Source organism: Brachybacterium sp. AOP43-C2-M15, assembly GCF_052446295.1.
Taxonomy (GTDB): Bacteria; Actinomycetota; Actinomycetes; order Actinomycetales; family Dermabacteraceae; genus Brachybacterium.
On sequence record NZ_JBQSWB010000021.1, the window covers coordinates 1 to 48,610 of the forward strand.

Annotated in this window: 42 protein-coding genes and 1 pseudogene; 18 read left to right on the forward strand and 25 right to left on the reverse strand. The window is 72.1% G+C overall.

Going from position 1 to position 48,610, the window contains the following annotated elements:
• A partial coding sequence (locus ACT3SP_RS16800) for a DUF3710 domain-containing protein (RefSeq protein WP_444588446.1) occupies nt 1-763 on the reverse strand: 763 nt, incomplete at its 3' end.
• Nucleotides 763-1,290: a dUTP diphosphatase gene (dut, locus tag ACT3SP_RS16805; protein WP_444588447.1), complete on the reverse strand. Its 528-nt coding sequence runs from the start codon at nt 1,288-1,290 to the stop codon at nt 763-765. The genes dut and ACT3SP_RS16800, both read right to left, overlap by 1 nt.
• Nucleotides 1,291-1,412: 122 nt before the next feature.
• On the opposite strand from dut, the gene ACT3SP_RS16810 reads away from it, so the two are divergent.
• Nucleotides 1,413-1,922 (forward strand): DUF3093 domain-containing protein, encoded by a 510-nt coding sequence (locus tag ACT3SP_RS16810; RefSeq protein ID WP_444588448.1) that lies wholly within the window; start codon nt 1,413-1,415, stop codon nt 1,920-1,922.
• A gap of 187 nt (nt 1,923-2,109) precedes the next feature.
• On the opposite strand, the gene ACT3SP_RS16815 is transcribed toward ACT3SP_RS16810, so the two are convergent.
• Nucleotides 2,110-2,412 carry a DUF4193 domain-containing protein gene (locus ACT3SP_RS16815; RefSeq protein WP_012805050.1) on the reverse strand — a complete coding sequence of 101 codons (303 nt, stop codon included), beginning with the start codon at nt 2,410-2,412 and terminating at the stop codon, nt 2,110-2,112.
• A 310-nt stretch (nt 2,413-2,722) separates the two neighbouring features.
• Here ACT3SP_RS16815 and sepH point away from each other — a divergent pair, with 310 nt between their 5' ends.
• Complete coding sequence (sepH, locus tag ACT3SP_RS16820; RefSeq protein WP_444588449.1) at nt 2,723-4,069, forward strand: septation protein SepH; 1,347 nt, start codon at nt 2,723-2,725, stop codon at nt 4,067-4,069.
• A gap of 93 nt (nt 4,070-4,162) precedes the next feature.
• Here sepH and ACT3SP_RS16825 read toward each other — a convergent pair whose 3' ends face one another.
• From ACT3SP_RS16825 to ACT3SP_RS16835, 3 genes are read right to left on the reverse strand one after another with little or no spacing between them, the layout of a single operon-like run.
• Nucleotides 4,163-5,347 carry an alkaline phosphatase family protein gene (locus tag ACT3SP_RS16825; RefSeq protein WP_444588450.1) on the reverse strand — a complete coding sequence of 395 codons (1,185 nt, stop codon included), beginning with the start codon at nt 5,345-5,347 and terminating at the stop codon, nt 4,163-4,165.
• Between the two features lie 19 nt (nt 5,348-5,366).
• A complete protein-coding gene (locus ACT3SP_RS16830; protein ID WP_444588451.1) occupies nt 5,367-5,951 on the reverse strand; it encodes a DUF5998 family protein in 585 nt (194 codons plus the stop codon).
• Between the two features lie 41 nt (nt 5,952-5,992).
• Nucleotides 5,993-8,791 carry a bifunctional acetate--CoA ligase family protein/GNAT family N-acetyltransferase gene (locus ACT3SP_RS16835; RefSeq protein ID WP_444588452.1) on the reverse strand — a complete coding sequence of 933 codons (2,799 nt, stop codon included), beginning with the start codon at nt 8,789-8,791 and terminating at the stop codon, nt 5,993-5,995.
• Nucleotides 8,792-8,893: 102 nt separating this feature from the next.
• Between ACT3SP_RS16835 and ACT3SP_RS16840 the strand changes: the two genes are divergently transcribed.
• The 3 genes from ACT3SP_RS16840 (at nt 8,894) to ACT3SP_RS16850 (ending at nt 13,037) form a co-directional block, all read left to right on the forward strand.
• Nucleotides 8,894-11,350: a DNA gyrase/topoisomerase IV subunit A gene (locus tag ACT3SP_RS16840; RefSeq protein WP_444588453.1), complete on the forward strand. Its 2,457-nt coding sequence runs from the start codon at nt 8,894-8,896 to the stop codon at nt 11,348-11,350.
• Nucleotides 11,351-11,393: 43 nt separating this feature from the next.
• Complete coding sequence (locus ACT3SP_RS16845) at nt 11,394-12,272, forward strand: D-hexose-6-phosphate mutarotase (protein ID WP_444588454.1); 879 nt, start codon at nt 11,394-11,396, stop codon at nt 12,270-12,272.
• 498 nt (nt 12,273-12,770) lie between these two features.
• Nucleotides 12,771-13,037 carry a hypothetical protein gene (locus ACT3SP_RS16850; RefSeq protein ID WP_444588455.1) on the forward strand — a complete coding sequence of 89 codons (267 nt, stop codon included), beginning with the start codon at nt 12,771-12,773 and terminating at the stop codon, nt 13,035-13,037.
• Nucleotides 13,038-13,267: 230 nt separating this feature from the next.
• On the opposite strand, the gene hisF is transcribed toward ACT3SP_RS16850, so the two are convergent.
• Nucleotides 13,268-14,053 (reverse strand): imidazole glycerol phosphate synthase subunit HisF, encoded by a 786-nt coding sequence (gene hisF, locus ACT3SP_RS16855; RefSeq protein ID WP_444588456.1) that lies wholly within the window; start codon nt 14,051-14,053, stop codon nt 13,268-13,270.
• Nucleotides 14,050-16,167 (reverse strand): DNA gyrase/topoisomerase IV subunit B, encoded by a 2,118-nt coding sequence (locus tag ACT3SP_RS16860; protein ID WP_444588457.1) that lies wholly within the window; start codon nt 16,165-16,167, stop codon nt 14,050-14,052. Before ACT3SP_RS16860 ends, hisF begins: the two co-directional genes overlap by 4 nt.
• A 175-nt stretch (nt 16,168-16,342) precedes the next feature.
• Between ACT3SP_RS16860 and ACT3SP_RS16865 the strand changes: the two genes are divergently transcribed.
• Nucleotides 16,343-16,561 (forward strand): DUF7455 domain-containing protein, encoded by a 219-nt coding sequence (locus tag ACT3SP_RS16865; protein ID WP_444588458.1) that lies wholly within the window; start codon nt 16,343-16,345, stop codon nt 16,559-16,561.
• Between the two features lie 181 nt (nt 16,562-16,742).
• Here the strand turns inward: ACT3SP_RS16865 and ACT3SP_RS16870 are convergent, their stop codons facing one another.
• From ACT3SP_RS16870 to ACT3SP_RS16895, 6 genes and pseudogenes are all read right to left on the reverse strand, one after another.
• Entirely contained in the window at nt 16,743-17,459 is a 717-nt protein-coding gene (locus ACT3SP_RS16870) for an HAD family hydrolase (RefSeq protein ID WP_444588459.1), read from the reverse strand.
• 28 nt (nt 17,460-17,487) lie between these two features.
• Nucleotides 17,488-18,081 (reverse strand): GNAT family N-acetyltransferase, encoded by a 594-nt coding sequence (locus ACT3SP_RS16875; RefSeq protein ID WP_444588460.1) that lies wholly within the window; start codon nt 18,079-18,081, stop codon nt 17,488-17,490.
• Between the two features lies 1 nt (nt 18,082).
• Nucleotides 18,083-19,510, reverse strand: a pseudogene (locus ACT3SP_RS16880) (RNA polymerase sigma factor); the annotation flags it as partial.
• Between the two features lie 90 nt (nt 19,511-19,600).
• Nucleotides 19,601-20,026: a universal stress protein gene (locus ACT3SP_RS16885; protein WP_444588461.1), complete on the reverse strand. Its 426-nt coding sequence runs from the start codon at nt 20,024-20,026 to the stop codon at nt 19,601-19,603.
• Nucleotides 20,027-20,103: 77 nt separating this feature from the next.
• The gene (gene metX, locus ACT3SP_RS16890) at nt 20,104-21,267 is read right to left on the reverse strand and encodes a homoserine O-acetyltransferase MetX (RefSeq protein WP_444588462.1); all 1,164 of its coding nucleotides are present in this window, start codon (nt 21,265-21,267) and stop codon (nt 20,104-20,106) included.
• 73 nt (nt 21,268-21,340) lie between these two features.
• Nucleotides 21,341-22,513 carry a hypothetical protein gene (locus tag ACT3SP_RS16895; protein ID WP_444588463.1) on the reverse strand — a complete coding sequence of 391 codons (1,173 nt, stop codon included), beginning with the start codon at nt 22,511-22,513 and terminating at the stop codon, nt 21,341-21,343.
• Between the two features lie 141 nt (nt 22,514-22,654).
• On the opposite strand from ACT3SP_RS16895, the gene ACT3SP_RS16900 reads away from it, so the two are divergent.
• A complete protein-coding gene (locus tag ACT3SP_RS16900) occupies nt 22,655-23,788 on the forward strand; it encodes a polyprenyl synthetase family protein (RefSeq protein ID WP_444588464.1) in 1,134 nt (377 codons plus the stop codon).
• A 71-nt stretch (nt 23,789-23,859) separates the two neighbouring features.
• Here the strand turns inward: ACT3SP_RS16900 and ACT3SP_RS16905 are convergent, their stop codons facing one another.
• Nucleotides 23,860-24,213 carry an Rv2175c family DNA-binding protein gene (locus ACT3SP_RS16905; protein ID WP_444588465.1) on the reverse strand — a complete coding sequence of 118 codons (354 nt, stop codon included), beginning with the start codon at nt 24,211-24,213 and terminating at the stop codon, nt 23,860-23,862.
• Nucleotides 24,214-24,359: 146 nt separating this feature from the next.
• Between ACT3SP_RS16905 and ACT3SP_RS16910 the strand changes: the two genes are divergently transcribed.
• Nucleotides 24,360-26,552: a PASTA domain-containing protein gene (locus tag ACT3SP_RS16910; RefSeq protein ID WP_444588466.1), complete on the forward strand. Its 2,193-nt coding sequence runs from the start codon at nt 24,360-24,362 to the stop codon at nt 26,550-26,552.
• 37 nt (nt 26,553-26,589) lie between these two features.
• On the opposite strand, the gene ACT3SP_RS16915 is transcribed toward ACT3SP_RS16910, so the two are convergent.
• Together ACT3SP_RS16915 and ACT3SP_RS16920 are read right to left on the reverse strand one after the other, a co-directional pair.
• Nucleotides 26,590-27,984 (reverse strand): class II 3-deoxy-7-phosphoheptulonate synthase, encoded by a 1,395-nt coding sequence (locus ACT3SP_RS16915; RefSeq protein WP_444588467.1) that lies wholly within the window; start codon nt 27,982-27,984, stop codon nt 26,590-26,592.
• Between the two features lie 93 nt (nt 27,985-28,077).
• On the reverse strand, nt 28,078-28,812 hold the full coding sequence (locus tag ACT3SP_RS16920) for a lysophospholipid acyltransferase family protein (protein WP_444588468.1): 735 nt from the start codon (nt 28,810-28,812) through the stop codon (nt 28,078-28,080).
• Between the two features lie 77 nt (nt 28,813-28,889).
• Here ACT3SP_RS16920 and ACT3SP_RS16925 point away from each other — a divergent pair, with 77 nt between their 5' ends.
• Entirely contained in the window at nt 28,890-29,663 is a 774-nt protein-coding gene (locus ACT3SP_RS16925) for an alpha/beta hydrolase (protein ID WP_444588469.1), read from the forward strand.
• Entirely contained in the window at nt 29,660-30,250 is a 591-nt protein-coding gene (locus ACT3SP_RS16930; protein ID WP_444588470.1) for a hypothetical protein, read from the forward strand. The genes ACT3SP_RS16925 and ACT3SP_RS16930 overlap by 4 nt, the downstream gene beginning before the upstream one ends.
• Here ACT3SP_RS16930 and ACT3SP_RS16935 read toward each other — a convergent pair.
• On the reverse strand, nt 30,247-31,182 hold the full coding sequence (locus ACT3SP_RS16935; protein WP_444588471.1) for an ROK family glucokinase: 936 nt from the start codon (nt 31,180-31,182) through the stop codon (nt 30,247-30,249). The two genes, ACT3SP_RS16930 and ACT3SP_RS16935, sit on opposite strands and share 4 nt — an antisense overlap.
• 197 nt (nt 31,183-31,379) lie before the next feature.
• Here ACT3SP_RS16935 and ACT3SP_RS16940 point away from each other — a divergent pair, with 197 nt between their 5' ends.
• From ACT3SP_RS16940 to ACT3SP_RS16950, 3 genes are all read left to right on the forward strand, one after another.
• Complete coding sequence (locus tag ACT3SP_RS16940; RefSeq protein ID WP_444588472.1) at nt 31,380-33,188, forward strand: AMP-dependent synthetase/ligase; 1,809 nt, start codon at nt 31,380-31,382, stop codon at nt 33,186-33,188.
• A 100-nt stretch (nt 33,189-33,288) separates the two neighbouring features.
• On the forward strand, nt 33,289-34,950 hold the full coding sequence (locus ACT3SP_RS16945; protein ID WP_444588473.1) for a DEDD exonuclease domain-containing protein: 1,662 nt from the start codon (nt 33,289-33,291) through the stop codon (nt 34,948-34,950).
• 54 nt (nt 34,951-35,004) lie between these two features.
• Nucleotides 35,005-35,286 (forward strand): Lrp/AsnC family transcriptional regulator, encoded by a 282-nt coding sequence (locus ACT3SP_RS16950; RefSeq protein ID WP_444588474.1) that lies wholly within the window; start codon nt 35,005-35,007, stop codon nt 35,284-35,286.
• 61 nt (nt 35,287-35,347) lie between these two features.
• Here the strand turns inward: ACT3SP_RS16950 and trpD are convergent, their stop codons facing one another.
• Nucleotides 35,348-36,430, reverse strand: a complete 1,083-nt coding sequence (gene trpD / locus ACT3SP_RS16955; protein WP_444588475.1) for an anthranilate phosphoribosyltransferase — start codon at nt 36,428-36,430, stop codon at nt 35,348-35,350.
• 236 nt (nt 36,431-36,666) lie between these two features.
• Between trpD and ctaE the strand changes: the two genes are divergently transcribed.
• The 4 genes from ctaE (at nt 36,667) to qcrB (ending at nt 41,050) form a co-directional block, all read left to right on the forward strand.
• A complete protein-coding gene (ctaE, locus tag ACT3SP_RS16960; protein ID WP_444588476.1) occupies nt 36,667-37,401 on the forward strand; it encodes an aa3-type cytochrome oxidase subunit III in 735 nt (244 codons plus the stop codon).
• Between the two features lie 91 nt (nt 37,402-37,492).
• Nucleotides 37,493-38,293, forward strand: a complete 801-nt coding sequence (qcrC, locus tag ACT3SP_RS16965; protein WP_444588477.1) for a cytochrome bc1 complex diheme cytochrome c subunit — start codon at nt 37,493-37,495, stop codon at nt 38,291-38,293.
• Between the two features lie 8 nt (nt 38,294-38,301).
• Nucleotides 38,302-39,366 carry a cytochrome bc1 complex Rieske iron-sulfur subunit gene (gene qcrA / locus ACT3SP_RS16970; protein ID WP_444588478.1) on the forward strand — a complete coding sequence of 355 codons (1,065 nt, stop codon included), beginning with the start codon at nt 38,302-38,304 and terminating at the stop codon, nt 39,364-39,366.
• A 4-nt stretch (nt 39,367-39,370) separates the two neighbouring features.
• Nucleotides 39,371-41,050 (forward strand): cytochrome bc1 complex cytochrome b subunit, encoded by a 1,680-nt coding sequence (qcrB, locus tag ACT3SP_RS16975; protein WP_444588479.1) that lies wholly within the window; start codon nt 39,371-39,373, stop codon nt 41,048-41,050.
• Between the two features lie 1,139 nt (nt 41,051-42,189).
• On the opposite strand, the gene ACT3SP_RS16980 is transcribed toward qcrB, so the two are convergent.
• From ACT3SP_RS16980 to ACT3SP_RS17005, 6 genes are all read right to left on the reverse strand, one after another.
• Nucleotides 42,190-42,606: a cytochrome c oxidase subunit 4 gene (locus ACT3SP_RS16980; RefSeq protein WP_444588480.1), complete on the reverse strand. Its 417-nt coding sequence runs from the start codon at nt 42,604-42,606 to the stop codon at nt 42,190-42,192.
• A gap of 1 nt (nt 42,607) precedes the next feature.
• Entirely contained in the window at nt 42,608-44,320 is a 1,713-nt protein-coding gene (gene ctaD / locus ACT3SP_RS16985; protein ID WP_444588481.1) for an aa3-type cytochrome oxidase subunit I, read from the reverse strand.
• Nucleotides 44,317-45,255: an aa3-type cytochrome oxidase subunit II gene (gene ctaC / locus ACT3SP_RS16990; RefSeq protein WP_444588482.1), complete on the reverse strand. Its 939-nt coding sequence runs from the start codon at nt 45,253-45,255 to the stop codon at nt 44,317-44,319. Before ctaC ends, ctaD begins: the two co-directional genes overlap by 4 nt.
• A gap of 378 nt (nt 45,256-45,633) precedes the next feature.
• Nucleotides 45,634-45,993, reverse strand: a complete 360-nt coding sequence (erpA, locus tag ACT3SP_RS16995; RefSeq protein WP_444588483.1) for an iron-sulfur cluster insertion protein ErpA — start codon at nt 45,991-45,993, stop codon at nt 45,634-45,636.
• Between the two features lie 121 nt (nt 45,994-46,114).
• Complete coding sequence (locus ACT3SP_RS17000) at nt 46,115-46,384, reverse strand: hypothetical protein (protein ID WP_444588484.1); 270 nt, start codon at nt 46,382-46,384, stop codon at nt 46,115-46,117.
• Entirely contained in the window at nt 46,381-47,796 is a 1,416-nt protein-coding gene (locus tag ACT3SP_RS17005; protein ID WP_444588485.1) for a dipeptidase, read from the reverse strand. The genes ACT3SP_RS17000 and ACT3SP_RS17005 overlap by 4 nt, the downstream gene beginning before the upstream one ends.
• 113 nt (nt 47,797-47,909) lie before the next feature.
• On the opposite strand from ACT3SP_RS17005, the gene ACT3SP_RS17010 reads away from it, so the two are divergent.
• Complete coding sequence (locus ACT3SP_RS17010; RefSeq protein WP_444588486.1) at nt 47,910-48,503, forward strand: DUF3043 domain-containing protein; 594 nt, start codon at nt 47,910-47,912, stop codon at nt 48,501-48,503.
• The last annotated feature ends 107 nt before the right edge of the window (nt 48,504-48,610 follow it).

Sequence of the window (48,610 nt, forward strand, 5' to 3'; positions counted from 1 at the left end):
GCAGACCCGGGCGCTCCCCGGGCACGTGCAGCGGGATCAGCTCCTGGGGGGCCATCGCCTCGGAGCCGCGCACCACCACCAGGCGGGAGAGGATCGTCTCGAAGCGGCGGGACTGCTCCGCATCGCCGAGCGCCTTGCCGGTGAGGATCGCGCGCAGGAACCAGCGCCGTCCGTCGATGCCGATGAACCGCGCGGGCCGGTAGCCGGTGCGGCCGTCGGCCCGCTTGACCGGGAGGCGGGTGATCAGCTCGGTGCCGAAGACGCCGGTCCGCGTCTCGGCGGTGCCGCCCTGGGAGACCACGGAGTCCCGCAGGGAGGTGCGCACCTCCTCCCACAGTCCGCGGGACTTCGGCGCGGCGAAGGCCTGGACCTGGAGCGAGGAGCCAGCGATCACCAGGTTCGCCCCGGTGATGCCGCCGCTGCGCTGATCGGCGACCATCCGCAGCTCCAGGCCGTCGATCGTGGGCACCTGGAGCCCGCCCAGGTCGATGCGGTCCTCCTCCGGTGCGTCCGCCTCGTCGTAGGGCCCGTCCTCGAGGTGCTCCGTGCGGGGGGTCTCCCGCACGTTCTCCGCAGGAGCATCGGGGTCCTCGGCGGTCGCGGCCTCCTCGGGCGCGTCCTGATCCTCCGCGTCGTCCGCGGAGTCCGCCTCCTCGTCCGGCGCCGCGCCGTCGGCGCTCGTCGGATCCTCGGTCGTCTCCTCCGACGCCGTGAGGACGGCGTCCTCCTCGGCCTGCTTCTTCTTCCGGGAGAACAGTCCCATCAGCGTCCCTCCGTGCTCTCGTCGACGGTCACCGGGCTCGTCCCGAACCCGCCGCTGGAGCCGAAGCCGGCGGCGGCCCGGTCGGTGGCCTCGAGGTCCTCGACCTCCTGCAGGACGGGGGCGAGGAAGGGCACCACCACGAGCTGGGCGATGCGGTCCCCGACGTGGAGGCGGAAGGGCTCGGACGGATCGGTGTTGTGCAGGGCGACCTTGATCGGCCCGCGATATCCGGCGTCCACGATACCGGGGCCGTTCAGGACCGTGACGCCGTGGCGCACGGCGAGGCCCGAGCGGGGACAGACCATCCCGACGGTGCCGGGCGGCAGGGCGAGGGCCAGGCCCGTGTCGACCAGGGCGCGCCCTCCGGCGGGGATCTCGACCTCCTCGGCGCTGGCCAGGTCGAGACCGGCATCGTCGGCATGAGCGCGGTGCGGCAGCGGGGCGGAGCCCGTGCGCCGTATCCGCAGGGCGGGGCCGGTGGTCGTGCCCGGGTCCTCGGGCAGGGTGTCAGCTGAATCGACAGGCATGGGGCCAGAGTATGTCCTGCCGGGCCCCGCGCATCCAGCCGGCTCCGAGCATCGCCCCGTGCGTCCGCTCGGCAGCGCGTCCGGAGCGGTGGCGCCCAGGTGCTGCGTGAGACGATGGGAACATGCCCGACGCTGCAGATCGCACCGATGACCAGGCCCTCCCGAGCGAGGGCGCCCTCTTCCACGAGCGTGTGCTCGCCGGTCCGGGGTTCTGGATCGCCGCCGTAGCGGTGGGCGGTGCGCTGGGACTGATCCTGGTGCCGCTGAACCTCACCGCCGCGGTCGCGGTCTCGGCCGTCTCGGTCCTCGTCCTGCTCGCCGTGGTCTTCCAGTACTCGCCCGTGCTCGAGGTCGACGAGGGCGTCTTCCGCCTGAGTCGCGCACGCATCGACGTGGACCTGCTCGGAGAGCCGGTCGTGCTGCGCGACGAGGAGTGGTCCCTCGCCATCGGCCAGGACTTCGAGCCGCTGGCCCATCACTGCGTGCGCGGATGGACCCGCTCGGGCCTCCGCGTCGAGGTGCTGGACGACGAGGATCCGACCACGGCCTGGATCGCCTCGACCCGGCGACCGGAGGATCTCGCGCTCGCCCTGCGCACCGCGCAGCGTCAGCGCCGGCGAGAGGCCCGCTGACCGCTCGCGGCCCGCACGACGAGGGGACTCCCTCGTGATGACGTCCCCGTGCCAGGGGCTGCCTGCACGCGGCACCTGCAGCACGGCGGACGGCGCCGCACCCGTTCGGGTGCGGCGCCGTCCGCCGTGCTGAGCAGTGGAGCGAGGTGCTGCCGGGAGGCCGCGCGCGAGGCGGCGGCCCGCCCGGTCAGGCCGCCGCGCACTCCTTGCAGATGATGAGGGTGCCCTCGACGTGGTCGATCTGGCTGCGGTGCTTCACGAGGAAGCAGCTGGCGCAGGTGAACTCATCGGCCTGGCGGGGCAGCACCCGCACCGAGAGCTCCTCGCCCGACAGGTCGGCGCCCGGGAGCTCGTAGGAGTCCGCGGCCTCGGCCTCGTCCTCGTCGACCGTCGGGGTCGCCGCCTCGTTCCGGCGACCCTTCAGCTCCTCGATGGAGTCGTCGTTGGAGTCGTCGTCGTTCTTGCGCGGGGCGTCGTAATCAGTGGCCATCTACGGTCCGTTCCTGGTAGTCGTCGGTGGGGTCCGACCTGGGTCCTGGGGCAGTTCCGCGCCGGTGAGTCCTCGCGGGCCGCATCCGGCCGGCCCGGGTCTCAACGCTGAATGCGGCGGCATTATTGCAGAGAGGGCCGTGCCCCACAACACGCCGTCCGCGCGCGGCGGCAACACGCCGACGCATCGTGCGCGTCCCGCAGGCGATGCACAGCCGTGCACGATAAGGTCGCGGCCTAGACTTCTGCATGCTGACATCTGCAGCGGACATCTGCACGAGGGCGACCAGGCTCCGACGGAGAGGACGACGATGCGCGAGCTCGAACTCGACGGGATCCATGACGACGGGGAACACCTGCTCCTGGTCGACTCCGACGGCGAGCGGTACACGCTGCGCATCGACAAGGCGCTGCGGGCCGCGGTGCGCACGGACCGGCCCGCGCTGAACATGATCCAGGCCGCCGACGCCGCTCCCCTGCGGCCGCGCGAGATCCAGGCGATGCTCCGCGGCGGACGCAGCGCCGAGGACATCGCGGAGGTCTCGGAGATCCCGCTCGAGCACGTGCGCCGCTACGAGGGTCCCGTGCTCGCCGAGCGCGAGTGGACCGCGCAGCGCGCCCGCACCTTCCCTGTCGGCCGCGGCGGTCCCGCGCTGCAGGACGTGGTCGCCGAGCGGCTCGCGGCGCGCGAGGCGAGCGGCGACACCGCCTGGGACGCCTGGCGCCGACAGGACGGCACCTGGACGCTCGAGCTGACCTTCTCCGCCGGCGGCCGCACCCGCCAGGCGCACTGGGTCGCGGACATCGACAACCGCTCGGTCTCCCCGGTGGACGACGAGGCGCGCTGGATCAGCGACGAGGACGCACCGCTCGAGACCCGCAGCGGTCGCGGCCGTCTGCAGTCCGTCAAGAGCTCCGTCTACGACCTCGAGGCCGACGGATCGCTCGAGGGCGCGCCCGCCACGCGGTCGCGCTCCTGGCCGCGCCGGCCGGTCTCGGACGAGCACCCCTCGATCATCGACGACGAGGACCTCGAGGCGCTCAACGCCCGCCGCGGCCTGCGCTCCGTCCCGCGGCCCGACGACTCCGCCGGCGTCTGGTCGGGCCTGGACGAGGCCGACGACACCGAGACCGCGGCCATCGAGGTCACCGACCCGGCCACCGACCCGACGAGCACCGTCCGAGGGGGCGCGGAGGACCCGCACGCCCTCGGCGCGGGCCCCGCTCCCGTGGACGATCACGACGACCGCAGCGAGGATCCCGCGGAGCTCGACGACGTCCCGGTGGACGCGGATCAGGAGGCGGAGCGCGAGCACACCGCCGGCGGCGTGCACGGGGTCGACGAGCTCGACGCCACGGATCCCGACGAGCTCGACGACGCCGCCGCGGCCGCGCCGCTCGGGGACGACGCGACCGAGGACGCGCAGCAGGACGGCGGCTCCGCCGGCTCCGAGGACGGCATCCGCTATCAGGACACGGTCGACCTCACACCGCTGCCGGGCTTCGACGACGACGCCGCGACCGCCGACTCCGCGCACGAGACCACGGGCTCGGACGACAAGCCGGCGAAGAAGACGTCGAAGTCGTCGAAGGCGCGCAGCAAGCGGGCCTCCATGCCCAGCTGGGACGAGATCGTCTTCGGCTCCAAGCACGACTGACCACGCACGGCACGAGACCACCGTCGCCGAGTCCGCTCGGCGCGGGGTCCGTCCGGCGCGGGCGACCGGGCCCCGCGCTCAGAACCCTCGCGCTCAGATCTCGGTGCGCAGCAGCGGCACCCAGGCCTCGGCCGAGGTCAGCGATCCGTGCACGCCGATCATGTGCCGGGCCGAGTCCGGACGGCGGGAGAAGTCGTCCACGCTCCATCGGTCCCTGGAGAGCACCAGCACATCCGGGAGCCGTCCCTCGACCCGCGCGGAGACCGGCGTCCCGATCGGACCCAGCAGCCCCGCGGCGAGGACCTGGTCGTGCCGCAGGACCAGGGCGCGCTCGCCCAGAAGATCGGTGAGCCCGTCGGCGAGCTCCTCCTCGACGCCCTCCCCGGGCACGCAGTGCAGGGACAGGGCCCTCGCCTCCCCCGCGACCTCGTCGACCAGGTTCAGCAGCCGCGGATGGTCGGCGAGATCGGTGGTCAGCTCCGGCGCGGTGTCGACCATGCCGTGATCTGCCGTGACATGCATGCGGGTGCCGCGGGGCAGGCGCCGCAGCAGCGCTCCGAGCAGCGCATCGACCTCCGCGAGCGCCGTGCGCCATTCCTCCGAGTCCACCCCGTGGCGATGCCCTGCGTGGTCCACGTCGTCGACGTGCAGGTGGACGAGCCCGTCGGGCCCGGCCCGATGGAGCGCCGTACGGACCGCCTCGACCCGATCCCCGCGACCGTGGGCGAGGAACTCCCAGCCCCGGAAGGCGACGCCGCTGAGATGGGAGTGGGCGTGCTTGGCCGGCGCCACCTGCACCGCCCTGCGCGTGCCGGCCTCGACCGGCGTGGGCAGCGGCATCCACCGGCCGGGATCGGTCCCCGCCGCGCCCGTCAGCTGGTTGACGGTGCGGCCGCTGAGCGGATCATAGGTGAGATATCCCAGCGCGCCGTGCCCGAGCGGTGACAGCCCGGTGTGCAGGGAGACCATGGCGCTCGCGGTGGTGGTCGGGGCGACGGTGCGCACCCGCTCGGTCTGCGGGGCGAGTCGTCGCAGCGTGGGCGTGAGCGCCCGGTGCTCGGCGAGCAGGTCCGCGCCCACGCCGTCGAGCAGCACCACCAGGTCCCGGCCGGGGGCGGGGGCCGCCGCCAGGGGGGCGAGCACATCGAGCAGAGCGGGCCGCGCTCCCCCGGCGAACGGCGGCGGGACCAGATCCGAGGGCCAGGAGCACGCGCCCTCGGCCGTGGTCACCGGGTGGGGCGGCACGAGATCGTCGCCTCCGGCACGGTCAGCGGGCACGTCGCACCGCACATCGGGCTCAGGCTCCGGCCGCATCGATCGCATCGATCGCATCGACCAGCCGGTCGTGGAAGGCCAGCGCCTCCTCGACGGCCCCTTCGCCGTCGGCGAGAGCGGAGACGCGCAGCGCGAGATCCGAGGGGGCGATGGTCCCGGTGTAGCCGTGGTCGAGCTGGCATCCGGGGTCCTCGCACACCGCGCGCTCGAGGTCCACGCGACGGCTCCCGTCCCAGCTGACCCCGAGAGTGACCTCCGCCTCCCGGCCGGGGTTCTGCTGCCCGTCGGTGTCGAAGACCTGGGACAGCCCCGAGGTCGTGATCCGCTGCAACCTGACGCGCTCGGTGGTGGAGACCACCTGGCTGGGGTTCAGCGCATCCGCGGGATCGTCGTCGAGATGGGTGATCACCAGGTGCGCCGGGGTGAGGACCACGACGGTGAGATGACGGCGCACCTCGGGGCCGTCGAAGGTCGTCTCGGGACGCACCAGGTGCGCGATCGGGTCGGCGCCGCGCAGCGAGCGCTCCAGGCTCCGTGCGGCCGTCTGCGGGAAGTAGCCGGCGGTCTCGAGGTCGCTGAGCAGGTCAGCGGGAAGAGCGGTCGTCATCGCGCCATCATCCCACGTCGACCGGTGTCGGGCGGCGCCGCTCAGTCGCCCGCCGGGCCGGAGAGCACTCGGCGTGCGCCGTCGGTGCGGTTCGGCGCCGGAGCCAGACGGGCCCGGGCACCGATCACGGTGGTGCCGTCCTGCGCGACCAGGACGGGATAGAGCTCGAGCGCGGCGAGCTCCGGCACGTCCTCGGCGAGCAGCCCGATGCGGACCACCAGGTCGGCGAGGGCCTCCCGGTCCGCCGGGGGCAGCCCGCGGGTGCCGCGCAGCTTCACCGCGGAGGCCGGGGTGTCCACCAGGCGTGCCGCAGCGCCCTCGCTGAACGGTGGGATCGCATAGGCGATGTCCTCGAGCAGATCCGTGGCGTCCCCGGCGACGGAGAGGGACACGACCGGACCGAGGGAGGGGTCCTCGACGCTGCGCACCACCATCGGCACACCGGCGGGCGCCATCCTCTGCACTTCGAGCGGGGCGCTCGAGTAGGACAGGTCGCGGCGCATCCGCTCCACGGCGTGGCGCAGCTGCACGGCGTCAGGGATGTCCAGGCGCACACCGCCGAGATCCGCGCGATGGCGCAGGACGGGGTCGGTGCTCTTGAGCGCGACCGGGTAGCCGATCTCCGCGGCCTGCGACAGAGCGTCCTCGGCGTCCGCGATGCGGCGGGAGGCCAGCAGCCCGATCCCGTAGGCGGCCAGCAGCGCCGTGGTGTCCTCGGCGCCCAGGTCCACGGCGCCCCTGTCCTCGGCGCTCCGGTCCGCGGCGCCCCGGTCGGGGCCGGTGTCCTCGGCGTCCGCCCGCGCGGGGCCGGGCAGCAGTGCGTCCACGAGTTCGCGGGCGGCGGCGCGGTCGACGTCCTCGCGCTGGGCGGGCTCCTCGTCGTCGGCCTGTGGGCGCAGCGCCGCCGAGAGCATGCCCGCGCCGGCCCGCACCACCGCGTAGGGCGTGGCATGGACGGGGGGCAGCGCACCATCGCCGCGCACCGTCCGCTGCACCTCTCCGAAGCGGTCCGCGGTACTGACCAGGCAGACCAGGAGCACGACCTCGGAGTGCCGGGCCACGGTCGCCATCTGCCGCAGCACCTCCGTGCAGTCCCCGCTGAGCGGGTCGAGCACCCCGGCGATGACCAGGTCGACCTCTCCCCGCGCCGCCATCGAGGTGAAGGCCCGCTGAACCAACCGCGGATCCGCGGTGAGGGGCACGCTGCGGTTGTCCGCGACCACGTCGAGGCCGGCCTGGTCCGCCGCACCGCGCAGCGAGGAGCCGAGGGCGGCGGTGTTGGAGAGCAGTCCCACCCGGCGCCCGAGCGGCAGGCCCTGACGGTCGATGGCGTCGACGACGTCGAGCAGGTGGTCCACGCCCTGGGTCTGCACCACGCCGGCGGAGTCGAGCACCTGGTCCAGCGCGCGCCGGGGAAGCATCGAGGGGCGTACGTCGTGCCCCGGCGGTCGATGCGACTCGCTGCCGGGCGGACGCAGCACGACCAGCGGGGTGGAGCGGGTGAGCCGGCGCGCGATCCGCGTGAACTTGCGCGGGTTGCCCATGGACTCGAGAGCGAGGCCGATGACTCCCACCTGCTCGTCGTCCTCCCAGTGCTGGAGGGTGTCGTTGAGGGAGACGTCGGCGCGGTTGCCGGCTCCCACGAACTCGTGCAGCCCGATGCCGCGGGTGTCGGTGCCGGCCAGCAGCATGGCCGACAGCGCGCTGGACTGCCCGGCCAGGGCCACCCGCCCCGGGCGCGGCATCGTCGGGGCGAGGGAGAGGCTGATCGCGTGCTCGCCGGTGCGCAGGAAGCCGAGCGAGCCGGGTCCGAGCAGGCGCATGCCGTGCCGTCGGGCGCGGACCACCAGCTCCCGCTGCAGGCTCGCGCCCGCCGCGCCGGCGCCGCGGTCGCCGCTCTCGACGTCGGTGAAGCCCTCGGTGGGGATCACCACGCTGCGCACACCGATCTCGGCGCACTCCTCGATCGCATCGAGACACGCCTCGGGGCGCAGCGCGATCACGGCGAGATCCACCGCGCCCGGCACGTCGGAGACCTTCGCCCAGGTGCGGTGCCCGCGCAGCTCGAGCGCATCGCGGGAGACCACGTGGACGGTGCCGTCGTACCCGGAGGTCTCGAGGGCGGAGAGGAAACGCCCCCCGGCGGAGTCCCCCCGGGAGGAGACGCCGAGCAGCAGCACGGATTCCGGGTGCAGGAGACGCTCCATCGCGCGGGCCTCGGCGCGGTGCTCGCGCTCGGCCATCACGGCGAGGGAGCGCGCGGTGGGATCGATGCGGAAGGAGACCATCACGACCCCGTCGTCGAGCATCCTCTCGACGTCGAAGCCGGTCTCGGTGAACACCTTGATCATCTTGGTGTTCTGCGGGAGCACCTCTGCGGTGAACCGGTTGATCCCGCGCTCCCGGGCGGCGGCGGCGAGGTGCTCGAGCAGCACGGACGCGAGCCCGGTCCCCTGACGGGAGTCGGAGACGTTGAACGCCACCTCGGCGGAGTGCGGCTCGGTGCGGTCGTAGCGACCCACCGCGATGATCTCCGCCCCGGCCAGGACGACGAAGGCGACCCGGTCGCTGTGGTCCACGTGGGTGAACCGTTCGAGGTCCCGGGGGGACAGCCGGGGCATGGGCGCGAAGAAGCGCAGGTAGCGCGAATGCTCGGACTGTCGCTGGTGGAAGTCCTGGAGGGCGTCGGCGTCCGTCGGCAGGATCGGCCGCAGGTGCGCGGCGGAGCCGTCCCGCAGGGCGATGTCGGCCTCCCAGTGGGCCGGGTAGCTGGGTCGCGCCTCGTCGCCGCCCCGTCCGCGGCGGCGCAGTGTGCGCAGGCCCTCACGTCTGTCCGCCATGGGCCGATCCTATCGTCGGCCCGGCGGGGTTGACGGGATTCACGTCCCGTCCCGGCCCCGGGATCCCGGGATCGTGGCCGGTCATGCGCCATGATGTCCTCCATGGCCCGATCACGCAGCACCACACCGGCCGCCGGCGACGGCGCGGTCGACGAGACGATCGTCGACATCGACGTCACCAGCGAGATGGAGTCCTCGTTCCTGGAGTACGCCTACTCCGTGATCTACTCCCGGGCGCTGCCCGACGCCCGCGACGGGCTCAAGCCCGTGCAGCGCCGCATCCTCTACATGATGGCCGACATGGGGCTGCGCCCCGAGAAGGGCCATGTGAAGAGCCAGCGCGTGGTCGGCGAGGTGATGGGCAAGCTCCATCCTCATGGCGACACCGCGATCTACGACGCGCTGGTGCGCATGGCGCAGAGCTTCAACATGCGCATGCCGCTGGTGGACGGGCACGGCAACTTCGGCTCCCTCGACAACGGGCCCGCCGCCCCCCGGTACACCGAGGCGCGCCTGGCCAAGGCGGCGCTGCTGATGACGGACTCGCTGGGCGAGGACGTCGTGGAGATGATCCCCAACTACGACAATCAGCTGCTGCAGCCGGAGGTGCTGCCCGCCCAGTACCCGAACCTCCTGGTCAACGGAGCGTCCGGGATCGCGGTGGGCATGGCCACGAACATGGCGCCCCACAACCTGGTCGAGACGATCGCCGCCGCCCGGCACCTCATCGAGCATCCCGAGGCGGAGCTCGAGGAGCTGATGCGCTTCGTGCCCGGGCCGGATCTGCCCACCGGCGGCCGGATCGTGGGCCTGGAGGGCATCCGGGACGCGTACCGCACCGGTCGCGGCTCCTTCAAGATGCGCGCCACCACGCGGATCGAGAACGTCACCTCCCGCCGCAAGGGGATCGTGGTCACGGAGCTGCCGTACCAGGTCGGTCCCGAGCGGCTCGCGGAGAAGCTGCGCGATGCGGTGCAGTCCAAGAAGGTCCAGGGCATCACCGACTACCAGGACCTCACCGATCGTCATCACGGCCTCCGTCTCGTGCTCACGGTGAAGTCCGGCTTCGAGCCGGAGGCGGTGCTCGAGCAGCTCTACCGCTTCACGCCGCTCGAGGAGTCCTTCGGCATCAACAACGTCGCCCTGGTCGAGGGGCAGCCCCGCACTCTGGGGCTCAAGCACCTGCTCGAGGTGTTCGTCGACCACCGCCTGCAGGTGGTGCGCCGCCGCACGGAGCACCGCCTCGGCAAGCGCACGGCGCGCCTGCACCTGGTCGAGGGCCTGCTGCTGGCGATCCTGGACATCGACGAGGTCATCCAGATCGTGCGGCAGAGCGACGACGCCGACGTCGCCCGCACCACGCTGATGGCGGTCTTCGACCTCAGCCAGGTGCAGGCCGAGTACATCCTCGAGCTGCGGCTGCGGCGCCTGACGAAGTTCTCCCAGATCGACCTCGAGGCGGAGCGCGACGACCTGCGCCGCGAGATCGAGGAGCTCGAGGAGATCCTGGGCTCCGACGCCGTGCTGCGCGCCCTGGTCTCCGAGGAGCTGGCACAGGTGGCCGCCGAGCACGGCGACTCCCGTCGCACCGTGCTGCTGGAGGCCGCGGAGAAGCCCGTGACCTCGGCGGCGGGCTCCCTCGAGGTGGCCGACGAACCCTGCGGCGTGTTGCTGACGGGGACCGGTCTCATCGCGCGGGTCGCGGGCGAGGGACCGCTGCTGCGGGAGGGCCCGCGCGCCTCCCACGACGTGGTCGTCTCCCACGTGCAGTCGAGCACCCGCTCGCACGTCGGCGTGGTCACCGACCGCGGTCGGGTGCTGCGGCTGTCCGTCGTGGACCTCCCCTCCCTCGCCCCCACCGCCGGGGCGCCCTCGCTCGCCGGCGGCACACGGCTCTCCGACCTCCTGGACCTGGAGCGGGACGAGCGCGCCCTGGGCCTGATCCGGGTCGCCGAGGCGGACATCGCCCGCGGAGGCGCGATCGCTCTCGGCACCCGCCACGGCGTGGTCAAGCGGGTCCAGCTCGACTTCCCGAGGTCGGACGGCTTCGAGATCATCTCGCTGAAGGACGGCGACGCGGTGGTCGGGGCGGTCGACCTCGAGCAGGACGAGGACCTCGACCTCGCGTTCATCACCACCGATGCGCAGCTGCTGCACTTCCCCTCCTCGGGCGTGCGCCCCCAGGGCCGCGGCGCCGGCGGGGTGGCGGGCATCAAGCTGGCCGACGGCGCCGAGGTGCTCAGCTTCGGCGTGATCGACGTGACGGCCCCGGCGGAGGTCGTGACCGTCGCGGGCAGCTCCGCGACCCTTCCGCTGCTGCAGACCGGCTCCCTCAAGGTCACCGCGCTGACCGAGTTCCCGGCCAAGGGGCGCGCGACCGCCGGGATGCGCTGTCACCGCTTCCTGCGCGGCGAGGACGCCCTGATCGGTGCCTGGGTGGTGCCCCATCCGGCCCGCGCCTGCTCCGAGGCGGGTCAGCCGATCGACCTCCCCGAGCCCACCGGGCGCCGGGACGGCTCCGGCACGCCGGTCGCGGTGCCGATCGCCGCGGTCGCCTGACCGGCGCCGCGGCAGGCACCGGATGCCGTGGGACGATGAGCCCATGAACTCCGCGAGCGCCGACTCCCCCGCATCCACCGTCCCGCTGCCCGAGGGCGTCCGCGCCGCTCGGGCCCACGGGGTCGATGCCCTGCAGGTCCGGACCTCGGCGGCCACGGCGGAGCTGCTCCTCGACGGTGCGCAGCTGACCAGCTACGCGCCGACCGGGGAGACGGACCTGCTGTGGCTGAGCCCGCAGAGCGCCTTCGGCCCGGGGACGGCGATCCGCGGCGGCATCCCGCTGATCGGTCCCTGGTTCGGGCCGGGACGGGACGGGACCATGCCCGTCAAGCACGGCTGGCTGCGCACCGTGCGCTGGGACCTGGTCGGTGCCGGGCGCGAAGGTGAGGACGTCCTGCTCACTCTGCGCACCCCGGAGGACGCCGCGGCGCTGACCGCGACCCTCGACCTGCGGATCGGCGCCGAGCTGTCGGTGGACCTCACCGTCACGGCCGCGGCGACGCCGCTCGAGCTCGAGGCTGCGCTGCACACCTATCTCGCCGTCGGCGACGTGCGCGAGATCGCGATCCATGGGCTCGAGGGCGCGGACTGCCTGGACAACACCCGCGGCCTGACCCCGGACGTGCTGCCGGCGGAGCCGCTGCGTCTGACAGCCTCCACGGACCGCGTCGTCGACGCCGCCGGAGAGGTGACGGTCCAGGACGAGGCCACCGGTCGGCGGATCGTCTCCGCCCCGCGCGGCACCACGAGGACCGTCGTGTGGAATCCCTGGGACACGCTCGCGTCGGGGATGGCGGACATCCCCGACGAGGCCTGGCCGCAGTTCGTGTGCATCGAGCCGGCGGTCGCGAAGGACGGCTTCGTGGCTCTCGAGCCCGGGCAGTCCCACCGCCTCGGGGTCACCTACCGCATCGAGCGCTGAGGCCGGCTCCGCACAGCGCGTCCCCCGCCCGGACGCAGCCCGGACCCGGCCGCCCTGTCGGGGCGACCGGGTCCTCGTCGTCGCCGCCGGATATTCGGTTGTGCGCGAGAGCACCCGAGTGGTCGACTGTCCCCATGGAGATGCACACGAGCCCGACCACGACCCCGGCACAGCCGGCCGCGTCGTCGTCCGGCGGGCCTGCGTCCCCGCTCCGGCATCTCGGGAGAACCGCGATGCAGCGCACGGACGGCGGGGATCACCGTCCCGCCGCCGCCGACGGCCTCACGGCCCGCTGACGCCGCAGCCCGCCCCGCACACCGCCGTGCGCGATCAGCGCACCGACGCCTGACGCCCACGGTTCGCCGCCCTCGCGGCAATCCCGCCCACGCCCCGGCGCGCACACCGCGCGCATCGGGCGCGCTCGCCCGCGCACGTCGCGGACCTCCGCCGCCCGCACGGTGCGGAGACCCGATCACCCACCTCCCCAGGAGTTCCTCCATGTCCACCGGCCCGATCCTCGAGACCCGTCTACCGACCACCGACGCCGAGCAGCGCCCGCCCCAGTTCGCCGACGAGCGCACGGACGATGCGACGCGGCGCGCCCGACACCCCCGGCGCGCCCGACGCCGCGCACTCCGACAGGCACGACGGGAGCGCGCCGCCGAGCAGATCCGCCTCGAGCACACCGCCCAGCAGGCCCGGGACGAGCACGAGCTGGTCGTGCAGCGTGCGCTGTTCGCCGCCGGCCTCACCCAGCTGCGGTGAGCGCGGAGCCGTCGTCGGCACCCGCCGGGTCCACCGTCACCAGCATCGCGGGAGCTGCGCGCACGCTCCCTCGATGCTGGTGCCCATCCCGCAGCCGACCACCCTCGTGGCCCCCCGCGGTCACGGTCCCCCGTGAGCGCGGGGAACCACCCCTGATGCGGTGCATGGAGGGCCCCACCAGCGGCACGCGCACCTGACCGCCGTGCGCACGGCCACCGACAGCGGTGCAGTCACCGCACGGTGATCCCGTCGGCCGCCATCGCGGCCTTCGCCTCGCCGATCGTCATCTGCTGGAAGTGGAACACGCTCGCGGCGAGCACGGCGTCCGCCCCGGCGTGCACCGCCGGCGCGAAGTGCTCGGGCGTCCCGGCGCCGCCGGAGGCGATCAGAGGCAGGTTCGTCGCCTCCCGCGCCAGGTGGATCAGCTCGAGGTCGAAGCCCCGCTCGGTGCCGTCGGCGTCCATCGAGTTCAGCAGGATCTCCCCGGCCCCCCGCTCGGTGACCTCACGGATCCACGCGATCGCGTCGATGCCGGTGCCGCGGCGACCGCCGTGGGTGGTGACCTCGATCCCGGAGCCCTTCCGGGCAGTGCCCTCCGGCGTCTCGTCGGTCACGCGGCGGGCGTCGATCGAGAGCACCAGCACCTGGTTCCCGAAGCGGCGGGAGATCTCGCTGATCACCTCGGGGCGGGCGATCGCGGCGGTGTTCACCCCGCACTTGTCCGCGCCTGCCCGCAGCAGCTGGTCCACATCGGCCGCCGAGCGCACGCCGCCGCCGACGGTCAGCGGGATGAAGATCTGCTCGGCGGCGGCGCGCACCACCTCGATCATGGTCTCGCGCCCCCCGGAGGAGGCGGTGACGTCGAGGAACGTGAGCTCGTCCGCGCCCTCGGCCCCGTAGCGGGCTGCGAGCTCGACGGGATCGCCGGCGTCCCTCAGGTCCTTGAAGTTCACGCCCTTGACGACGCGTCCCGCGTCGACGTCGAGGCAGGGGATCACACGGACGGCGACGCTCATGCGTCGATCCTCTCCAGGTCGAGTTCTTCGGCCCCTTCGATGATGAACTGCTTGCGCGGCGCGACCTCGGAGCCCATCAGCAGCTCGAAGACGGCGCTCGCCGCCTCTGCGTCCTCGATCCGGACCCGGCGCAGGGTGCGATGGCGTGGATCCATGGTGGTGTCCGCGAGCTGGTCGGCGTCCATCTCCCCCAGTCCCTTGTAGCGCTGGATCGGCTCCTTGTAGCGCTTGCCGCGCCGCTCGAGGCTCTTCAGCAGCTTCAGCAGCTCCGCCTCGGAGTAGGTGTAGACCAGCTCGTTCTTCTTCGATCCGCCGTGGATGATCTCCACCCGGTGCAGCGGCGGCACCGCGGCGTAGACGCGGCCGGCCTCGACCAGCGGGCGCATGTACCGGTGGAAGAGGGTCAGCAGCAGGGTGCGGATGTGTGCGCCGTCGACGTCGGCGTCGGTCATCATGATGATCTTGCCGTAGCGCGAGGCGTCGAGGTCGAAGGTGCGCCCGGAGCCGGCACCGATCACCTGGATGATGTTCGCGCACTCGGCGTTCTTCAGCATGTCCGTGATGGACGCCTTCTGGACGTTGAGGATCTTGCCGCGCAGCGGCAGCAGCGCCTGGTACTCCGAGGAGCGGGCGTTCTTCGCGGTGCCGAGCGCGCTGTCGCCCTCGACGAGGAAGAGCTCGGAGCGCTCGAGGTCGTGGGTGCGGCAGTCGGCGAGCTTGGTCGGCATGGTCGAGGACTCCAGAGCGTTCTTGCGACGCGAGACCTCCTTGTGCATGCGTGCGGCGATGCGGGCCCGCATCTCGGAGACCACCTTGTCGATGACCAGCGCCGCCTGCTCCTTCTCGCCCTTCTTGGAGGAGCTGAGGAACTCGGTGAGACGCTCCTCGACCACCTTGGCGACGATCTGGCGGATCGCCGGGGTGCCGAGGACCTCCTTGGTCTGGCCCTCGAACTGCGGTTCGTCGATGCGCACGCTCACCACGGCGGTGAGGCCCGCGAGCGCGTCGTCCTTCTCGATCTTCTCGTTCTTGGCGTTGAACTTCACCCGTCGTGCCTGGTTCTCGACCTGCTTGCGCATCGTCCTGAGCAGCGCCTGTTCGAAGCCGGTCACGTGGGTGCCGCCCTTGGGGGTGGCCACGATGTTCACGAAGGAGCGCACGGTCGAGTCGTAGTCCGCCCCCCAGCGCAGGGCGATGTCGACCTCGCAGCTGCGATCCACGTCGGTCGAGACCATGTGCCCGTTGCGGTCCAGGACGGGGATCGTCTCGGTGTACGCGCCGGAGCCCTGCAGGCGGATCACGTCGGTGATCCGCTCGTCCTGGGCGAGGTACTCGACGAACTCCCCGATCCCGCCGTCGTACTTGAAGCTGCGGGTCGCCGGCAGGTCCGGGTTCGCCTCGGGGCGAAGGTCGGTCACGGACAGCTGCAGCCCGGGGACCAGGAACGCGGTCTGCCGGGAGCGGCGGGTGAGGTCGTCGAGCGAGAAGTGCGATCCCTTGACGAAGATCTGCGGATCGGCCCAGTAGCGCACCCGGGTGCCCGTCACGCCCCGCTTGGCCTTCCCGACCACACGCAGCTCCGCGGGCCCGGCGACCGGGGTGAACGGGGACTGCGGATCCGGGCCGTCGGTGTCCGCGAACTCGCCGGGCTTGCCGCGCTGGAAGCTCATGGCATACGTCTTCCCGGCGCGATCCACCTCGACGTCGAGCCGCCCGGACAGGGCGTTGACGACGCTCGCCCCCACGCCGTGCAGACCGCCGGAGGCGGCATAGGAGCCGCCGCCGAACTTCCCACCGGCGTGGAGCTTGGTGTAGACGACCTCGACGCCGGTCAGGCCCGTGCGGGGCTCGACGTCCACCGGGACGCCGCGACCGGTGTCGCGCACCTCCACGGAGTGGTCGGGGTGGAGGATCACCGCGATCGACTCGCCGTGACCGCCGAGGGCCTCGTCGACCGCGTTGTCGAGGATCTCCCAGAGGCAGTGCATGAGGCCCCGGGAGTCCGTCGAGCCGATGTACATGCCGGGACGCTTGCGGACCGCCTCCAGGCCCTCGAGGACCTGGAGGTTGCGGGCGTCGTAGGCGGACTTCTTGGCTGCGCTGGTGGTGGACACGCTCGCGATCCTACGGGGCGCGGAGCCCTGAGCCCGGCATTGGTCCCGTGGCGTCCCGCTCATCCCGCTCCTGCCGCGAGCGGGCAGGGGCGCGGCTCACAGGGTGTTGCGCCGCCAGCGAACCCGCGGTCCGGAGGCTCCCCCCGACCGGGTCCGCGATGCTAGAAATGACCACATGAACCTCACTCTCGAAGCCCCCCGGCTCACGGCACACGACCGCTGCGACCGCTGCGGTGCTCAGGCGTACGTCAAGGTGCTCCTCGAGGCCGGCGGCGAGCTGATGTTCTGCGGGCACCACGCCCGTGCGCATCAGGACGCCCTCCAGGGCGTCGCCGCCGAGGTCATCGACGAGACCGAGCGACTCCACCTCAAGCCGGAGCCGGTCGAGGACTGACATGCACACGTGACCTGCCCGGAGGCAGGCCGTCGCGGGGGCATCCACCGATCGGTGGGTGCCCCCGCGTCGTCGTGCACGGCTCTCGTGCCCGCGGGATGTCTCGAGGGATGCCGGGCAGCTGCTGCCGAGGCGGAGCGGGTGCCGCCGGCACGAGGCCGTCACCGGCGGCGACGTCCCGTCAGCAGTGCATCTGTGCGAAGTCCCGCAGCGCGGGAGCGTGCTCGGCGAGGGTGGGGGCGAGCTGCGCGCCGTGCACCGTGCCCGTCACGTCGGAGCTCCCCCAGGCGCCCGTGATCAGCAGGCCGCGGGCCCCGATCCGGAGAGCGGGCGAGACGTCGTTGACGAGGTTGTCCCCGACCGAGACCAGGCGGCGAGGGTCCTGCCCGCCCAGCACGGTGAGGAGGTGGTGCTCCATCAGCCGGCGCTTGCGCCCCTGGATGACGATCTGGTCGAAGCGGTCCCGGACCCCGAGCGCGTCGAGGGCCTCCTCCATGCCGACCGCGGGCGAGTTCGTCAGCAGCACGCGCGCGCATCCCTCCGCGCCCAGGTCGTCCAGGAGCGCGCCGAGCCCCTCGGGCGGGTGGATGCCGAGCGGGTCACGGCGGAGGCGCTCACGGGAGGCGAGGTAGGCCAGGTGCAGGTCCTCGCCGAGCACGGGTCGGGCGATCGCGGCCAGGGCGACGTAGGCGTCGGGGGCGTCCGGGGCGGCGGCACGGTCCCCGCTCATCCACCGCTCGAAGGCCTCCTGCGCCGCGTCGGCCGCGTCCGCGGGCATGCCTGCGAACGCCTCCTGCGCATAGGCGAGCACCGGACCGTCGCCCAGGCACACGGTGCCGTCGAAGTCGAACACGACGACGGGGCGATCGGTGGGGCGCAGCTGCGTGGCCAGGGCCACCGGGTGCGGTGCGGTGCCTCACATCCGATCAGCCCCCGGGGCCGATCAGCTCCCGGGCCGCGGCCTCGTGCTCGACCCAGTGGCTGTCGGTGCCGTCACGGGGGTCGGTGACACCGGTGGGCCGGAACCCGCGCCGGCCGTAGAACCGCTGGGCCGGGAGGTTGCGCGCGTCGACGTCCAGCAGCAGACGGGGCCGACCCAGCTCGAGAGCCAGCTCGGCGGCCGCGTCGAGCAGCCGGTCGGAGATCCCCTGACCGCGGGACGTGGGGCGCACCCACATCGAGACCAGGTGCACGCAGTCCTCGGGGATCGGCACCTGCGGGGTGTACCCCTCGGGCAGCAGACCGATCCCTCCCAGCACCTCGCCCCCGCGACGCGCCTGGAGGTGCAGACGAGGTCCTGCGGCGTCGCTCCGACACCGCTGCTCGTCCCAGGCGGCGATCTCGTCGGCCCGCGCCCAGAAGGCGTCCGGGTCCGCCCGCAGCATCGCCAGGCGCAGGTCCCGGTGGGAGACCCAGTCCTCGGGCCCCACCCGGTGGACGACCACAGGGTGCACGCCGACGGCGCCGGCCCCCGTCCCCGGGGCACCGGCGCCGTCGGTCAGCGCACTGCGGTGAGTCACCTCAGTCGAGGTAGTCCCGCAGGACCTGCGAGCGCGAGGGGTGGCGCAGCTTCGACATGGTCTTGGACTCGATCTGGCGGATCCGCTCGCGGGTGACGCCGTAGACCTTGCCGATCTCGTCGAGCGTCTTGGGCTGTCCGTCCTCGAGCCCGAAGCGCATGGAGACCACCCCGGCCTCACGCTCCGAGAGGGTGTCCAGCACCGAGTGCAGCTGCTCCTGGAGCAGCGTGAAGCTCACGGCGTCCGCGGGGACGACGGCCTCGGAGTCCTCGATGAGGTCGCCGAACTCGCTGTCGCCGTCCTCGCCCAGCGGGGTGTGCAGGGAGATCGGCTCGCGGCCGTACTTCTGGACCTCGACGACCTTCTCGGGGGTCATGTCGAGCTCCTTGGCGAGCTCCTCCGGGGTGGGCTCGCGACCCAGGTCCTGCAGCATCTGCCGCTGGACGCGGGCGAGCTTGTTGATGACCTCGACCATGTGCACCGGGATGCGGATGGTGCGGGCCTGGTCCGCCATGGCGCGCGTGATGGCCTGACGGATCCACCAGGTGGCGTAGGTGGAGAACTTGTAGCCCTTGGCGTAGTCGAACTTCTCGACCGCACGGATCAGACCCAGGTTGCCCTCCTGGATCAGGTCCAGGAACAGCATGCCGCGCCCGGTGTAGCGCTTGGCCAGGGAGACCACCAGGCGCAGGTTGGCCTCGAGCAGGTGATCCTTGGCGGCACGGCCGTCATCCGCGATCATCGTCAGCTCACGGCCGGCCTTGGTGAGGCGGCCGTTCTTGTCCCGGGAGGACTCATCGCCCTTGAGCTTCTGCTCCGCGTAGAGACCGGCCTCGATGCGCTCGGCGAGCTCGACCTCCTGGGCGGCGTTGAGCAGAGCGACCTTGCCGATCTGCTTGAGGTAGTCCTTGACCGGATCCGCGGTGGCGCCCGCGGTGACGACCTGCTGGGCGGGGGCGTCGTCCTCGGCGGCGTTGAAGACGAAGCCGCCCGAGGCCTCGACCTTCGCGTCGGTCGTGGACTCGGTCTTCTTGGTCTCGGTGGCCTCGGAGTCCTCGGTCTCCTCCTCGGCGTCGGCGTCGGCCTCGGCCTCGGTGTCCTTGGAGGCGCCCGCGGCCTTCTTCGCGGCGGTCTTGCGGGGTGCGGCCTTCCGCGCCGGGGCCTTCTTCGCGGCGGCCTTCTTGGCAGAGCTCTTCGAGGCGGTCGTCGTCCCGGTCTCGGGGGTCTCGGCCTCGACGGCCTCGGTGCTCTCCGCCGCCGTCGTGGCCGCGGCTCGGGTCGAGCTCTTCGCCTGGGGCGAGGTCTCAGCAGTTCTGGAGGAGGTCACAGAGTTCCTTCTTCCGGCGGCGGCCCGGTGCGGGCGGTCCGCCACACTCGGGCGATCGGTCTTCTCGGCGCGGCTCGCGGTCTCCGTCCCGTGCGCGGACCCGGGATCCGCCCGGTATCACGGCGCACGAAGGCACGGTGCCGTCAAGCCTGTCGAGTATAACGCCCGCCAGGAGGGTTTATTCCCAGCCGTTCAGGAGCTCGTGACGAGGCCGTCCCGGCCGGCGCCCTGGTCGTCCTTGACAGCGAGCACGGGGCACGGGGCGCCGAGCACGACACGACGCGCGGAGGCGCCCAGGTTCAGCTTGCCGATGGGCGGCTTGCGACGCAGGCCGATCACCACCAGGCTCGCCTCCACCTCGTCCACGAGCGAGAGCACGAACTCGCCGATGTCCCGCTCCGGGCTGCTGTGGACGGTGACCTCCCCGCAGCGCACGCCGGCGGACTCGAGCTCGGCGCGCACCTCCTGCTCGGAGGCCGCGGTCATCCCGCGTTCCGGATCGTTGTACTGGTGGGAGGCGATCGCCAGCCCTTCCCCGGAGCGTCCGGCGTAGCGGAGGGCGGCGCGCAGTGCGGCGCGGCCCTGCCCGGACGGGGAGTACCCCACGACGATGGTCATGCGACGTCTCCTCACTGTGCGGCGGGCTCACGATTCCCGCACCGTCCCTGCGGTGCGGCGTGCTCGCGGGAGTCAGCCTAGTCGCCCATCAGGGTGCCGATCCACTCCTCGAGACCCGGGTGGGCGAGCAGGAAGGCGTCGTGCCCGATCGGCGAGGCGGCGAGGTGGAACTCCGCCCTCGGGACGTGCCGGGCGACCTCCTCGACGAGGTCGGGCGGGAACAGCCGGTCGGAGTCGATCGCGACCACCAGGGTCCGCGCCGTCACCCGATGCAGGGCGGCGGCCGTGCCGCCGCGGCCGCGGCCGACGTCGTGGGTGCTCATCGAGCGGGCGAGGGCGAGATAGGAGTTCGCGTCGAAACGTCGCGCGAGCTTGACCGCGTGGTGGTCGAGGTAGCTGGTCACCTGGTGACGACCGCGACCGTCGAAGGGATCCTCCCTGCCCTGCGGCCGGTTCGCGAAGCGGTCCTGGAGCTCGGCCGCCGTGCGGTACGTGGTGTGCGCGATCCGACGGGCGATGCCCAGGCCGGCGCTCGGACCGCCCTCCCGCCCGCTGTCGTAGTAGTCCCCTCCCCGGAAGCCGGGGTCCAGCTCGATGGCGGCGATCTGCGCGCCGTTCCAGGCGATCTGGTCCGCCGTCGCCCGGGCCGAGGAGGCGATGACCCCCAGTCTCTCCACCTCCGCAGGATGCGAGACCCCCCATTCGATCGCACGCATCCCTCCCATCGAGCCGCCGATGACGAGCGCCCAGCGCCGGATGCCGAGCAGCTCGCGCAGACGACGCTCCGCGGCCACCTGGTCCCGGGTGGTGATCGCAGGGAAGCGCGAGCCGTAGGGGCGCCCGTCGGGCGCCGGGGAGCTGGGCCCGGTGGTGCCCTGACAGCCGCCGAGGACGTTGGGGGCGATCACGTGGAAGCGGTCGGTGTCGATCGGGCGGCCCGGCCCGACCATCTCCTCCCACCAGCCCGCGCTCGGATGTGCTGCGCTCGCGGGTCCGCGCACGTGCGAGTCCCCGGTGAGCGCATGCAGCACGAGCACGGCGTTGCCGCCGTCCTCGTCGAGGCGGCCCCAGGTCTCGTAGGCGACGGTGACGTCCTCGAGCACCGCACCGCTCTCGAGCTCGAGCGCGCCGAGCTGTGCGAACCGGCGGTCCCCGGCCCCGTGCGCCGGCTGCCAGGCGCCGCCCGCGACAGGGAGGGCACGGTCCGCACCGACGCCGCGGTGCTCTCCGAGAACGGTCATCGGTGCTGCTCCTTCGAGGTCCTCCCCTGCGTTCCGGCGGCGCGGCAGCGCTGAGCCGGTGCTGGGCCCTGGATCAGGCGCCGGGCCACCAGGCAGGGAAGATCGGCGTGTCGGTCATCCGTGAGAGCAAGGGTGCCAGAGTCGACTCCGGCTCTCGCTCCCGGAGCTCGTCGACGAGGCGTCCGGCGGTGGCGAAGCGGTGGTTCCACCACGCCAGGAGCACCAGCAGCGTGGTCAGGGCCCGCCAGGCGGAGCGCGCGGTGCTGCGCTCGGGGACGGCGGCCCGCTCCATCGCGCCGGCGGCGACGACACGGAGCCTCTCGAGGCCGATGTACCAGCTCCCACCTGCGCAGACGTCCGCATGCGGCCTCCATCGCGGATCGCTCACGAGCTGCTGCAGGAGCGTCTCCCGTTCGATGGTGCGCTCCCCGTCGTGCTCGACGCAGCGGGCGAGGAGATCCCAGTGGAGGCGATCGACCGCGACGGCCGAGAGCAGGGCTGCGACCTGTTCACACTTCGTCATCCGATCCCGCTCGCCGAGCGTCCCGGCGGGGGCGAGAAGGGCGTCGAGCACGGCGCGAGCGAGGGCGAAGAGCTCACCAGGGTCCGCCGAGGAGGCGAGGTCCGCCGCCGGGACCTCCAGGCGTCTGCCGATCTCGAGCAGGTCCTCCTGCTCGTCCTCGCAGCGCGGCATCTGATGCCCGTCGAGGACCGCCGAGGCTGCCGCGCGGGTGTCGGTGAACTCCCGCAGGGCGGCGGTCCGGGACAGGCGCAGCTCGCCGCCCCCGGCGGGCGAGGGCGGGCGCTCGATCTCCCAGCAGCATCCGGCCGCGGCGCCACGGATGCTCAACAGCTCGAAGGGACCCGACCCCGCCGAGGGGTCCTGGGCGTCGACCGCCGCGCACAGCAGCTCCCCAGCGCGCCGCAGCACGTCGTGCACGACCGGTCCCAGCAGAGACTGGTGTCCGTCGCCGAGCACGATCAGGGCATGGCCGGAGGCGCTGCCCTGTGCGCTCATCAGGGCGAGATGGCGTGCCAGGTCCTCCCCGCCGTGCGGACCCAGCAGGTCGGCGAGGGAGGAGCGGGTGAGCATGGGCGCCGTGGCGGGCCCTCCGCCCCCGGCGAGGAGCAGGCAGTCGGAGGGGATCTCCCGCAGGCTCAGGCGCGCCTGGGCGAGGAGCTCTGCGGGGTCCGGCGCGGCGAGGAGGTGGCGACCGTGATCGGCGGGCGTGGTGTTCGTCGTCATGGACGAGACCCTCGTCGATGCGGCGCCGGCGCGGGGTGCGAGCGCCGATCCTGGGGACGCAGGGGGCGTGTGGAGGAACGGTCGGACCGCTCAGGCGGGCATGGGAGGATCGGGCAGCTCCCGAGAAAGGACCCGCCTCCGATGCCCTCCTCCGACATCCTGCCGCTCGACGAGAGCCTGCACGACCTCGACGCACGCCTGGTCGAGCGGGTCGCCGAGATCACCCGGGACGAGCTCGCCGCGCGCCGACGCCTGCTCGAGGAGATCTCCCCGGAGACCGCGGGGCTCGTCGACGCCCTGCACGGGTATCTCGAGGGCGGCAAGCTCCTGCGCCCGCGATTCTGCTTCTGGGGCGGGGTGGCGGCGCTGGGACGGGAGCCCGACGAGGGGGAGCTCGAGGCCCTGGCCCGCTGCGGGGCCGCGATCGAGCTCGTGCAGGCCGCGGCCCTGATGCATGACGACGTGATCGACCACTCCCCCGTGCGGCGCGGGCGACCCGCCCTCCATGTGCAGGCCGAGAGCGACCACCGCCACGGTGACCTCGCCGGGTCCCCCGAGGACTACGGCACCGCGGTCGCGATCGTGCTCGGCGACCTCGCGCTCAGCTGGGCCGAGCAGATCGCCGCGGCCGTCGGCGGCGGCGCCGAGGGCGTCTCCGGGGCCCGGCGGGAGTTCGACGCGCTGCGCACCGAGGTGATGTCGGGCCAGTTCCTCGACATCCTGCACCAGGCCGGCGGGTTCGCCTCCGCCGCCGATGCCGAGCAGGCGGCGCTGTCCGTGATCCGCTGGAAGACCGTCCCCTACACCGTGCTGCGACCGGTGCGGATCGGCGCGGCGCTGATGGGCGCGTCCGAGCCCGCCCTCGAGGCTCTCTCCGCCTGGGCGATCGAGGTCGGCACCGCCTTCCAGCTGCGGGACGACCTGCTCAGCGTGATCGGCGACCAGGACGAGACCGGCAAGCCCATCGGCGGGGACATCGTGGAGGGGAAGCGCACGGTGCTGCTGGCGCGGACCGAGGCGGCGTCCGACGAGGAGGGCCGCTCGCTGCTCGAGCGGGTGGTGGGGCGGGCCGGGTCCACGGACGCGGAGATCGCCGAGGTGCATGCCCTGATGCTCTCCACCGGGGCCGTGGCCTCGGTGGCCCAGGAGGTCCGCGACCGCGCAGCTCGCGGGCGCGATCTCCTCGTGGCCGCTCCCGGACTGGGCGCGACGGGGCGCGACGGGCTCGGCGCGCTCGCCGACCTCGCGACCGACGTGGGGTCGCTGCCCGCCTGAACCGTCGCGGGCTCGGCGACGGGCGCCGGGATCAGGCCCGGTGTCGGGGCGGCGTGATCGGCGCGGCGACGTCAGAGCGCGAGGGCGAGCGCCCGTCGACGCACCTCTCCGCGCTGTCCCCGGCGCAGCTGGTCGACGGGGCGACCCGGCAGGGACGGATCCTCCGTGAAGAGCCACTCCAGCAGCTCCGCGTCGGACCACCCTCCGTCCCGCAGGATCGTGATGGTGCCGGCGAGATGCGGGATGATCCCGTCCTCGCCCAGGAACTGGGCCGGGACCATGCGGACCACGGGCTCGCCGCGACGGATCGCGATCAGGTGCCCCTCCTCCACGAGGCGCCGCACCCGGGAGACCTCCACGTCCAGTCGCTCGGCGACGTCCGGGAGGGTGAGCCAGTCGGTGATGAGGGTGTCGAGGTCGTTCACGGGACCAGGGTGCCACGGCAGGGCTCCTGCGCGCACCCGACGGGCGCGCCGAGGACCGCCGTGGCTGGTCGCACCTCACACTTCCGCCACGATCCGCCCGTGTGTCGGTGCCGCATCCCGGGCGACCGTGACCCTAGATTGGCCTCGTGAGCGCGGCGACGTCGACTTCCCCCGGCATCAGCCTGCTCCTCGACGACCGGTATCGGGTCGAGGGGCCGATCGCGCGCGGCGGAATGGCGACCGTGCATCGCGGACACGATCAGCGGCTGGACCGGGTCGTGGCCCTGAAGATCATGCACCCGCACCTCGCGATGGACGAGGACTTCCGGCGCCGCTTCGGTCGTGAGGCGCGCGCCGCGGCCCGGCTCGCCCACCGCAACGTGGTCGGCGTGTTCGACCAGGGCGAGGACGAGGACCGCATCTACCTGGCGATGGAGCTCGTCGAGGGCGAGACGCTGCGGGCTCGGATCGTCGAGCAGGAGCGCCTCACCGTGCGCGAGACCCTCGCGATCACGGCGCAGGTGCTGGAAGCCCTGGTCGCGGCCCATGGGGCGGGGATCGTCCATCGCGACATCAAGCCCGAGAACATCCTCATCGACCACCATGACGTGGTGAAGGTCGCCGACTTCGGGCTCGCCCGCGCGGTCGGCTCCACGAACTCCTCCGCGAGCGCCTCCCTGCTCGGGACCGTCGCCTACATCAGCCCGGAGGTCGTCACCCGCGGGGAGTCCGACGAGCGCAGCGATCTGTACTCGCTCGGCGTGGTCCTGTTCGAGATGCTCACCGGCCGCCAGCCCTTCCTCGGCGAGCAGCCCGTGCATGTCGCCTTCCAGCACGTCCACGAGGACATCCCCGCCCCGTCGACCCTCGTCTCGGGTGTGCCCCGCGCCCTCGACTCGCTCGTGACCTGGGCGGCGGCGAGGCCTGTGGAGCAGCGTCCCGCCTCCGCCGCGGATCTGCTGCGCGCGGTGAGGGAGCTCGCCGCGACGCTCCCCGAGTCGGTGCTCGAGGCGCGGCCGCAGCCTCGCGAGGACGACGACACCTCCGACGTGCCGAGGATGACCGCGACCCTCGACGAGGTCGCCGCCGAGCTCGGGCACGGGCCCCGCGCCTTCCCCTCCGCGCTGCTCGCCGGCGCGATCGATGCCGAGGACTCCCCCGCGATGATCGAGGCCGATGCCTGGGCCACCGGGGCGGAGGTCCAGGGGTTCGCGTCCGGGGGGTCCGAGGGACCCAGGGGGTCCGGGGCTGCGGAGGTCGACCCTGCGGAGGCCGACGGGGACGAGCCGGCCGACGCCGCGGCCGCGAGCGGCGCGGCGGGCAGGGGCGCTGGCGGGACGTCCGGAGCTCCCGACGACGACCGGGACGGCGAGGAGTCGCGCCTGGTGGTGCTGCGCGCTCCCCGCACCCCGCGCGGCCGGCATCTTCCCCAGGGCACTCGCCGCCGCTCGCGGCCGATGGCGCTCCTGGCCGCGCTGAGCCTGGCCGCCGCGCTCGTCGCGGGCGCCTGGACCGGCGGCGACTGGTACCTGAACACCGGGCCTGGCGCGGACCGCACCGTCCCGCTGGTCACGGGCACCCCGTTCGCCGACGCCGAGGCGGCGCTGACCGCGGCGGACCTCTCCGTCACCACCGAGGAGCGCTTCGACGACGGCGTCCCCGCCGGGCATGTCATCGCCGCGTCGCCGTCCACCGGGTCGACGGTGAAGAAGGGGACCGGCATCCACATGGTCGTCTCCAAGGGCGAGCAGACCTTCCCCGTCCCGCAGCTCGAGGGCGTCGACTTCGAGACCGCGCGCTCCGAGGTCGAGGACCTGGGGCTCGATCTCATCGAGGACGATCCCGAGTACTCCGAGACGGTGCCCGAGGGCGAGATCATCTCGCAGTCGGCCGCCGCCGAGGCCCTCCCCGCGGGCGGCGAGGTGCACGTGGTCGTTTCGCAGGGCCGCCAGCCGCTCGCCGTCCCCGACCAGACGGGACGCGGCGGAAGCGACGCCCGCTCCGCTCTCGAGAGCGCAGGGTTCCAGGTCACGAGCGAGCAGGCGCATTCGAGCAGCGTCCCCCGCGGCGCCGTCATCTCCCAGTCCCCCGCCTCCGGGTCGCTGTTCCGCGGGGACTCCGTCCACCTGGTCACCTCGCTCGGGCCCGAGATGGTCGCGGTGCCCGACGTGTTCCGCAAGCCCGAGGACGAGGCCCGGGCGGCCCTCGAGTCCGCCGGCTTCGCGGTCGAGGTCGTCCATGACAAGGGCGACCCCGTCTTCGGCCTGGTCTACGAGCAGTCCGCGACGGCCGGCGAGGATCTCGAGAAGGGCTCCACCGTCACCCTCAAGGTGTTCTGAGCGGAGCCCTCCCGGGCGGCGAGGGAGGCCGGGCGCCTCAGCGCCGCGAGAGCATCTCCGAGACCAGGAAGGCCAGCTCGAGGGACTGCTGGTGGTTCAGCCGCGGGTCGACGAGGGTCTCGTAGCGGCGGGTGAGCCCTTCCTCGTCGATCTCGCCGGATCCGCCGAGCACCTCCGTGACGTCGTCGCCGGTGAGCTCCATGTGCAGGCCCGCCGGGATCGTGCCCAGCCCCTGATGGACCTCGAAGAAGCCGACCACCTCGTCGAGGATGTCCTCGAAGCGTCGGGTCTTGTAGCCGTTGGACGAGGTGATCGTGTTGCCGTGCATCGGATCGGTCACCCAGGCGACCTGGGCCCCGGAGTCGCGCACGCCTTCGACCAGCGCCGGCAGGCGGTCGCGGATCTTCCCGGCGCCCATGCGGGTGATGAAGGTGAGCCGTCCCGGCTCCCGCTCGGGATCGAGCCGGTCGATCAGGCGCAGGGCGTCGTCGACGGAGGCGTCGGGCCCGAGCTTGATCCCGATCGGGTTGCGCAGGCGCGCCATGAAGTCCACGTGCGCGCCGTCGAGCTGACGGGTGCGCTCCCCGATCCACAGGAAGTGGCCCGAGCAGCCGTAGATCTCCCCGGTGCGGGAGTCGATCCTCGCCAGCGCCTCCTCGTAGTCCAGCAGCAGCGCCTCGTGCGAGGCGTAGAACTCGACCACCTTGAGGGCGTCGAAGTCCGCTCCGATGGCGTCCATGAACCGCACGGCCTTGTCGATCTGTCCGGCCAGCTCCTCGTAGCGGTCATAGCCCGCACCGGCGGTGAAGCCGCGGTTCCAGGAATGCACCTCGCGCAGATCGGCGAAGCCGCCGCCGGTGAACGCGCGCAGGAGGTTCAGCGTCGAAGCGCTGGTGGTGTAGGTCCTCCACAGGCGGGAGGGATCCGGGATCCGGGAGTCGGGGGTGAAGGCGAACTCGTTGACGGCATCACCGCGGTAGGTCGGCAGCGTGACCCCGTCCCGGGTCTCCTCGTCCGAGGAGCGCGGCTTGGCGAACTGGCCCGCCATGCGCCCCATCTTGACCACCGGGAGCGAGGCGCCGTAGGTGAGGACGGCCGACATCTGGAGGATGGTGCGGATCTTGTTGCGGATGCGATCGGCCGTCGAGTCGGCGAAGGTCTCCGCGCAGTCACCACCGGCCAGCAGGAACGCCTCGCCGCGCGCCGCGGCGGCGACACGCTCGCGCAGCACGTCCACCTCGCCGGCGAAGACCAGCGGCGGCGCCTGGCGCAGGTCCTCGAAGACCCTCCCGAGATGGGCCGTGTCGGGCCACACCGGCTGCTGCACCCGCGGGAACTCGCGCCAGGCGCCCAGCGCCGCCAGGCCGTCGTCGGCCGAGGACAGGGTGAAGGCGTGGGCGCGTGCGGGGGCGTCAGGGCTGAATTGAGTCACCCGCTCAGCGTAGCCAGTCCCGATGGTCGCGGCGCAGGGATCCCGGTGGGCGTTCTCTCACACGAGGCCACGCACGGGGCCCCGCACGAGGCCTCACACCGCCGCGTCGGACTCGGGGCGGCCGGCGGTGTCGCCCGCCGCGGCGCGCATCCGTCGCTTCACGTCGGCCGCGTACTCGTCGACCCGCTCCTGGCCGGAGATCTCCCCGATCCTCTCCATCACCTCGTCCGTCACGGCCCGCAGGATCGTCGCCTCGCCGGACCCCGCGTGCGCCTCCGTGATCCGACGGACGTCCACCGGCTCGCCGACGACGGCATGGATGCGCGGGCGCCGATGCGGGAAGACCCTCCGGCGCCCCTGCGCCTCGAAGGCCCCGATCATCGCGACCGGGACGATCGGAGCCCCGGTGACGATCGCGAAGCGCGCCACGCCCGTCTTCCCGCGGTACAGGCGGCCGTCCGGGCTGCGCGTCCCCTCGGGATAGATGCCCAGCACCGCGCCCCCCTCGAGCACGGCCAGTCCGGCCTCGATCGCGGAGCGGGAGGCGTGACCGCCGCTGCGGTCCACGGGCATCACGCGCAGCCCGCGCATGACGGCGGCGACCACGCGGTGCAGCGGGGTGCGGCCCGAGAAGATGTCCGACTTCCCCAGGAAGTGCACGCTGCGACGGACCTGGCCGGGGAGGAACACGGTGTCGGAGTACGCCTGGTGGTTCGAGGCCAGGATGACCGCTCCGGTCTCGGGGATGTTCTCGGTGCCGCTGATGGTCGGGTTCCACAGCGCACGCACCACCGCCATGACCACAGGCTTGGCGATCTCGTACAGCACGGGCGAACTCCTGGGTGGTCAGCTCCGGGGAGCGTGATCGGGATGAACCTGGCGGGCGCGGATGCGACCATGTACCCATGGCGTTCAGCGAACTGTCCCGCCCCTGGCGCGCGCGTGGTCACTCTAACCCGCGCGGCGGTCTGCTCCTGTGCCACGGCTTCACCGGCTCGCCGCAGTCCCTGCGGCCATGGGCCGAGGACCACGCCGCCCGCGGCTGGGAGGTCGAGCTGCCGCTGCTGCCCGGCCACGGCACGAGCGAGCGGGAGCTGGCCGGGACCCGCTGGCAGGACTGGTACGGCGCGGTGCGCGATGCCGCGCTCGAGCTCTCCTGCGAGCAGGGCCCCATCGCCGTGGGCGGACTGTCGATGGGCGGCGCCCTCGCCCTCGCGCTCGCCCAGGATCCGCGTCTGCACGGGCGGATCGCCGCGGTGGTCGCGGTGAATCCCGGCATGACCCTCCCGCCGGCGGCGCGCGTCGCCGGTCTCATCGCCCCGGTGGTGCGGACCCTGCCCGGGATCGGCTCCGACATCGCCCGGCCCGGCGAGCAGGAGGAGGCCTACGGGCGCCTCCCGGTGCGGGCCGTGGCGCAGCTGCGCCGACTCTTCACCCGCACGCGGGCCGGGCTCGGCGCGGTCGAGGTGCCGCTCCTGCTGGCCACCTCCGCCGTGGACCACACCGTCCCTCCCACCGACAGCGACGTCGTCGCCGCCGGGGTGCGCGGCCCCCTCGAGCGTCTCGCCCTGCCCCGCAGCCACCACCTGGCGACGCTCGACCACGACGCGGAGCTGCTGTTCGAGACCTCGGCCCGCTTCCTCGACGCCCACGTCCCGGCACCGGGAGGTCGCCGATGAGCTCCGATCGAGGGCAGACACCGGACACCCCGGACCCGCGCGACGTCGACGCCGAGTTCGCCCGCATGCTCGAGGGCGAGGGGCTGGTGCTGCGACCCGGCGAGGCCCCGCGGGAGCCCGCCGCTCCCGCACCGCGCGGACCGGGCGACCGGCAGGAGGACGGGGGCACGGGCGAGCCCGCGGACGACGACTCCCTGTGGTCCTTCAGCGCGGACTCGCCGCCGGAGCCGCCGAGCCCGGAGTCGATCGCACGCTCCCGGGCGGCGCATCCCGCCGCCGGCGCGCCCGATCCCACCGCCGGCCTGCGGGGCGCGGTGGGACCTCGGGAGCTGGACGACGACGAGGCGCTCTACGGGGACTTCGAGCCGCCCGACCCGGACCTGCCCGCTCCGTCGGAGGGGGCGCTGTGGTCCTGGACCGCCCTGCTGCTGGGATTCGTGCTGATGCTGGTGGTCACCGTGACCCCGTCGCTCCCGGCCGTGCTCGGCTGGATGGGCGGCGTCGCCGCGCTCGGCGGCATCGTCTCGCTGCTGCTGCGCGCGCCGCGCGAGCCCCGCGACGACGGTGACGACGGCGCGGAGGTCTAGCGTGCGAGGTCCGCGGCGCCGACGATCCCGGCCCGGTTCCCCATGCTCGCCACGACGAACGGGGCCACCGGACGGTGCGCCCGGGCGGTGAGGTTCTCGGAGAAGGCCTCCCGTGCCGGATCCAGCAGCAGGTCCCCGGCGGCCGCGACGCCGCCGCCGACCACGATCACCTCGGGGTCCAGCAGGGTGGCGATCGAGGCCATGCCCGTCCCGAGCCAGCGACCGATCTCGGCGATCAGCGCCCGCGCGCCGGGGTCGCCCTGCTGGGCGAGGCGCGTGATCAGCGGCCCGTCGATCTCCTTCCGGGCACCCCCCGCCGCCTGCACCAGCGGCCCCATCAACGGGTCCCCGGCCGAGGCGCGACGCTTCGCGGTGCGCACCAGGGCCGTTCCGGCGGTGTACTGCTCGAGGCAGCCGCGACGCCCGCAGCCGCACCACTGACCGTCCGGCACCGCGGTCACGTGGGCGATCTCGCCGGCGAAGCCGGCGCTGCCGCGCACGAGCCGTCCGTCCATCACGACCGCGCCGCCGAGCCCGGTGCCGACGGTGACCATCAGCATGTGCGCCGCCTCGGTGGCGGCGCCGAAGCGGTACTCGGCCCAGCCCGCGGCGTTGGCGTCGTTCTCCACCACGACCGGCAGCCCGGTGAGACGCTCGAGCTCCTCGGCCAGCGGGTGCCGGCGCCAGGCCAGGTTCGCGGCGAAGTTCACGGTGCGACGATCCGCTCCCACGAATCCCGCGGCTCCGACCCCGACCCCCACCACGTCGTGCGAGGAGCGCAGCTCGGCGACCGCGTCCGCCACGGCCGCCTCGATCAGCGCGGCGTCGGTCGCTGGGGTGCTGCGCGTGGTCGCGGCGATGATCTCTCCCCCCTCGTCCACCACGCCGGCCGCGATCTTCGTGCCGCCGATGTCCACTCCGATGGAGAGCATGCCGCTCCTGTCCGCCGTGGTGGTCCCGATCCGTGCGGGGCGCCGGGCCCGGTGTCGTCGACGGGACCACGTCCGTCTGCCTGTCCTGGCCCATCGTACGGTTCGCCTGCCGTAGAATCGGCCCGACCCCACCAGCGCTTCCGGGCAGGTGCCCGGCTCACCGGCTCCGCGCACCCGGCCGGATCGAAGGAGATTCGATGAAGCAGTTCACCTCGCCCCCGCAGCACGAGAGCCGTCCGGACGAGAACACGACGGATCTCCTGCTCGGCAGGCTCCGAGAGAACCCCTCGGTCCCGATCTTCGAGCTCGCGCAGGAGGACGGCTCGTTCTCCGCGGTGAGCACCGCGGACTTCATCGAGGAGGTCAAGCATCTCGCCAAGGGTCTGATCGCCTCGGGCGTCGAGTCCGGCGACGTGGTCGCGATCCTCTCGCGCACCCGCTACGAGTGGGCTCTCGCGGACTGGGCCGTGTGGTGGGCCGGCGGCGTGAGCGTGCCGATCTACGAGACCTCCTCCCCCAGCCAGATCCAGTGGATCGCCTCCGACGCCTCGGCGAAGTTCGTCCTGGTCGAGTCGACGCGCCACAAGGAGGACGTGGAGTCCGTGCGCGGGGATCTGCCTCGGCTCGAGCACATCGGCGTGCTCGAGGACGGCATCCTCGAGGAGCTGCGGCGGCGCGGCGCCGAGATCACCGACGAGGAGCTCGAGGCGCGCCGCACCTCCCGACGGCTCGAGGACGTCGCGACCATCATCTACACCTCGGGCACCACGGGACGTCCCAAGGGCGCCGAGCTGACCCATGCGAACTTCGTGGACACCACGCGCAGCGCTCTGAACCTGCTGGGGCAGGAGGTGCTCCCCCCGGGCTCGCGACTGCTGATGTTCCTGCCCATGGCGCATGTCTTCGCCCGCCTGATCACGGTGCTCGCCGCCTCCTGGCCGGTGACCACCGCCTTCACCCCGGACACGAAGAACCTGCTGCCCGACCTGGCCGCGTTCAAGCCGACCTTCCTGCTCGCCGTGCCGCGCGTGTTCGAGAAGGTGTACAACGGCGCCGAGGCCAAGGCGATCGCCGGCGGCAAGGGCAAGATCTTCTCCGCCGCCTCCCGCACCGCGATCGACTACTCCACCGCGCTCTCGGCCGGGAAGGTCCCCTTCGCCCTGAAGGCCAAGCATGCCGTCTTCGACAAGCTGGTCTACGGGAAGCTGCGCGAGGCGATGGGCGGCCAGGTGAGCTGGGCCGTCTCCGGAGGAGCACCGCTCGGGGCGCGCCTGTCCCACTTCTTCCGCGGCATCGGGGTGACGATCCTCGAGGGCTACGGGCTCACCGAGACCACCGCACCGATCAGCGTCAACCTGCCCTGGGACGTCCGCCCCGGCACCGTCGGCCCGCCGCTGCCCGGATCCACGGTGGCGATCGACGAGGACGGCGAGATCCTGGTCAAGGGCGTGATGGTCTTCAAGGGCTATCGCAACAACGAGGAGGCCACCGCGGAGTCCCTCCGCGACGGCTGGTTCCGCACCGGGGACCTCGGCTCCCTGGACGAGAACGGCAACATCACGATCACGGGGCGCCGCAAGGAGGTCCTCGTCACCGCGGGCGGCAAGAACGTCTCCCCCGCGCAGCTCGAGGACCAGCTGCGCTCCCACCCCCTGGTCAGCCAGTGCGTGGTGATCGGGGATCAGAAGCCCTTCGTCGCCGCGATCCTCACCCTGGACGAGGAGATGCTGGGGACCTGGCTGAAGAACAACGGTCTGCCCGCCATGACCGTCGCCGAGGCGGCCGCGGACGAGGCGGTCCGCACCGAGCTGCAGACGGTCGTGGACCGCGCGAACCAGTCCGTCTCCCGCGCCGAGTCGATCCGCGCCTTCGAGGTCATCGACTCGGACTTCACCGAGGAGAACGGGTACCTCACCCCGTCGCTGAAGCTCAAGCGCAACGTCGTGGTCAAGGACATGGCGCCGATCATCGAGAAGATCTACTCGGGGCAGCGGCCCGCGAGCTGACCGCCGGCCCCTCCCTCCGGACCGCGGCCCCGTCGGCCGGGCGGGCGCACGCTCTGCGTCGCCCCGCTCCGTCGTCGGGGTCGCGTCGTACGCTTCGGGCATGTCCGCACGCCGTCAGCTGAGCTTCGACGACCTCGGCACCCCGCTGGCGGAGGCCACCCTGGTGGTCGTGGACCTCGAGACCACCGGCACGGATCCGCGCGCCGATGCGATCACCGAGATCGGCGCGGTCAAGGTGCAGGGCGGTGAGGTGCTCGGCGAGTTCCGCACCTTCGTGGACCCCGAACGGCCGATCCCCGCCTACATCGCGTCGCTGACCGGCATCACGGACGCCTCGGTGGCGGGCGCGCCCCCGATCCGCGTCGTGCTGCCGATGTTCCTGGACTTCGCCGGGGACGCCGCGCTGGTCGCGCACAACGCCCGCTTCGACATCTCGTTCCTCCGCGCCCAGGCCGCGGCCTGCGACATCGGGTGGCCGCGCCCGCAGGTGCTCGACACCCTCGCGCTGGCACGCACGGTGTTCCGCCGCGACGAGGTCCGCGACCACAAGCTCTCGACCCTCGCCCGCCACGTCGGCGCGAGCATCACGCCCGATCACCGCGCGCTCTCGGATGCCCGGGCGACCGTCGACGTCCTCCACGCGATCATCGAGCGGCTCGGCCCCGCCGGGGCCTCGACCCTCGAGGACCTCGGCACGGCGCACCGCCGGGCCAGTCCCGTGCAGCTGCGCAAGAAGCACCTCGCCGACGCCGTTCCCGCGGTGCCCGGGGTCTACCAGTTCCTCGACGGCTCGGGAGCGGTGCTGTACGTGGGCACCTCCCGCAGCCTGCGCTCACGGGTGCGCACCTACTTCACCGCCGCGGAGACCCGACGCAAGGTGCTGGACATGCTGCCCCGCGCGGAGTCGATCCGGGTCATCGAGTGCGCCACGCCCACCGAAGCCCGCGTGCGGGAGCTGCGGATCATCGCGCGCGAGAAACCGCCCTCGAATCGCCACGGGCTCTCCCCGGAGAAGGCCCATTGGCTGCGCCTCGGCCCCGGGACCGAGGGACTGCGCGCAGCCCGGCTGGCGCGCTCGGAGGCCGACGGCTCGGCCCAGATCGGCCCCCTCGCCTCCCGGCACGACGTCGAGCCCCTGCGGGGCCTGCTGACCGACGCGGTGCTGGGCCGCGGTGCGGCGCTCGAGACGGGCGGCGGGCGCGGGCGCACCGTCGAGGGCGGGCACCGTGCACGGATCCGACGGGCGATGCTCGAGGACCCGCAGGAGGTGCTCGATCATGTCGCCGCTCGGATGCGCACTCATGTCGCGGCGGGACGCTACGAGGAGGCGGACACGCTGCGCCGGCTCGCACGGACCTATCTGTCGGCGGCGCGGCGGGCCTCCCGGCTGCGGGCCCTGTCCGCGGTGCCGCTGCTGATCGCCGCCCGTCCCAGCACCGAGGCCGTGATCGGCGGGCGGGGCTGGGAGCTGCTGGCGGTGCGGCACGGGCGCTTCTCCGGCACCACGCTGGTCCCCTCGAGCAAGGATCCGCTCCCCTTCGCCCGTTCCCTGGCGATGACGGGCGCCGGGGAGGCGGAGCTCGCGGCGCCGCTGTGCCAGGGCTACCACCAGGAGGCCGAGATCCTGCTGACCTGGCTGGAGGGCGACGGAGTGCGGACGGTGCTGACGGAGGGGACGTGGCAGGTCCCGGCCCGGGCGCGGTTCGACGCGGACCATCTCGCACGGCGCTTCGCACGAACCGCACAGAGCGCGGAGGCATAGGCTCGGGGGTGAAGGTCCCCCGGCGCGCACGGCGCCCCCGTCGAAGGAGAAGCCATGATCACCGCCATCGTCTCGATCGTCGTCGAGCCCAGCCGGATCCCCGAGGTCGCCGAGCAGATCGTGGACATCGACGGGATCGAGCAGGTCTACTCCGTCACCGGCGACGTCGATCTGATCGCGGTCGTCCGGGTGAGGGCCCACGAGGACCTCGCCGAGGTGATCGCCGGATCGATCAGCAGAGTGGACGGCGTGCTGGACACCACCACGAACATCGCCTTCAAGACCTACTCCAAGAGCGACCTCGACGCCGCCTTCGATCTCGGCATCGACGGCTGAGCCGGGCCCCGGCGGGTCAGGCGCCGGCGCGTCGGACGCCGACGGGCCTGGCGTCGGCGGATCAGGTGCCGGGCTCGGACGCCGCCTGCGAGGCGGCGGCCCAGCGCTCGACGAGCGCGGACGGCCGGCCCGAGTCGAGGGCCTCGCCCACCTCCTCGAAGGCGGCGGCGAAGCGGGCCTCGAACCCGTCCTCCGCCGGACGGTCGATGCCGTCGAAGGCGACCACGCCCGCTGCGGCGTTCAGCAGCACCGCATCACGCACCGGCCCCATCCGACCAGAGCGCCCCCCGGCGTAGAGGTCACGGGCCACCTGCGCGTTCTCCTCGGCGGTTCCGCCGCGCAGCGCGTCCTGGGGGCTGACGGGGAGGCCGAGCAGAGCGGACGGGTCCAGCACATGGGCGCGCACCTCGCCGCCGCGCACCTCCCAGACGTCGGAGGGGGCGGTGACGGTGAGCTCGTCCAGTCCGTCCTGCCCGCGGAAGACCAGTGCGCTGGTCCCCCGCGACGCGAAGACACCGGCGACGACGGGGGCGAGCAGCGAGTCCGCGACCCCGACGGCGCTCGCCCGGGGCCGCGCCGGGTTGGTGATCGGCCCGAGGATGTTCATCACGGTGGGGATGCCCAGCCCCTTGCGGGCCTCCGCCGCGTACTTCATCGAGGGATGGAAGACCTGCGCGAACAGGAAGGTCATGCCGACCTGCCCCACCAGCTCCTCCACCACGGGCACCGGGAGGTCGAGGCGGATCCCGAGCGCCTCGAGGACGTCGGCCGAGCCGGAGCGGGAGGTCGAGGCCCGGTTGCCGTGCTTGACCACGGTGCGTCCGGTCGAGGCGATCACCACCGACGCCATCGTGGAGATGTTCACCGTCTGCGCGAGGTCGCCCCCGGTCCCGACGATGTCGATCGCCCGCCGCGGGGCGTCGATCCCTCGCGCGTGAGCGATCATCGAGTCCGCGAGGGCCTCGAGCTCGCCGCTGGTGACGCCCTTGGCCTGGAGCGCGACCAGGAACCCTGCGAGCTGCACGGGCGTGGCCGCACCGGACATGACCTCGTCCATCGCCCACGACGCCTGCGCGCCGTCCAGCTCGTCGCCGCGCACCAGCCGCGCGACGATCCGGGACCAGGTCGGGGTGTTCTCGCTCATGCCCCGATCATCGCATCCCGCCCGCCCCGATCGTCGACCTGATCACGGAACGGATCACGGAACGGTCACGACCCCGCACATGGCCGACCACCAGGGCGGATCCGATGCGTGTCCCGGTTCGTGACACATCGTCAGGAGGGATATGCTGACACGGTCCGCCCGGGGCGCAGGCCCCGCGATGTTCCCGTCCGTCGTGAACGGGCACACCGACTCTGACCGCACGACATAATGGTGACGTGACTACTGCGACCCTGAATGAGCGCCCCTCCCCCGCTGCCGCCCCAGCGGTCGGCCGCCCGAACCCGACGCAGATCGGCACCCTCGTCTGGCTCGCCAGCGAGCTGATGTTCTTCGGCGGCCTGTTCGCCATGTACTTCACGCTGCGCTCGATGGCGCCGGACACCTTCGCCGAAGGGCAGTCGCACTTCACGCACGGCTTCGCGCTGCTGAACACCTCGATCCTGGTCTTCAGCTCGGTCACCTGCCAGATCGGCGTCTTCGTCGCCGAGGGCCGCTTCCCCTGGGGCCAGCCCTTCCCGCCGCGCAAGCGTCGCGAGGGCTCGGTGTTCAACATCGCCGGCTGGGGCATGATCGAGTGGTACACGCTCACCTTCGTCCTCGGCGCGATCTTCGTCTCGGGCCAGGCCTACGAGTACGCCGAGCTCATCCACCACGGCGTGACGATCCCCTCCTCGCCGTTCGGCTCGATCTTCTACCTCGCCACCGGCTTCCACGGCATCCACGTGGTCGGCGGCCTCGTCGCCTTCGCACTGGTCCTCATGAGGGCGTACGTGGCGGAGAAGTTCACCGCCCACGAGCAGGTCTCGGCGATCTGCGTGTCCTACTACTGGCACTTCGTCGACGTCGTGTGGATCGTGCTGTTCTTCATCGTCTACATGCTCGATCCGATCATGTCGCTGGGAAGCGCGGGGCACGTGATCCCGGTGACGTTCGAATGGAGCATCTTCTGATCGGCCACGGCGCGCGGCACGAGCTGCTCGCAGCGCTCACCTCCCCCAGTCCCTCCTCCGTCCGCCCCCTCCACGAATCGAGGTCCGAACCGTGAAGGCTCTCGCCGCACGTCGCCATCACCCGATGGCGCTACTCGTGATCCTGCTGCTCGCGCTCGTCGCGACCGGGGGGCTGTACGCGGCCCTGCAGCCGCAGACGGCCCAGGCCGAGGCCTACACGCAGGACGACGTGGACGCCGGTCAGGCTCTGTTCCTCGCCAACTGCGCGTCCTGCCACGGCCGCAGCGCCGAGGGTCTCCAGGACGCCGACGGCGGGACCATCGGTCCCTCGCTGATCGGCGTCGGCGCCGCCGCCGTCGACTTCCAGGTGGGCAGCGGTCGCATGCCCATGCAGTCCTCCGGTGCGCAGGCGGCCCGCAAGCCCCCGCAGATGAACGAGGAGCAGACCCGTCAGCTCGCCGCGTACGTCGCGTCGCTCGGCCCCGGCCCCGCGGTGCCGGACGAGGAGTGGCTCGACACGAGCCAGGGCGACGCCACCAACGGCGGAGAGATCTTCCGCATCAACTGCGCGATGTGCCACAACGCCGCCGGCGCCGGCGGCGCGCTGACCCGCGGGAAGTACGCCCCGCCGGTCGTCGGCCTGGATCCGAAGCACGTCTACGAGGCCATGGACACCGGCCCGCAGAACATGCCGGTCTTCAGCGAGACCAACCTGTCCCCCGAGGACAAGAGGGACGTCATCACCTACCTCGAGACCCTCGACCACAACGGCACTCCGGGCGGCATCTCCCTGGGCTCGCTCGGTCCGGTGACCGAGGGCCTGTACGCCTGGACGATCATCCTGTCCCTGCTCCTGGGCACCGCCGTGTGGCTGGGGGCGAAGGCCAAGTGAATGCGAGCATGAACAACAACCTCGACGGCAGCTCCCCCGCCCGCGGAGTCAGCGCCATCGCCCCCAAGGAGGGCGGCGGCTTCCCGAACCCGGGCCTGCCTCCCCACGTCCACCGACAGTCGGACCTCTCGAAGGCCGCCGAGAAGCGCGCCGAGAAGGTCGTCGCCGGCATGTTCCTGCTGAGCGTCGTCGGCACCGTCGTGTTCATCGCGGCGTACTTCCTGGTCACCCCCACCGGCAGGAACATCTTCGCCGAGGAGGGCTCCCCGAGCGCCCTGTGGTGGTCGAACCTCGTCACCGGTCTGGGCCTCGCGATCGCCGTGTTCTTCGTCGGCGCAGCGGCCGTCCACTGGGCCAAGACCCTCATGCCCGACGAGGAGATGGTCGAGGAGCGGCACGACATCCGCAGCTCGGACGAGACCCGGGAGATCGCGGTCGGCATCATCAACGACGGACTCGAGGAGTCCGGCATCGCGCGTCGGCCCGTGATCGTCACCGCGATGGTCGCCGCGCTCGCGGCCCTGCCGATCGCGGTGCTCGCACCGCTGTCGACACTCGGTCCGCTGCCGGGCAACCGTCTCCACCACACCTTCTGGGGCCACAACCCCGGTCAGCGACTGGCCCGGGACCACGACGGCACGCCGATCAAGCTCTCGGACGTCGCGATGAACTCGATCTTCCACGTCATGCCCGAGGGTCTGACCCACGACACCGAGCACTTCCTCGAGGAGCGCGCGAAGGCCGCCGCGGTCATCGTCCGCATCGACCCGAAGCTCGGCCGCAACGAGGAGAGCATGTCGATGGGCGTCGAGGGCATCCTGGCGTTCTCGAAGATCTGCACCCACGTCGGCTGCCCCGTCGCCCTCTACGAGCAGCAGACCCACCACATGCTCTGCCCCTGCCACCAGTCCACCTTCGACGTCACCGACGGCGCCAAGGTGATCTTCGGCCCGGCGCACCGACCGCTTCCCCAGCTCCCGATCGAGGTGGACGACGAGGGCTACCTGGTGGCCCCCGGTGACTTCACCGAGCCGATCGGTCCCAGCTTCTGGAACATCCACAAGGACAAGTGATCACGTGACGACCACGACTCCCAGCACCCGGAAGCAGTCTTCCGACGCCGAGAACCCCTCGCGCGTGTACAAGCTCGGCGCGGTGGGCGGCGACTGGCTCGACCAGCGTCTCACCGGCGGCGGCTTCGTCAAGTTCATGGCCCGCAAGATCTTCCCCGATCACTGGTCGTTCATGTTCGGCGAGGTGGCGCTGTACAGCTTCGTCATCCTGCTGATCTCGGGGACCTTCCTGACGATGTTCTTCGACCCCTCCATGGAGGAGGTCGTCTACAACGGCCCGTACACCGCGCTGCAGGGCGCGGAGATGTCGCGCGCCTTCGAGTCCACCCTGGAGATCTCCTTCGAGGTCAAGGGCGGCCTGCTGTTCCGCCAGATGCACCACTGGTCGGCGCTGGTGTTCATGGTCGCGATCTTCGTGCACATGTTCCGCGTCTTCTTCACCGGCGCCTTCCGCAAGCCGCGCGAGCTGAACTGGCTCGTGGGCTTCACGCTGATGGTGCTCGGCATGGTCGCCGGCTTCTCCGGCTACTCCCTCCCGGACGACGTGCTCTCCGGCAACGGCCTGCGCGTGATCGACGGTCTGATGAAGGCGATCCCGGTCGTCGGCACCTATCTGTCGATGCTGCTGTTCGGCGGAGAGTTCCCCGGCACCGACATCATCCCGCGGCTGTTCACCATCCACATCCTGCTGGTGCCGGCGATGATCCTCGCCCTGATCGGGATCCACCTGGTGCTGCTCGTGCTGCACAAGCACACCCAGTACCCCGGGCCCGGCCGCACCGAGCGCAACGTGGTCGGCTTCCCGGTCTTCCCGGTGTACGCCGCCAAGGCCGGTGGCTTCTTCTTCCTCGTCTTCGGCATCATCACGCTGATCTCGGCCACCACGTCGATCAACGGCGTGTGGATCTACGGTCCCTACGATCCCTCCCCCGTCTCCGCCGGCTCCCAGCCGGACTGGTACATGCTCTGGACGGACGGCGGCCTGCGCCTCATCCCGGGCTGGGAGTTCACGATCTTCGGCTACGTGATCTCGCTGAACATGCTGATCCCGTTCGCCGTCTACGGCGGTCTGCTGGCGGTCCTGGCGCTGTACCCGTTCCTCGAGGCCTGGGTGACGGGCGACGACCGGGAGCACCACCTCAACGACCTGCCGTACAACGCGCCTGTCCGCACCGGGCTCGGCGTCGCCTGGATCATGGTCTACCTGATCCTCGCGCTCGCGGCGACCAACGACCTCATCGCCATCGCCCTGCACATGTCGATCAACGATCTGACATGGGCGTTCCGCATAGGGATCTTCGTGGTGCCGGTCCTCGCCTTCTACGTCACGAAACGACTGTGCCTGTCGATCCAGCGCCAGAAGCGGGATCTGGCCCTGCACGGCGAGGAGACTTCGCGCGTGGTGCGCACCGAGACCGGTGACATGATGGAGATCCACGAGCCGCTCAGCGACTACGACCGCTGGGTGCTGGTGCAGCACGACGACTACCGACCGCTCAAGGCCGGCAAGGGTGTCTCCTCGCTGCGCGCGAAGGCCACCAGCTTCTTCTTCAAGGACCGCATCGAGCCGGTCACCCCGGCCGAGCTCCGTGAGGCGCTCGAGCATGCCGGGCACGAGCGGCACGTCATCGACGAGCTGACGGGCGGGGATCACCGCACCCCGGCCGAGAAGGCTACGCACTGACACGGCTCCCTGGCCGCTGAGCGGCGACAGCGACGGGCCCCGAGGGATGTTCTCCTCGGGGCCCGTCGTCGTCTCCCCGACTCCACGCGGTCGACGACGGCGGCGCTCGACCTCGCCGGGTCCCTGCCCGCTCCCCCGCCCTGCGAGGCGCGCCCGGCGCGGGGCCGACTGCATGATGCCCGGCCCGGCACAGCAGCGTCTCGTCCCGCTCGACTCACTCGAGGTGGACAGGCGCACCTCGACGGCGACGCTCCCGCGGCCGACCGGAGATCTCCTCGACGAGATGGCGGGCAGCCGTCGGGCTGAGCCGACGGTCCGCGCGACGTAGGGCGCGCAGGGATCGCAGCGGGGTCCTCGACGGATCGAGCCCGGCCTGGCGGAGCGTCTCCTCCGCCCACTCCCGCGCGGCGCTCAGCGTCTCGTCGTCCCCAGGGAAGAGCCTGTGCAGCTGCTTCCGCGCGCGGCCCACGGGATCCGCGTGTCCACCGATCATCCGTGCGCTCCCTCCGATGCCGTGGGCCGCCGCGACGCACCTCGACGGTGCCCTGCGAGCGACTCCTGGGTATGGTCGCGCTCACGCTAGCATCCTGCCGGTCCAGCCCGGCATGCCGCAGGGCCCCGGTCCCGCGACCGTCGCGCGACCGTCGCGCCTCGTCCCGTGCCCGTCGCGCCTCGTCCCGTGCCCGCCTCGCACCGCCCCGCACCCGTCCGCGACGCCGCTCCCAGCTCCGTCTCGGGGTGCTGGGCATGCGCGCGGCACGGGCGGGCGAGCAGGCCCCGGGTCCACCCAGCATACAGCGCTTTTATGCAGTACTGACCGGTACGCACGTTGTGCACCGTCACGGAGGAGAGGACATGCCGCGTGGGCGTCGGCGTCCGCGCAGGTGGCCGGGCACCCTGCGGGTCCGGCGGCCGGGCATCACGCAGGAGACGGCCCGCGGCAGCGGATGACGCGGCAGACTGCTCGCGCCGTCGGCGGGACGGCGCTCATCGGTCCTGGGACGCCGCCCGCCCGAGATCAGCACCGCAACAGCGGCGGGACAGCGAGACGCCCGCCGCTCCGTTCGGAGCGGCGGGCGTCTCGAGGATCAGCGGGCGTACGGCCCGGGCCTCGCCCTGTCAGCGGCGGTGCGGGTGGGTCAGTGGGCGTGCTGCCCGACGGAGAACTCCAGGACCCAGCTCAGCACGCCGTAGATGGCGAAGATGACGCCGAAGGCGAAGATCCACCATCCGGCGGCGACGCCGAGGAAGCACAGGCCCGCGCCCACGGCGGCCCAGAGGGGCGCCCAGCTGTACGGAGAGAAGCTCCCCTGCACGCCGGCGTCGTCCGAGACCTCGGCGTCCAGGTCGTCCGAGGCGCTCAGCTGGTGCTTCCTGCTGGTCAGGCTCAGCGTCATGGCGATCATGAACGCGAGGCCCGCCACCGCGAGGATGGCCGGGAAGCCGACCGGCTCGAGCCCGAGCGGCTCGTAGCGTGCGGTGAGGAAGCCGTAGGCGATCGCGACGATCAGGAAGAAGGCTCCCAGGATCCAGAAGATCTTTGCGCTTGCTCTCATGTCAGTTCGTCCTCGGGTTCAGGGCGGGCTCCTCGGCGAGCATGTGGTCCTGCAGAGCGACCTCGGGGTGGTGGAGGTCGAAGGCGGGACGCTCGGATCGCACTCGGGGCAGGGAGTGGAAGTTGTGGCGCGGCGGCGGGCAGGAGGTGGCCCACTCGAGGGAGGCGCCGTAGCCCCACGGATCGTCGACCTCGACCTTCTTGCCCTTCACATGGGTCAGCACCACGTTGAGCAGGAACGGCAGCGTCGAGACGCCCATGATGAACGCACCGATCGTGGAGATCTGGTTCATCCAGTCGAACCCGTCCTCGTACAGGTAGTTCACGTAGCGGCGGGGAGCGCCGTCCACCCCGAGCCAGTGCTGGATCAGGAACGTCATGTGGAAGCCGATGGTCAGCAGCCAGAAGTGCAGCTTGCCGATGCCCTCGCTGAGCTTGTAGCCGAACATCTTCGGCCACCAGAAGTAGAAGCCCGCGAACATCTCGAAGACCACGGTCCCGGCCATCACGTAGTGGAAGTGCGCGACCACGAAGTAGGTGTCGGAGATGTGGAAGTCCAGGACCGGCGAGGACAGGATGACGCCGGTCAGGCCGCCGAAGATGAAGGTGGTGAGGAAGCCGAGGGTGAACAGCATCGGCGTCTCGAAGGTGACCGAGCCCCGCCACATCGTGCCGATCCAGTTGAAGAACTTCACACCGGTCGGGACGGCGATGAGCATCGTCATGAAGGCGAAGAAGTCCAGCATCACGGCACCCGTGGTGTACATGTGGTGCGCCCACACGGTCACCGACAGCGCAGCGATCGAGATCGTCGCGCCCACCAGGGTCTTGTAGCCGAAGATCGGCTTGCGGGAGAACACCGGGATGATCTCCGACGCGATGCCGAAGAAGGGCAGCGCGAGCACGTAGACCTCGGGGTGGCCGAAGAACCAGAACAGGTGCTGCCACAGGATCGGACCGCCGTTGGCCGGGTCGAAGATGTTCGCGTCGAAGCGCCGGTCCGCGCCGAGGGCCAGCAGCGCTGAGGCGAGCGGCGGGAAGGCCATCAGCACCAGGACGCCGGTGATCAGCGTGTTCCAGGTGAAGATCGGCATCCGGAACATGGTCATGCCCGGCATCCGCATGCACAGGATCGTGGTGATGAAGTTGACCGAGCCCAGGATCGTGCCGAAGCCCTGCAAACCCAGTCCGAAGACCCACAGATCACCACCCAGGCCGGGCGAGAAGGTCGTGTCCGACAGCGGCGCGTAGGCGAACCAGCCGAAGGACGCGGCACCCTGCGGGGTGAGGAAGCCTGCGACCACGATCAGCGAGCCGAACAGCGTGATCCAGAAGGCGAACATGTTCAGACGCGGGAACGCCATGTCCACGGCGCCGATCTGGAGGGGCACGAGATAGTTCGCGAAGCCGTTGAACAGCGGCGTGCCGAACATCAGCAGCATGATCGTGCCGTGCATGGTGAACAGCTGGTTGTACTGGTCCTTGGAGACCACGACCTGGAGACCGGGCTCCCACAGCTCGGTGCGGATCCCGAGCGCGAGAAGGCCTCCGAAGGCGAAGAACGCGAACGCCATGCCCATGTACATCATGCCGATCAGCTTGTGATCGGTGGTGGTCAGGAGCTTGAAGAACTGCCTGCCCAGACCGGTGGGCCGCTCCTCCTGGAATCGTCCCGGCGACGACGTGGTCGGCGCGGCCGTGATGTCGGTGCTCACTCGTTGTCTCCCTCGGTGCCGGCGGACTCGGTGTCCTCGGAGTAGCGAGGACCGGCGTCGTCATGCTTCTCGCGCATGCTCCACTCCTCCTCGTTGCGGTTCAGGTCCACGCCCAGCTGACCCTCGAAGCCCTGCTCGCGCAGCTCCTGGATGTGGGCGTCGAACTCCTCCTGGGAGACGACCTTCACGTTGAACAGCATGTCCGAGTGGTACTCGCCGCAGAGCTCGGCGCACTTGCCGGCGTAGGTGCCCTCACGGGTGGGGGTGATCTGGAAGCTCGTGGTGTGCCCCGGGAACATGTCCTTCTTGTAGAGGAAGTCCACCACCCAGAAGGAGTGGATGACGTCCCGGGAGTCGAGCCGGAACTCGACGGTCTCCCCGACCGGCAGCCACAGCTCGGGCAGCGAGTCGGCAGCACCCGGCTCCCCGGTGGCGAAGGACTGCACGCCGGCGGGCTCGTGCACGTCCTCGCCGACGTAGTTGATGTCCCAGCTCCACTGCTTGGCGACGACGTTGACCGTATGGTCCGGCTCTGCCACGTGCATCTCGATCTCACGGGCGTCGCGCTGGGTGAAGTAGAAGAAGGTCAGCACCATGACCACCGGCACCAGGGTGAACATGAGCTCGAGCGGCACGTGGTAGCGCAGCTGGACGGGGAAGCCCTTGTCGTGCTTGCGACGGCGGTAGGCGATCGCGCACCAGATCGTCAGGCCCCAGATGACCAGGCCCACGATGACCAGGACGGCCCACGAGCCGACCCAGAGGTTCGTGATCCGCTCGGTCCTGTCGGTGACCTCCTGGCCGTCCGCGGGACCGGGCAGGAATCCGCGCTGCTGCGCCTGGGAGCAGCCGGCGAGGAACAGAGTGGCCAGGGCGAGGCCTGCTGCCGCTGCGCGGCGTCCGCGCCGCGCGCGCTGAGGGACCTGGGGGATCACAGGGGATGACCTTCCGCTCGTCGTCTCCTGGCCGTGTCACCGGGCCGTGCGCTCTGGCTCGGACCGGCTCCGTGGCGCGGAGCTGGTACTGATGTGGGCGGGACATGCCCACAGTGCCGCGCCCTCCCTGCGAGAAGAGGGCCGCATCGGGCCCGAGGGCCCGGCACTTGACGGCACGTTGTCATCATACGTCTTTCCTGAGGTGGTGCGGCCACTCCGACTCGCCTGGGACCGTGCGGCGCGTCGGTCCGTGACCGGTCCGTGATCTGCGCGTCGCCGCCGTCACATGGGACGAGCCCGGAGCGGTGACCGGATCGTCACCGCGCCGGGCCCTGTGGCCGGGGCATGCCCTGCGGACGTCCGCCGCAGAGCAGTCGCTCAGCTGAAGGAGTCGCCGCAGGCGCAGGAGCTGCCCGCATTGGGATTGTCGATCGTGAAGCCCTGCTTCTCGATGGTGTCGGCGAAGTCGATGACGGCACCGGTGAGATAGGGGCTGCTCATCTTGTCGACGATCACCTCGACGCCGTCGAACTCGGCGACCAGGTCGTTGTCCATGGTGCGCTCGTCGAAGTAGAGCTGGTAGATCAGGCCCGAGCAGCCGCCGGGCTGCACCGCGATCCGCAGGCGGAGGTCGTCACGACCCTCCTGCTCCAGCAGGGTGCTGACCTTCTGCGCCGCCCCGGGGGTGAGGGTGACGTCGTGCGCCGCGGTGGGGCGCTCTGTGGTGGGCGTGGTCATACGGTCCTCCTCGAAGCTCGTGTGCCCCCAGGATACGCCGCCGGTTCCCGGAACGGGGGATCGGGGGCGCGGTGGTCCGTCTCACGCGGGTCGCGTGCACGTCCCTGCCCCGCCCTCCCCTTCACAGGACGCCGCGGAACAGCGCCAGCAGGATCACTCCCCCGTAGCCGAGCACCACACCGACCACTGCACCGGTGGCCCCGTCGCGGCTGCGGCCCGTGAACACCATCGAGACGGCGACCACCAGCACGGCGAGCACGAGCAGCAGCCCCCACCAGAGCAGGAAGTAGCCGGCGAGGAAGCCGGTGACCAGCCCCATCACCAGCATCGGGATCATCAGCGGCGAGACGGTGGAGCGTGCCCCCGCTGGCTCCTCGGACGGTCGGTTCACGCGGATCGGCCCCCGAGCGTCCCGGCGCCGCGCAGCAGCAGCGCCTCGGCGAGGCAGACCTTCGCGAACTCCCCCAGGTGCAGGGACTCGTCGATGCCGTGGGCGCGGGACTCGGGGTCCTCGACCCCCGTGACCAGCACCTCGGCCTGCGGGAACACCTCGAGCAGATCCGCGATGAAGGGGATCGACCCGCCCAGACCGGTGTCCACGGCGGGCGTGCCCCAGGCGCGCGCGAAGGCGGTGCGGGCGAGATCCATGGCCGGGGAGTCCCGGCGGGCGCTGTAGGGCCTGCCCTGCTCGCCGCGGTGGACCGTGACCTGCGCGGTGGAGGGCGCACGCTGCTCGAGGTGCGAGACCAGCGCCTCCATCGCGACCGCAGGGTCCTCCCCCGGCGGGATCCGCAGCGAGATCTTGGCGCGCGAGACGGGGACGAGGGTGTTGGAGGCGTCGCGGACGCTCGGGGCGTCGATGCCGATCACCGAGAGCGCGGGCCGGGTCCACAGCCGCGAGGTCAGGGAGCCGGTCCCGGAGAGCTCGAGCCCGTCGACCACGCCCGCGTCCCGTCGGTAGTCGGCTTCGTCCATCTCGACCGAGGGATCCGGGGCGCGGACCAGTCCCTCGACGGCGACCTCCCCGTTCTCGTCGTGAAGGGTCGCCAGGAGCCGCGAGAGCTGCGTGAGCGCATCGAGCACGGGACCGCCGAAGAGGCCCGAGTGCACGGCGTGGTCCAGCGTCCGCACCTCGATCACGAGGTCGGCGAGACCGCGCAGGCTCGTGGTCAGGGCGGGCGTCCCCACCGCCCAGTTCGCGGAGTCCGCGACGATGATGAGGTCCGCGGCGAGCCGATCGCGATGGGCCTCGATGAAGGGGCGGAAGGTGGGGGAACCGGCCTCCTCCTCGCCCTCGACGAACACGGTCACCCCGATGCCGTCGGCGGCCAGCTCCTCACCGACCAGGCGCAGAGCGGTCACATGGGCCATCACGCCCGCCTTGTCGTCGGCGGCCCCGCGGCCGTAGAGGCGGCCGTCGCGCACCTCCGGGACGAAGGGGTCGCCCGTCCAGTCCTCGACGTCGCCCGTGGGCTGGACGTCGTGGTGGGCGTACAGCAGCACGGTCGGCCGCCCCGGGGCGGCCGGGGTGCGCGCGATGACGGCGGGGCTGCCGCCGTCGACGGATTCGATGTCGACCTCGGCCATGCCCGCGCCGCGCAGGAGCTGCGCGACGGCCTCGGCGCTGCGCCGCACGGGCGCGGGGTCATAGCCCTCGAAGGCGATCGAGGGGATGCGCACGAGATCCTGGAGGTCCTCGATCGCCGCGGGCAGCAGCGGCTCCAGCCGTGCTCGCAGCGTCTCGACCTCCTCGGCATCACCGGTCGCAGCGGGGGGCACGGGGGCAGGCTCGGGAGTGCTCATGACCGTCACCGTACCGCCGCTGCGCAGGCTCCCGCCCACGGTTCGGTCACAGCCGCGGAGCGTGCGGGGCGTGGTCCCAGGGGTTCCTCGGTCACGTCACCTAGACTTGCCCGGTGATCTTCCGCAAGTCCGAGCCCCCGCAGACCCCCGAGCCGACGTCGCAACCTGCGCGACCCGGCTCCAAGGGCCGTCCCACCCGCACCCGCAAGGAGGCCGAGGCGGCGCGTCGTCGGCCCCTGGTGGTCGACGACCGCAAGGAGGCTCGCCGGCGCGACCGGGAACGGGCCAGCAAGGAGCGCGCGGAGGCCCAGCAGGCGCTCATGACCGGTGACGAGAAGAAGATGCCGCTCCAGCACCGCGGCCCGGAGCGCAGCTTCGTGCGCGACGTGGTCGACTCCCGGCGCAACGTCGCCGAGATGTTCTTCCCCATCGCGCTGATCTTCATGCTCATCGCACTGATCCTGCCGCTGCTGCGCCAGGACCTGGCGCCGCTGCTCAGCGCCGGCATGATCGTCGTGCTGTGGGGCGGCATCGCCGTCTGCGTGATCGACGGCTTCCTGCTGCGCCGCAGGCTGCGCGCGCGGCTCACCGAGCGCTTCGGCGACGTGCAGCGGGGCCTGGTCGGCTACGGCATCATGCGCGCGATCCAGATCCGCCGCTTCCGTCTCCCCCGCCCCCAGATCAAGCACGGCCAGGCGCCGCGCTGATCAGCCCGCCGCGCCTCCCCGCCCGGGAGGACGCGCAGCGCACGGGAACCGTGCACCGCAACAGCGCACGAGGACGGGCGCCCCGCTAGATGGGGGCCGCCCGGCCC

Bases quoted from the DNA above. Each gene is read 5' to 3' on its own strand.
- ACT3SP_RS16865 (WP_444588458.1), top strand. From the start codon at position 16,343: ATGAACCTCACTCTCGAAGCCCCCCGGCTCACGGCACACGACCGCTGC.
- metX (WP_444588462.1), bottom strand. From the start codon at position 21,267: ATGACCGTTCTCGGAGAGCACCGCGGCGTCGGTGCGGACCGTGCCCTC.
- ACT3SP_RS16930 (WP_444588470.1), top strand. From the start codon at position 29,660: ATGAGCTCCGATCGAGGGCAGACACCGGACACCCCGGACCCGCGCGAC.
- hisF (WP_444588456.1), bottom strand. From the start codon at position 14,053: ATGAGCGTCGCCGTCCGTGTGATCCCCTGCCTCGACGTCGACGCGGGA.
- ACT3SP_RS16815 (WP_012805050.1), bottom strand. From the start codon at position 2,412: ATGGCCACTGATTACGACGCCCCGCGCAAGAACGACGACGACTCCAAC.
- ACT3SP_RS16840 (WP_444588453.1), top strand. From the start codon at position 8,894: ATGGCCCGATCACGCAGCACCACACCGGCCGCCGGCGACGGCGCGGTC.
- dut (WP_444588447.1), bottom strand. From the start codon at position 1,290: ATGCCTGTCGATTCAGCTGACACCCTGCCCGAGGACCCGGGCACGACC.
- ACT3SP_RS16980 (WP_444588480.1), bottom strand. From the start codon at position 42,606: ATGAGAGCAAGCGCAAAGATCTTCTGGATCCTGGGAGCCTTCTTCCTG.
- sepH (WP_444588449.1), top strand. From the start codon at position 2,723: ATGCGCGAGCTCGAACTCGACGGGATCCATGACGACGGGGAACACCTG.
- ACT3SP_RS16810 (WP_444588448.1), top strand. From the start codon at position 1,413: ATGCCCGACGCTGCAGATCGCACCGATGACCAGGCCCTCCCGAGCGAG.
- ACT3SP_RS16950 (WP_444588474.1), top strand. From the start codon at position 35,005: ATGATCACCGCCATCGTCTCGATCGTCGTCGAGCCCAGCCGGATCCCC.
- ACT3SP_RS16935 (WP_444588471.1), bottom strand. From the start codon at position 31,182: ATGCTCTCCATCGGAGTGGACATCGGCGGCACGAAGATCGCGGCCGGC.
- ACT3SP_RS16835 (WP_444588452.1), bottom strand. From the start codon at position 8,791: ATGGCGGACAGACGTGAGGGCCTGCGCACACTGCGCCGCCGCGGACGG.
- trpD (WP_444588475.1), bottom strand. From the start codon at position 36,430: ATGAGCGAGAACACCCCGACCTGGTCCCGGATCGTCGCGCGGCTGGTG.
- ACT3SP_RS16940 (WP_444588472.1), top strand. From the start codon at position 31,380: ATGAAGCAGTTCACCTCGCCCCCGCAGCACGAGAGCCGTCCGGACGAG.
- ACT3SP_RS16885 (WP_444588461.1), bottom strand. From the start codon at position 20,026: ATGACCATCGTCGTGGGGTACTCCCCGTCCGGGCAGGGCCGCGCCGCA.
- ACT3SP_RS16895 (WP_444588463.1), bottom strand. From the start codon at position 22,513: ATGACGACGAACACCACGCCCGCCGATCACGGTCGCCACCTCCTCGCC.
- ACT3SP_RS16830 (WP_444588451.1), bottom strand. From the start codon at position 5,951: ATGACGACCGCTCTTCCCGCTGACCTGCTCAGCGACCTCGAGACCGCC.
- erpA (WP_444588483.1), bottom strand. From the start codon at position 45,993: ATGACCACGCCCACCACAGAGCGCCCCACCGCGGCGCACGACGTCACC.
- ACT3SP_RS16845 (WP_444588454.1), top strand. From the start codon at position 11,394: ATGAACTCCGCGAGCGCCGACTCCCCCGCATCCACCGTCCCGCTGCCC.
- ACT3SP_RS16945 (WP_444588473.1), top strand. From the start codon at position 33,289: ATGTCCGCACGCCGTCAGCTGAGCTTCGACGACCTCGGCACCCCGCTG.
- ACT3SP_RS16850 (WP_444588455.1), top strand. From the start codon at position 12,771: ATGTCCACCGGCCCGATCCTCGAGACCCGTCTACCGACCACCGACGCC.
- ACT3SP_RS17005 (WP_444588485.1), bottom strand. From the start codon at position 47,796: ATGAGCACTCCCGAGCCTGCCCCCGTGCCCCCCGCTGCGACCGGTGAT.
- qcrA (WP_444588478.1), top strand. From the start codon at position 38,302: ATGAACAACAACCTCGACGGCAGCTCCCCCGCCCGCGGAGTCAGCGCC.
- ACT3SP_RS16925 (WP_444588469.1), top strand. From the start codon at position 28,890: ATGGCGTTCAGCGAACTGTCCCGCCCCTGGCGCGCGCGTGGTCACTCT.
- ACT3SP_RS16900 (WP_444588464.1), top strand. From the start codon at position 22,655: ATGCCCTCCTCCGACATCCTGCCGCTCGACGAGAGCCTGCACGACCTC.